The sequence below is a fragment of the Phytobacter massiliensis JC163 genome, from assembly GCF_000321045.1.
Taxonomy (GTDB): Bacteria; Pseudomonadota; Gammaproteobacteria; order Enterobacterales; family Enterobacteriaceae; genus Phytobacter_A; species Phytobacter_A massiliensis.
The window spans coordinates 404713-445306 of record NZ_HE578945.1 but is presented as its reverse complement, the minus strand read 5'-3'; the positions used below and the strand labels follow the sequence as shown (position 1 = coordinate 445306).

Below are 40594 nucleotides of genomic sequence, written 5' to 3'. Positions count from 1 at the left end.
GCCCTGTAATACCGGCAATACCCCGTAAAGCACCAGCGCGATAATCGCCGGCTGCTGCCCAAAACCGATAACCGGGACGGCGATAGCCAGTACCGCTACCGGGGGAAACGTCTGCCCGACGGCGGCAATGGTTTCGACCAGCGGGCGGAACTCGCGCCCCCAGCTGCGGGTCACGGCGATCCCCGCCCCCATACCGATGACGACGGCCAGCAGGCTGGAGACGCCCACCAGCCAGAAATGGGCCAGTGCCAGCGCCACAAAGCTCTCCTGCTGGTAAACCGGACGCGGCAGCTGCGGAAACAGCGCGCCAAACAGCGCCTCGCTGTGCGGCAGGGCGTAGAGCAGCGCCGCAAACAGCGCAATCAGCCATAAAAGGGGGTCACGCAGGCGTGTCACTCGCGGCCTCCGCTTTCAGCAAATCGTTAAAATGCAGCGTTCCGCAGGCGGCGCCCTGCGCGTCCACCACCGGCAGCACGTCGCACTGGCGGGCGACAAACAGCGACAGCGCCTCGCGCAGCGACAGATCCCGGCTGACCGGTTCGCCCTGAGCCGTACCGCCGTCGCGCATGGCGTGGCTGACCTGGCGCAGGGAGAGCAGCCGCACGCCCAGTTCACTGCGGCCAAAAAAGTCGCGCACAAAGCCGTTGGCCGGGTTCGTCAGCATCGATAGCGGCGTCCCCTGCTGGACAATTGCGCCGTTATCCATCAGGACCAGGTGATCCGCCAGCTGCAGCGCTTCGTCGATATCATGAGTCACCAGCACAATGGTGCGCCCCAGCAGGCGGTGAATACGGATCATCTCCTGCTGCAACGCCGCGCGGGTCACCGGGTCCAGCGCGCCGAAGGGCTCATCCATCAGCAGCACTTCCGGGTCGGCGGCCAGTGCCCTCGCCACGCCGACGCGCTGCTGCTGCCCGCCGGAAAGCTGATGGGGATAGCGCTCGCGCAGGGCCTCATCCAGCCCCAGCAGCGCCATCAGCTCCGCGACGCGATCGTTGATTTTGCCCCGCGACCATTTTTGCAGCTGTAACACCGTGGCGATATTCTGCCCCACCGTCCAGTGGGGAAAGAGGCCAATAGACTGAATGGCATAGCCCATCCGCCGACGCAGTTCGAGCACCGGCAGCTGACGAATATCCTCTCCGGCGAAAAGCAGCGTGCCCTCGTCATGCTCAACCAGCCGGTTGATCATCTTAAGCGTGGTAGATTTACCGGAGCCGGAAGTACCGATCAGCACTGAAAAAGCGCCGGTCTTGCATTCCAGGTTCAGATCGCTCACCGCCGGTTGCCCGGCGAACGTTTTACTCACATGCCTGAATTCAATCATGGCTGTTTTACCTCCAGTAGCGCTATGCCTAAGGCGAATAGCGCATCTACCGCTACCGCCAGCGCGATAACCGGAATCACCCCAAGCAGTACCAGGTCCAGCGCGCTGCTCAGCAGCCCCTGAAAGACCAGCGCGCCGAAACCGCCTGCGCCAATCAGCGCCGCGATCACCGCCATCCCCACTGTCTGTACCGCCACTACCCGCAGGCTGCGCAGCAGAATGGGCAGCGCCAGCGGCAGGCGGACGTGCCAGAACTGCTGTTTGCCGCTCATGCCCATCCCCCGCGCGCTCTCCAGTACGTCCGCAGGCACCTGATTAAGCCCGGCGACAACCCCGCGCACCAGCGGCAGCAGGGCATAGAGCACCAGCGCAATGAGCGCGGGCGTCAGGCCTGTACCCGCCACGCCAACGCGGGCAAGCCACGGGAACTCGGCCACCAGCCCGGCTAGCGGGGCGATCAGCAGGCCAAACAGCGCAACCGACGGCACGGTCTGAATGACGTTGAGTACCGTGAAGACCGGCCCCTGGCGCGCCGGATGGCGATAGCACCACAGCCCGATCGCCAGCCCCAGCGCCAGCGCCGGAACCAGCGTGCCGAAAAGGATCGTCAGGTGCTGCGCCAGCGCGTCGTTAAATACCTCTTGACGATTGGCGTACTCTTTCAGTAAAGAGAGACGATCCAGCTCGCCGCTCAGCAGCAGCCAGAGCGGCACCAGCCAGAGTTGCGCCTGCAGTAGCCAGCGGCCAATGGGGTTAACCGTGAGCCGACGGATGACATCGCTACAGATGAGCAGCGAAAGCGCCAGCCACAGCCACAGACCGCTGCCGGGGGAGGTTCGCGCCAGTGTACTGCCCTGCTCCGCCAGATCAGTCGCCGCCCTGCCCGCGCTCCAGACGAGGGCGATAAAGGCCGCCTCGGCAAGAAGAAGCGTTGCCGCCAGCGCGCCGCGCCGGGGAAGAAAGGCAAGCACCAGCAGCAGCGCAGGCACAATCAGCCCCAGGGCAGCATATGAGGGCCACAGCTGCCACAGCGCGCGGCTCTCTCCGGAAACCAGGCGATTAGGGGCGTAATTCACAAAAGGTAAGGCGGTTGCCGCCAGCGCCAGAATAACCAGCAGCAGCAACACGCGATTATGACAACGTAGCACCACGTTTATTTAATCAGTCCCTTTTCTTTCAGATAGTCCGCCGCGACTTTTTTGGCGTCCAGACCTTCCACCGCGATGCTGGCGTTAAGCTGCTGCAGCGTTTTCTCATCCAGGCTTGCGAAGACCGGTTTCAGCCACTCTTCCATCTGCGGGTAAGCTTTCAGGACCGCTTCACGTACCACGGGAGCGGGGGCATAGATAGGCTGAACGCCTTTCGGATCGCTCAGGGTTTGCAGCCCCAGCGCGGCAACCGGGCCATCGGTGCCGTAGGCCATGGCGGCGTTCACGCCGGAGGTCTGCTGGGCGGCGGCTTTGATGGTGACTGCCGTGTCGCCACCGGCCAGCGACAGAAGCTGCTGCTGGTTCAGCTTGAAGTTGTAGGCTTTTTCGAATGCGGGCAGCGCGTCGGCGCGCTCGATAAACTCTGCAGAGGCGGCGAGCTTAAAGGTGCCGCCCTCTTTAAGGTAACGGCTTAGATCCTCAAGAGAGGTGAGTTTGTTCTTTTCCGCCACGTCCTGGCGGACAGCAATGGTCCAGGTATTGTTGGCGGGCGCGGCGGTCAGCCAGACAAGCTTATTCTGCTCCGCGTCGAGCTTTTTAACTTTGTCGTAGCCCTGCTGCGCGTTTTTCCACGCCGGGTCGTTCTCCTGCTTAAAGAAGAACGCGCCGTTGCCGGTGTATTCCGGGTAGATATCAAGCTCACCAGAGGTGATAGCGCCGCGCACCACCGGCGTCGTGCCAAGCTGCACTTTGTTGACGGTTTTAACGCCGTGGCTTTCCAGCACCTGCAAAATAATGTTGCCCAGCAGCGCCCCTTCGGTATCGATCTTCGAACCCACTTTAACCGGCTCGGCCGCCTGCGCCCCTGCGGCTAACAGTAATAATCCCGCTGCGCTCCATTGCTGAAATGGTTTCATGCTAAATCCTCATTGTTATCGTGGTTGCCGTTTACGGCCTTGCAAAAAGCGTAGTTGAGAATTAAGAGGATGACATCTATGGAAGGGAATTTGCTGTTACGGTTGCACTACGTTCCCCTCTCCGCAAAAGGGAGAGGGAGAAAGGCGTAGCCCGGATAAGGCGTTACGCCGCATCCGGGCACTATAGAGGCTTATTGCAGTTCGAATTCGCCCTGTTTGACTCTGGCCGAGTCCAGACCGATAAAGACGTTGAATTTGCCCGGCTCCGCGTCGTACTTCATACGCTGGTTCCAGAACTTAAGCGCCTCGACATCGATCGGGAAGCTGACGGTTTGCGTCTCGCCCGGCTTAAGGGTGACTTTTTCGAAGCCGCGCAGCTGTTTCACCGGGCGGCTCATCGACGCGGTGACATCCTGCACGTACATCTGCACCACCGTCGCGCCGTCGCGTTTGCCGCTGTTGGTCACCTCGACGCTGGCGGTCACTGTACCGTCGCGCTTCATCGTCGGGGCGGACATTTTAACATCCGACACGGTGAAGGTGGTGTAGCTCAGGCCATAGCCAAAGGGATAAAGCGGCCCGTTGGCCTCGTCGAAATAGCGTGAGGTGTACTTATTCGGGTTATCGGCATTATAAGGACGGCCGGTATTCAGATGGCTGTAGTAAACCGGCACCTGCCCTACCGAGCGCGGGAAGGACATCGGTAGTTTGCCCGACGGGTTATAGTCGCCAAACAGCACGTCGGCGATGGCGTTGCCCCCTTCGGTCCCGGCAAACCAGGTCTCCAGAATGGCGTCCGCCTGCTGATCTTCTTTCACCAGCGCCAGCGGCCTACCGTTCATCAGCACCAGCACCAGCGGTTTACCCGTCGCTTTCAGGGCGGTAATCAGATCGCGCTGGCTTTGCGGGATTTTCAGATCGGTACGGCTGGAAGCCTCATGGGCCATGCCCTGCGCTTCACCCACCACGGCCACCACAACGTCGGATTCATTGGCTGCTTTTACCGCCTCGTCAATCATCGCCTGCGGGGTGCGCTCGTCCACTTTGACTGCCGGTTCGTACTGGTTCAGGAAGTCAACGATGCCCTTATCATCGGTCAGATTTGCGCCTTTGGCGTAAATCACTTTACCGCTGTCCCCCAGCACATTTTTGATGCCGGTGAGCACGGTCACGGACTGTTCCACCACGCCCGCCGCTGACCAGCTGCCCATGACGTCGCGTTTGCTGTCCGCCAGCGGGCCGATGACGGCAATGGTGCCCGATTTTTTCAGCGGCAGCGTTTCCAGGCGGTTTTTCAGCAGCACCATACTTTCATGGGCGATTTCGCGCGCCTCTTTACGGTGCAGACGGCTTTCGGCATTGGTGTCCTGCGGGTCGGACTCTTTCGGCCCCAGGTGGCTGTAGGGATCGTTAAACAGCCCCATGTCATATTTCACGTTCAGCACATGACGGGCGGCGTCGTCCAGCTCCGCCATGGTCACCTTGCCGCTCTTAATCAGGCCCGGCAGATATTTGCTGTAGTACTCATCCGCCATGCTCATATCAACGCCGGACTTAATCGCCACGCGTACCGCATCTTCCGGGTCGGCAGCCGTACCGTGTTTAATCAGCTCCTTAATGGCGCCGTGGTCAGAGATGGTAATGCCTTTAAATTTCCAGTCGCCGCGCAGCAGCTCTTTCAGCAACCAGCTATCGGAAGCGGCAGGCGTGCCGTTAAGGGAGTTAAGCGCGATCATCACCCCGCCGCTGCCTGCATCCAGCGCGGCTTTGTAAGGCGGCATATAGTCGTTGAACAGGCGCTGAGAACTCATATCGACGGTGTTGTACTCTTTACCGCCCTCCACCGCGCCGTAAGCGGCGAAGTGTTTAACGCTGGTCATCACCGAATAGCGGTCCGCCGGACTTTTGCCCTGCATCGCTTCAACCATGGCTTTGCCCATGGTGGCGGTCAGATAAGTATCTTCGCCAAAGCCCTCAGAGACGCGGCCCCAGCGCGGGTCGCGGGAGACATCCACCATCGGCGCCCAGGTCATGTTCAGGCCGTCGTCTGCCGCTTCATAAGCGGAAATGCGCCCGACGGTCTTCACCGCATCAAGGTTGAAAGAGGATGCCAGGCCCAGGCTAATCGGGAAAACGGTGCGCTGGCCGTGCACGACGTCATAGGCAAAAAACAGCGGAATTTTCAGGCGGCTGAGCTGCATCGCCTGATCCTGCATGGCGCGGATATCCTGGCGGGTCACGGTATTGAAAATCGCCCCAACCTGGCTTTTTTCAATCATGTCGCGGATGGCTTCTTTTGGGTTGTCCGGCCCGACGCTAATCAGACGAAGCTGACCGATTTTCTCATCAACGGTCATTTTTTTGAGTAATTCAGTAACAAACGCATCCCGTGCTTCGGGCGTCAGCGGATGTTTGCCTGACGTCTCTTCCGCCAGCGCCGGATGCAGCACAAGGCTAACAGCGACCCCTACCGAACATAGCCATTTCATGTCTTCACTCTCTCGTATCAACAAGGCCGCTCACCGGCCTGGCCGTGAAAAAAACGCAGTGTGCCATAATCGTAGTCTGGCTTGCAGAGTTATTCTCTGATTTCTCTAAGAATTAACCACTTTCAGACACTATGCTTATTACCTTGCTTACCCTATCGCAACAAGGAACGAACCATGCCTATCGCTACGCGTCAGCACGCACCCGCTTTTACCCAGGAACTTGAACGTCTTGTCGGCCACGCCCACGTTTTGACCGACCCGGCAAAAACCGCGCGTTACCGAAAGGGTTTTCGTTCCGGCGAGGGCGACGCGCTGGCCGTGGTCTTCCCCGGTACGTTACTGGAATTATGGCGGGTGCTGAGCCTGTGCGTCAGCGCCGACAAAATTATTTTGATGCAGGCGGCCAACACCGGGCTGACCGAAGGATCGACGCCGAACGGCAATGATTACGACCGTGAAATTGTCATCATCAGTACGCTGCGCCTGGACAAGCTGCATCTGCTGGATAACGGCCAGCAGGTGTTGGCTTACCCCGGTACGACCCTTTATGCCCTTGAGAAGGCGCTTAAGCCGCTGGGACGCGAGCCGCATTCGGTGATCGGCTCGTCCTGTATTGGCGCTTCGGTGATCGGCGGGATCTGTAATAACTCCGGCGGCGCGCTGGTGCAACGCGGCCCGGCTTATACCGAGATGTCGCTTTATGCCCGCATCAACGAAGAGGGCGCACTGCAGCTGGTCAACCATCTTGGCATCGATCTGGGGACGACCCCGGAGCAGATCTTAGGCCGGCTCGACGACGACCGGCTGCGCGATAGCGACGTGCGCCACGATGGCCGACACGGGCACGATCGGGACTACGTGCGGCGCGTCAGAGAGATAGACGCCGACAGTCCGGCGCGTTATAACGCCGACCCGGACCGTCTGTTTGAATCCTCCGGCTGCGCCGGTAAGCTGGCGGTTTTCGCGGTGCGCCTGGACACCTTCGTCGCCCAAAAGCGCCAGCAGGTATTTTATATTGGCACCAATCAGCCTGCGGTGTTGAGCGCGATCCGCCGTCATATTCTCAGCCAGTTCACCCATCTGCCGGTGGCGGGGGAATATATGCACCGCGACATCTACGATATCGCCGAGCGTTACGGCAAAGATACCTTCCTGATGATCGATAAGCTTGGCACCGACAAAATGCCCTTTTTCTTTACCATGAAGGGGCGCGCCGATGCGCTGCTGGGTAAATCCACGCTGTTTAAGCCCCACTTTACCGACCGGGCAATGCAGAGCCTGGGGCGGCTTTTCCCCTCTCACCTGCCGCCGCGCATGAAAAGCTGGCGTAATAAATACGAACATCACCTGCTGCTGAAAATGTCCGGGGACGGCATCGCCGAGGCGCAACGCTGGCTCTCCGCGTTCTTTGCCGACGCCGAGGGGGATTTTTTCGCCTGCACTACCGAAGAGGGCAATAAAGCGTTCCTGCACCGTTTTGCCGCGGCCGGAGCGGCGATTCGCTACCAGGCGGTACATGCCGACGAGGTGGAGGATATTCTGGCGCTCGATATCGCCCTGCGGCGCAACGATGAAGCGTGGTTCGAAACGCTGCCGCCGGAAATCGACAGCCAGCTGGTGCACAAGCTCTATTACGGCCACTTTTTCTGCCATGTTTTTCATCAGGATTACATTGTGAAAAAGGGCGTAGACAGCCACGCATTAAAAGCGCAGATGCTGGAGCTACTGCGCGCACGGGGCGCGCAGTACCCGGCGGAGCATAACGTCGGCCACCTCTACGAAGCGCCGGAACCTTTAGTTCAGTTTTACCGGCAAAACGATCCCACCAACAGCATGAACCCCGGCATCGGCAAAACCAGCAAGAGAAAAAACTGGGCGTAAATCCGCGGGTTAGCCTGGCGGCGCGATGGAGATGCAAAATAGTGCGGTAGCGGGCTATTTTGCATTTTGCATTCGTACTAGAGTAGCGACACGCGCCAGAGAAACGTTTCTCTGGCGGGCTACTCTAGGAGCATCCCATCATGTCTGCATGTGATCTTTTTAGCGAAAACGCATTGATCGTGCGCGATGCATGCCCTGACGACGTTCATGCCATCTCGTCGATCTACGCATGGCATGTTTTACACGGACGGGCCTCGTTCGAAGAGGTGCCGCCCACTATCGAAGAGATGCGTAAACGCATCAATAAGACGGCCAGCAATGGCCTGCCCTGGCTGGTGGCGCTCTATCACGGCATAGTGGTTGGCTACAGTTATGCCAGCATGTACCGCCCTCGCCATGCTTATCGCTATACCCTCGAAGAGTCGATTTATGTGGATGCCAGCATGACCGGACGCGGCGTCGGCAGCATGCTAATGAGCGCGCTGATCGCCCGCTGTGAAGAGGGGCCGTGGCGGCAGATGATTGCGGTAATCGGCGATGGTCAAAACAACGGCGGTTCCCTGCGCCTGCACAAAAAGCACGGGTTTGAAATTGTCGGGCAGCTGCGGAGCGTCGGCTATAAGAAAGGGGACTGGCGGGATACGGTCATTATGCAGCGCCCGCTGAACGACGGTGACTGGACGCTGCCGGAGTAACAGTCGCGGCTGATAGCGCGTCGCCATCAGCCCCGCTTTTAGTCGTTCTGGGCGGTCTGCTCACCGCTGCCGACGCCCGCTGCGGCCATCTGCGCCGCCTTCGCCCGCTTATAGCTCAACGCCGAGGCCGGTACCGGCTGCGCTTTGCCGGTTTCAATCCAGGTGCGCAGACGGCTGGCGTCGGCAAAGTGGGTATATTTCCCGAAGGCGTCCATCACCACCAGCGCCACCGGTTTATTATTGATTAACGTACGCATCACCAGGCAGTGGCCCGCCGCATTGGTAAAGCCGGTTTTGGTGAGTTGAATATTCCAGTTATCCCGGTATACCAGATGGTTGGTATTGCGAAACGGCAGGGTGTAAGCCGGGTTAGAGAAGGTCGCCATCTCTTCACGCGTGGTGCTCAACTGGCCGATAAGCGGGTACTGTTTACTGGCGATCAACAGACGGGTGAGATCCCGCGCCGTCGAGACGTTATGGATAGAGAGGCCGGTCGGCTCGACGAAGTGGGTATTGTTCATCCCCAGCGCCTTCGCTTTGGCGTTCATCGCGCGAATAAATGCGTCATAGCCGCCCGGATAGTGATGGGCCAGGCTCGCCGCCGCACGGTTTTCTGACGACATCAGCGCCAGCAGCAGCATATCTTTGCGGCTGATTTCACTGTTCAGCCGCACCCGGGAGTAAATTCCCTTCATCTCAGGGGTGTGGCTGATATCCACTTTAAGCTTTTCATCCAGCGGCAGGCTGGCGTCCAGCACCACCATTGCCGTCATCAACTTGGTGATGGAGGCAATGGGCCGCACCAGATCCGGGTGGCTGGAGTAGATAACTTTATTGGTATTGAGATCGACAATCATCGCGCTGCCGGAGGCGATTTCCGGCTGCGCGGCCGTCACCGCCGCAGAGGTTTTTGCCAGCGCCTGCGGCGCCAGGGGAACGGCGCACAGCAGCGCGAGACTTAACAGTGAAACTCGAATTTTCAGCATGGTGTCATTTCTGGTGATTATTCATGGACGTTATTACGCACGCCGCATCTGTTCATGAAACCAATAACAGAGCTGGCTCAGGCATAATAGCCATCGCGTCGCGTTGTCGCCACCAGAGATTCATTACAGAAGTTTGCGTTGCTGGCGGCTTGCCAGCAACGCAGCCCGATCAGAACAGACGGTAGCCATAGCCCCAGAGAATCACCGTCAGCGCCAGTAGAATTTCCAGCACCAGCACGCCAATCGCCAGCGTAGAGCTGGAGAAGCTCAGCCCCTCTTCCCGGTTAATGTTGAGGAAGGTGGGAATGCCAAGGTAAAGCAGATAACCCGTATAGAACAGCGCTACGGTGCCCACCAGCGCGCACAGCCATACCAGCGGGTAGAGCGCCACAATGCCGCTTAAAAAAAGCGGCGTCGCCACGTAGCCTGCGAACACCATACAGCGCGCCAGCGACGGGCGATGGGGATAGTTGCGCGCCATCCACCAAATCACCCGGCCCATCACGGCCACGCCCGCCAGCATCAGCGCATAGAAGATGACGGCAAGATAGAATGCGGTAAACCAGTTGAGCTGCACCACATTCTGTTCGCCAAAGTTCCAGCCAATTTGCGTGGTGCCAATAAACGCGCAGACCACAGGAATTGCCGCCATGATTAAGACGTGGTGGGTGTAGTGGTGAGAGATGGTTTCATTCTCACCTTTGATAACCTGCATTTCACGAACGGGATGGGAAAAAAGTCCCCAGACATGATTCATAACGCCCCCTTACGCAGTACCTGATGAGAGACGTTTTAAGTATAAATCACGAACTGGTTATTTTCTGAGCAATGCAGGGTTCAGATTTTATAGAACAGGGTATTCTGCGCCAGCGGGGATGAAACAAAGCCAAAGTATTCATAAAAAGCCTTCGCCCGTTCATCAATAGCATGAACCATAATGGCTTTGATTCCGACGTCGGCTGCCAGGTTAGAGACCCGTCTGACTGCATCGTTAAGAAGCCATTTTCCAAAATGGTGCCCCTGGGTACTTTCATCTACAGCGAGACGACCTAACAGAACCACAGGAATAGGATCGGGCATGTTCTGACGCAGGCTACGGCCTGTATCCGCGTGGCAGACTGAGCCTGTTGCCAGTGAGTAATACCCTACCACTCTGTCTGTACCTTCCAGGCAGATAACAAACGTCCGGGAAGCATTGAGTAACTGATTTTTCATCGCCCGGCGGCGTAACCACTCATCCAGCACCACGTTGCCGCTATTAAACGTACTGAGAATGTGTCTCTCTGACAGCAGTTGCGGCGCACTAACTGTTATTTCCATCCTGGCTTCACATCCATTAACCGATCGCGGCCTTCAACATTCTGTACCGGTGCTTCAAGCTGCTCAATAAAAGCCTGATAGCGGGCATCGTCAAGCACAAAGAGCCGTTGGTCGAGAATAATGTTCTGCGCCTCATGCACTGCCTGCTCAATAATAAAATCGGTGCGGTTTTTGTTGACCAGACTGGCAGCGTAATCGATCACCGCACGCTCTTCTTCGGTTGCGCGTACGTTGATTTGTTTATCACGGGTGGTTTTACGAATGGTGTTTTGCATAGCGGCCTCCCTTATAAGATAACAGTTTGCTATACACAGCATAACAATCAAGGTAGCAAATTGCTATACATCATCAGCTATTGTGTTTAGCGCCCATGCCATCCTGCGCGATCGGTTTTAAAGGTATATGCTTAAACCGTTTAACAGGAGAGTGGTTTCGCTATGGATATCAATACGCTTATTAGCCAGTACGGTTACGCCGCGCTGGTTATTGGCAGCATTGCCGAAGGGGAGACAATCACCCTGCTCGGCGGCGTGGCAGCCCATCAGGGACTGCTTAAATTCCCGCTGGTTGTGGCCGCCGTAGCGCTGGGGGGGATGATCGGCGATCAGTTGCTCTACCTGCTGGGTCGCCGTTACGGCATGAAAATTTTGCGCCGTTTCTCGCGCCATCAGAAGAAAATCAATAAAGCGCAGCGGCTTATCAACCGTCGCCCCTGGCTGTTTGTTATCGGCACCCGTTTTATGTACGGCTTTCGTATTATCGGCCCGCTGCTGATCGGCGCCAGTCGCCTGCCGCCAAAGGTGTTCCTGCCGCTGAATATCGTCGGCGCGATTATCTGGGCGCTGATTTTTACCGCACTGGGGTACGTGGGGGGTGAAGTTATCGGCCCGTGGCTGCATCAGTTTGATCAGCATGCCAAACGGCTAATCTGGCTGGTACTGGCGGTGGCGATTGTGTTTTCCGTGCGCTGGTGGCTGCGGCGTCGCCAGGCAAAACGCCGCAGCACACCAGAAGAATAGTTACTGGCGGCTGGCGTTAAACTGCGGGTTCGCCAGCATAAAGCCGCCGTCGACAATAAACGACTGGCCGGTGGTGTAGCTGGCGTTTTCGGAGCAGAGCCACGCCACAAGGCTGGCTATCTCTGCGGTTTTCCCCGGTCTTGCCAGCGGGATATTGGGCATCGAGCCGGGCTGCGCGTCGTCGTCGCTCATATCGTTCATCGGCGTGGCAATCGCGCCCGGCGCGACGGCGTTAACAAGTATGTTGTAACTAACAAGCTCCAGCGCCATCGATTTTGTCAGGCCGCCGAGGGCGTGCTTCGCCGCAGTATAGGCGCTGGCTTCCGGCAACGGCGTATGCTCATGTACGGAGGTAATATTCACAATGCGCCCGCCCTCCCCCTGTTTCACCATCTGGCGGGCGGCGATTTGTGAGCAGAGCATCGCGCCGTCGACATCCACGGTGAAAATTTTCCGCCACTCCTCAAGAGAGACGTCAAGAAACGGCGCTTTGGTCATCGCCCCGGCGTTGTTGACCAGTACGTCAATACGCCCGAATTCGGCAATCAGCTTTTCAATGGCCTGCGCCCCGTCGGGAAGGTGGCTCAGGTCAAGCTGGATAGTGCGCGCCTGTCGGCCCTGTTGCTCTACCTCGCGGGCGGTCTCTTTCGCCCCCTCTTCATCCGAGTGCCAGGTAATGCCGATATCAAAACCGTTCTGCGCCAGCAGCAGGGCGCACGCTTTACCGATGCCGGAATCTGATGCCGTTACAATTGCCACTTTTGCCATAATCTTCTCCAGATGCGTCAGAATGAACCCTAAGTATAGGATTCAGCCTGAACGCCGGAAAAAATCATGCCTGGTGGTAGCCGCCGCCGAGGGCGCTAATAAGCTGGATCGATGCGTCAAGCCACTGTCCCTGCAGTATCAGGCCGTTGCCCTGCTCGCGAAGCGCCGGAATTTTCGCCTGGCTGACCCTTGAGCCCGCGATAATACCGGCGTTGAACCGCGCCTGCGCCAGGCCAACCACCCGCTGGGCATCGCGCTCAATCTGCTGCTGGTGTTCGTTCTTCTGCGAAAGGGTCGCCACCTCGCTTGCGGTGCGCGCCACGTCGTTGACCGCGTCCACCACCGCCTTGTTGTAGTTGGCGACGGACAGGTTACTCTGGGCCTTCGCAATATCCAGGCTGGCATTCAATCTGCCGCTGTCAAAAATAGGCAGCGTCAGGCCAGCGGTGACCCCCATCTGCTGGGCCGAACTACGGAACAGATCGCTCAGGTGCAGGGCGTCCTGCTGCAGGAAAGCCATCAGGTTGACGTCGGGATAGAAAGCCGCTTTCGCCGCCTCAACGCTGCTTAAGGAGGACTCAATATACCAGTGGGCCGCCTGCAGATCGGCTCGGCGCGCCAGCAGCGAGTAGCCCAGCTGCGCCGGCAGCTTGCTCTCTACTTTCGGCAGCGCCACTGCCCGCAGCGCCAGCGAGGCTGACTGGGTATTGGTCAGGGCGCTCAGGCGCGCCTCGATAACCTTCATCTTCCCGGCAACGTCGTTAAGCTGCTGCTGGGTTTTGCTGCTGTCGATATCGGTCTCCACCCCTTCAACAGAGGAGGTGATACCGTGCTGGTAAAGCTGGCGATCGGTGGCGATGATATTCTGCTGCTGCTGTTCGACCTGGGTCAGCACGTTGCGCAGCGCCGCCTGGGTTTGCCACTCCCAGTAGAGTCGCGCCACGCCGCTTGCCAGCAGCTGGCGGGTCTGCTCCAGCTCCGCCTCTTTCGCCCGGGCGACCCCAATACGCGCGGTCACTTCCGCACGGTTTTTCCCCCACAGATCGAGATCCCAGCCCGCGGTCAGGCCAAAGGTGCCGTTGGTGTACCACGGCCCGGTGGTGCCCGCCGCGGGATCGGTAATGGCGAACGGCCCCATCAGCCCTTCCGCCGACATTTTTTGTCGCTCGGCGTCGGCCGAAAAATCGACCTGCGGCCCGTCCTGCGCCTCAACGGCTTTTGCCTGCGCTTCCGCCAGCTGTATGCGCTGGGCGGCAACCTGCATATCAGGCGAATTTTTAAGCGCGCTGTCGATTAACTTATTAAGCTGCGCATCGTGCCAGGTCAGCCACCACTGGCTGTCAGGCCAGCCGTCTTTTAACGCGGCCGGTAAGGGCGCGGCAACGTGCGAAGCGGGCGCCTGTTGCGTCAGCGCCTGGCGGCTGTTGTGCATCGGCGCGCAGCCCGTCAGTAAAAGGGAAACGGGGAAACAGGCGCTCAGCGCCAAAAGAGAATAACGATTCATAGGATTGTTCTGAAAATAAGCGTGCGCGGAGCGTAACGTGTGTGAGGATTTATTTTTTAGTTACGCGTGGCAATACATCTTCTGACGTCAAAGGAAACAAATTGAAAAACACGATTAATTATTGAGAAAGAAGATGTCCGGGGCCACGAACCTATAATCCTTTCCTATACTTAGCCTGAACTTACCAAAAAAGGGAAAGGCGATGAAAATTGTACTATGGGCTATTTTGATAATTTTTCTGATTGGGTTATTGGTGGTAACGGGCGTCTTTAAAATGATTTTCTGACAGGTTCAATCAGCGTGCTCGCGTTTCGGAGCACGCTGCCCCTCCCGCGGCTAGGGGGTGAGCCCCTGAATGGCCCGGGCGATTTCCGCCGAGCTTTTCAGCGCGCGGATCAGTTCGAATACCGCCTGCGCTTGCGGATACTCTTTGCGCAAATAACCCAGCCACTGTTTGATACGCGCTACGTGGTATAACCCCGTATCTCCCTGCTTTTCCAGGCGGCTGTACCGTTGCAGGAGCGTAACGACCTCCGGCCACGGCATGGGCGGCGCGTTATGCTTAATCACCCGGCTGAGATTGGGCACGTTGAGCGCCCCGCGACCAATCATCACCGCATCGCAGCCGGTTGTCGCCATGCACGCCTGCGCGCTCTGCCAGTCCCAAATCTCACCGTTAGCGATAACCGGAATAGTAAGCCGCTGGCGAATGTCGCCGATCGCCTGCCAGTTAATTCGTTCCGCTTTATAGCCATCTTCTTTGGTGCGGCCGTGAACCACCAGCTCGCTGGCCCCGGCCTGCTGCACCGCGTCGGCTATCTCAAACTGCCGGTCGCCGCTGTCCCAGCCAAGGCGAACTTTGACGGTCACGGGCAGATGGGCAGGCACCGCCTCACGCATCGCTTTCGCGCCGCGATAGATAAGCTCAGGATCTTTTAACAGCGTTGCCCCGCCGCCGCTGCCGTTCACCACCTTTGAGGGGCAGCCGCAGTTCAAATCGACGCCCCACGAGCCCAGTTCAACCGCGCGGGCGGCGTTCTCCGCCAGCCACTGGGGATACTGCCCTAAAAGCTGTACCCGCACAGGGGTGCCTGATGAGGTACGGCTGTTGTGCCGCAGCTCCGGGCAAAGCCGGTAAAAAGCTTTCACCGGCAATAGCTGATCGACCACGCGCAGAAATTCGCTGATGCAAAGATCGTAATCATTTACGCTGGTCAATAGCTCGCGCACCAGCGAATCGAGCACGCCTTCCATCGGTGCCAGTAATACGCGCATAGTTTGCCCCTGTAAAAAAGAGGCGACATAGTAGCGCCTCTTTTATAAGGAGGAAAGGAGATGCTGTTCAGGCGCTCTGTCGCCCCGGCTCCCTGTGCGGCAGGGTCTGCGCCCCCTCCCCCAGCGTGCGCTGCATGATGACGATGTCGAGCCAGCGACCGTGCTTGAACCCCACATTTTGCAGCGTACCGCTGATGCTGAAACCCGCTTTTTTGTGCACGCCCAGCGAGGCGGCATTTTCGCTGTTGCCCACCACCGCAATCAGCTGGCGATAGCCGTGACGTTCCGCCCACTCGACGGCCTTCGCCAGCAGCGCGCTGCCCGCCCCGCGATGGCGAAAGTCGCGGTCAACATAAATAGAGTCTTCCAGCGTGTAGCGATAGGCGTAGCGCGTGCGGTAGGCCGCCAGATAGCAGTAGCCCTTTACCACCCCCGCCTCCAGGAGAACGAACCAGGGAAGCCCGGCGCTGCGAATTTTAGCCAGCCGGGCGCGCATCTCTTCTATGTCAGGCGGTGCGGTTTCGAAGGAGGCGCTGCCATTCGTTACGTGCCAGGCGTATATTTGCTGGATGGCGGCCAGGTGCCGCTCTTCTGCTCTGATAATGTCCATTGTGCTGCTCCTGCATATTCAGGCGTTCAGACTAGCCGCAACCACCCGATTCAGGCACCGGCCTGCGCTTATCACTGGTATAAGGATAACTTTGGATGGCAAGTTTCAGCCTCGAACAACTGACAACCTTTCGTCTGGTCATGGGCCGGGGAAGTTTTACCGCGGCCGCGGAGGCGTTGGGTATTTCGCAGCCTGCCGTTAGCCTGCAGATGCGACAGCTGGAGGCGGCATTGAAAACGCGTTTAATTGAGCGCTATGGCCGGGGCGTGCGCCCGACGCCTGCCGGGCTCTCCTTGCTGGCGCACTGCGGAGAAATAGAAAAAGCCGTTACCGCCGCCGTGCATTCGGTGGCTCTACACCAGCAAACGATAAGCGAAACGGTCACCCTGGGGACCGGCGCCACCGCCTGCATCCACCTGTTGCCGGGGGTTTTGCAGGCGCTACGCCACGATCATCCGCAGCTTTCGGTAGGCGTTCAGACGGGCAACACGCAGGATATTGTTCGCGCCGTAGAAGAAAATCGCGTCGATATCGGGCTGGTCACGCTGCCCGTATCGGGGCGTAATCTGGAAATCACCCCAATAATGAACGATGAGTTTGTTGCCATCACCGCCGCCGGTGCGGCCGATATGGACGAAACGGTGATGACGGCGGCTGATTTCACCACGCAGGATTTGATTGTTTTTATTGCCGGTAGCGGCACGCGCGCCCTTATTGACGGCTGGTTCCAGCGCGCAGGCGCGGTGGTCTCCCCGGTGATGGAGCCGGGCAGTATCGAGGCAATAAAGCGAATGGTACGCGCAGGGCTGGGCTACAGCATCGTTCCGCGAATGGCGGTTCAGGAGCCCGGCGATCGGCAAGGCCTTGCCGTTCATCCCCTTGCGCCTGGGCTACACCGACAGCTCGGGCTGGTTATGCGCCCGGATAAAATTGTCACCCGCGGCATGCGCGAACTTATTGGCCGCCTGCAAATGCAGGGGGAAAATGAATCAACGTGAACTGTTGCCAGAAGGCATGCATACCATTCCTGGAATTCATGATGTGATCGGTAGCACGTTTTACGATTTAATTGTATGATGAATGCGTTCTAACAGAGGTGGTCACCATGAGCAAATCGCTGAACGTCATCTGGCAGTATCTTCGCGCCTTTATTCTTATATACGCCTGTTTATACGCAGGAAACTTTGTCTCCTCTCTGCTGCCTATCGCTATTCCAGGCAGCATTATCGGCATGCTGATTCTCTTCTTCCTGCTGGCCTTGCAGATTCTGCCGGCAAAATGGGTCAATCCGGGCTGCTATGTGCTTATTCGCTATATGGCGCTGCTGTTTGTGCCGATTGGCGTGGGGGTGATGCAGTATTACGACACGCTACGGGCGCAGTTCGGGCCGATTGTGGTCTCCTGTGCGGTCAGTACGCTTATTGTTTTCCTGGTGGTGAGCTGGAGCGCCCATCTTGCGCACGGCGATCGTAAAATTATCGGCGATAAAGGAACCAAAAAATGATGGCCAATATCTGGTGGTCGCTTCCCCTGACGCTGATTGTCTTTTTCGCGGCGCGCAGGCTGGGGATGCGTTATAAAATGGCGCTGCTCAACCCGCTGCTGGTGGCGATGGTGGTTATCATTCCGTTCTTGCTGCTGACCGGCATCCCCTATGATCACTACTTTCAGGGCAGCAAAATACTTAACGATCTGCTGCAGCCTGCGGTGGTGGCGCTTGCCTTTCCGCTCTATGAACAGCTACATCAAATCCGGGCGCGCTGGAAGTCCATCATCACCATCTGCTTTGCGGGCAGCGTGGTAGCGATGGTTACCGGCGCGGGCATCGCTCTGATGATGGGCGCGACGCCGGAAATCGCCGCCTCTATTTTGCCCAAATCGGTCACCACCCCCATTGCGATGGCGGTCGGCGGCAGTATCGGCGGCATTCCGGCTATCAGCGCGGTCTGCGTGATATTCGTCGGCGTGCTGGGGGCCGTGTTTGGCCACAGTCTACTGAACGCGATGCATATCAAAACAAAATCGGCGCGCGGTCTGGCAATGGGTACGGCTTCCCATGCGCTGGGAACGGCCCGCGCGGCTGAAATGGATTACCAGGAAGGGGCGTTCAGCTCGCTGGCGCTGGTGATTTGCGGAATTATCACATCGCTTATCGCCCCGTTTCTCTTCCCGCTGATTGTGGCCTTAGTCGGGTAAAAATTTGCGATGCGTCGCGCATTTTTCATTTGAATTTCATTAGTTGCATGAATAATGAGAAACAGATCACACAAACCGCCCCTGGCGGCTCGTACACTACGATCCCATTACTGATTATGAGGCAACGCCATGCAACCACGTTTTCACACTGCGTTTCCCGCCCTTGCGGATAACCTCCAGGCGGCCCTGGCGCCGCTGCTGGCGGACGCGGATTTTCCCGCCATGTTGAGCGCAGAGCAGGTTGCCGCCCTGCTTGACGCGACGGGGATGGACGAAGACGCGTTGGCTTTTGCGCTGTTACCCCTTGCGGCTGCCTGCGCGCGCGCCGATCTTTCTCACTTTAACGTCGGCGCGATTGCCCGCGGCGTCAGCGGGAACTGGTATTTCGGCGGAAATATGGAGTTTATCGGCTCGACCATGCAGCAAACCGTTCACGCTGAGCAAAGCGCCATCAGCCATGCCTGGCTGCGGGGCGAAACGGGCCTGCGCTCTGTCACCGTCAATTACACCCCCTGCGGCCACTGCCGTCAGTTTATGAACGAGCTGAATAGCGGCCTGTCGTTACGCATTAACCTGCCCGGACGCGCGCCCCATACATTAGCGGACTACCTGCCGGATGCCTTCGGCCCGAAAGATTTGCAGATCGAAACGCTGTTGATGGACGAGCAGAACCACGGCTTCGCCCTTTCCGGCGATGCGCTTTCGCAGGCGGCCATCAGCGCGGCCAACAGAAGCCATACGCCGTATTCTAAGGCACCTTCGGGCGTGGCGATTCTCTGCCGGGACGGGCGTATTTTCAGCGGCAGCTACGCTGAGAACGCGGCGTTTAACCCCACACTCCCTCCTCTGCAGGGGGCGCTCAATCTGCTGAGCCTGAGTGGCTATGACTACCCCGATATGCAACGTGCCGTGCTGGCCGAACGTGCGGACGCGCCCCTTACCCAGTGGGATGCTACCCTGGCGACCCTGCTTGCGCTGGGCTGTCTGAACGTCGAACGCGTGCTGCTCTGACTTGCTGCGGGCTTGCCCGCAGTGATGAAAAAGAACGCAATCAGACGCCTGTTCCTTGCGCTTGCCGAACGGGTAAAGTAGCCTGAGTGAAATTTAACCCTGCATTGAGTTTTCAGTATGTTGAAGCGTTTGTTATACAGCCTGTTAGTCCTGATTGGCTTACTGCTGTTGACTGCGCTCGGCCTGGATCGCTGGATCAGCTGGAAAACCTCGCCGTATATTTATGAAGATTTGCAGGATCTCCCCTGGCGTCAGGTGGGCGTGGTGCTGGGAACCGCCAAGTATTACCGCACCGGCGTCATCAATCAGTATTACCGTTACCGTATACAGGGCGCGCTCAACGCCTATAACAGCGGCAAAGTAAACTATCTGCTGCTGAGCGGCGATAACGCTCTGCAAAGTTATAATGAGCCGGTGACGATGCGCAAAGATTTGATTGCCGGCGGCGTGGATCCAGCGGATATCGTGCTGGATTACGCCGGTTTTCGCACTCTCGATTCCGTAGTGCGCACCCGCAAAGTCTTCGATACCAACGACTTTATTATGATTACGCAGCGCTTCCACTGCGAGCGCGCGCTGTTTATCGCTCAACATATGGGCATTCAGGCGCAATGCTATGCCGTGCCTTCGCCAAAAAATATGTGGAAGGTGCGTATCCGGGAATTTGCTGCAAGGCTGGGAACGGTGGCTGATTTATACCTGTTCAAACGCGAACCCCGCTTTTTAGGGCCGCTGGAGCCTATCCCCTCTTTAGAAGAGATACCGGCAGATGCGCAGGGCTACCCTGCGGTCACCGCCGGGCAACTGCTCGAACTGCAGAAAAAAGGGAAATAGCGTTGTTCATGTCGGCGGCGCATGGCGCGGATAGACCCGCGCTGGCCGTAGCAGAACATATTCACGTTCGGTAAGTTGCTGATGCGACATGGCAAAAGTCTGCTGTTTATCTGACCATATCCCCGTTAACGCGTTAAAACCAAGGGTTATTTCCCCCGCTGGCGTGGCGATAATATAGTCACCGCTTTTCAAATAGCCCGCGCGAAATACCAGGCGCAGCGGCGGCTTATTTTTAACGGTAAACTCAATTTTGCTAAAACCGGTTGGGACAGCGCAAAAATAATAGAACGGCAATTTATCAACTCTTACATCACCTAATTCAGCAATGACTTTTTTGTCTCGTAAAAGTTGCACAGATTTTAAAGTAAAGTTAATAAAATTATTTTTCTGCTGGGGTAAACGTTCAACTTGAAAAAGGACAATATTCACAGGTGCTCCCGCTGACACATAATATATTTGCATTCAGCGTAAGGAAAACTGGTCAAAATCACTCCAGGATTTTCCTCAAAACAAGAAACAGAATAGCGGGAGAAGTGTAAACAAATGAGAGAAAAAACAGGATGCAGGATATATTATATGCAGCAGACTGTAAGAAATTACAGCTGCTGCTTCATTAACCTGTGCGCAACAGGTTGTTTAAGCTACTTTATCTTCATACTGGTGCAAACTTTTCTGCAGATCGTAAATGAGGCTTTTAACCTTTTCAGGCGTCAGGCTGAAAAACTGCGAATCAAAAGTTGAACCGCCAGGCGCGTAAGGCGAGGTACTGTAGCCGAACTGAATAACCACCCCATTCATATCTTCCACTGCTCCTACCTGCCACCCATTGACGGGGAAGGCAGGAAATGTTGCTTTGCCGTTCATCCTAATCTCCTTGCGAATGTTGTGCTTAAATAAGCGTAGCACTGAAACAGCAATTAACAAGCTGATAAGCGCATAATCAGATAATTTTCTTTCGTCAGAAATTATATCTGTGACGGCACCAACGTTATTTCACCAAGACTAGGACTTTTCTTATCTACAATAATTTAAATGTGCATCTACATTTTTATTTCGCAAACGCAGCGAGATGGCCGGACCAGGCATCTGGTACAACATTTACTCTTATCTGACGAGGTGAGTTAATGAATTGTTACTGGCATGTTCATAAAAAAGGTGAGATCGAAGATTTATTCTACCCTATCCGGATTGGCGATCGTCTGTGCCTGATACTTAAAAATGGCGGGGCATTGTATCGCCAGATGAAATGGTGGCAAGCCCAGCGAGAGAATATCATCGCGGTCAGACAGATTATCTGACAGTTCATTTTTCTCGCAGGGAAAATTTATGGCCGCTGTTTTTTTAACAGATATTAAGGCCTGGCCGCCGCTGCGTTACATTCGCGAAATTAACGTTTCACAACTACTTTAAAATTCTGGCCTGCAAAGAGATAGATAATTATGACACCGACCGACAAGAAGCATCTTAACTATCCCCGTCCGCCGTTTGCGGAACAGCCGCAACAGCCGCCAGGGCTTGCTGCGGAAATGAAGCCCATCCCGGATCATGGCGAAACCAGCTATATTGGCTCTGGCCGTCTGGCGGGAAAACGGGCGCTGATTACCGGCGGTGACTCCGGTATCGGCCGCGCTGTGGCTATCGCTTTCGCCCGTGAAGGGGCCGACGTGGCAATTAACTTTTTGCCAGAAGAGCAAACGGATGCCGAAGCCGTTATCGCCCTGATTGCCGCAGAAGGCAGAAAAGCGGTTGCCCTGCCAGGCGATATCCGTGATGAAAGCTTCTGTCAACAGCTGGTCGCCAGCGCAGTACGCGAACTCGGCGGCCTGGACGTGCTGGTCAACAACGCCGGTCGCCAGCAGTACTGCGAATCTATCGAAGAGCTGACTACCGAAGCGTTTGACGCCACCTTTAAAACGAACGTCTATGCGCCGTTCTGGATCACCAAAGCCGCGATTCCGCACCTGCAGGAAGGGGCGGTAATTATCAACACTACTTCGGTCCAGGCCTACAAGCCGAGCGAAATTCTGCTCGATTACGCCCAGACCAAAGCCTGTAACGTTGCGTTTACCAAATCGCTGGCGCAACAATTGGGGCCGAAAGGCATCCGTGTGAATGCCGTAGCCCCCGGCCCGTACTGGACGCCGTTGCAGTCCAGCGGTGGCCAGCCACAGGAAAAAGTGAAACAGTTTGGCGCTTCTGCACCGCTGGGCCGCCCCGGCCAGCCGGTGGAGATTGCCCCGCTGTATGTCCTGTTTGCGTCGGACGAAAGTTCCTACGCCTCAGGCCAGGTCTGGTGTTCCGATGGCGGCACCGGCACCCTGTAAAAGGTATGGCAGGCTTCGGCCTGCCATTTATATTGAGCATAATGAATAGTTGTTGCCTGTCCTATCCGTACAGGTGATAAAATCACGCTGAAAAGTTCAACCAGCGCAACGGGAATAATGTTTCATTCTTCCATTGCCTGGTAATGAATCTTCTAATATCCTTGTTCCGCTTTTATAGGGCCATCCACCCTCGATACATAAGGCGCAACGTTCGCTGCTCGCAAGGTTAGCGGCAATAAAAGAGCCGCTATTTCTATTCGCTTTGTGAATTTTGTCAGCTACCATTAATAAATTGAGATTATTTTTTTATTGCCAGCGTTTCTTATTTCTGCTTCTATCGTAGATAAATTTTTTCTCGCTTTAAGCAATTTCTAATCTTTGCGAGCGTTGCGCCTTATCCTGGATGACCTGTTGAAATACCAAGCCATCAGGGGATGATACAATGCATTATACAAGGATCTTGATTTTGCCTGCGCTTTTGTTAAGCAGCAGCGCATACGCAGGCTGCCACTTTTATGTCCACGAGGATTATTACGTTAATGCCGTACAGCATTACACCGTCCCGCTGGCTGCCAGCGCCATCTCTGTGCCCCCCGGCGCGGCAACGGGCGCCGTTATTTTTGAACAGAAAGTAAATCTAAAAAACACGCCAAAGTTCAGCATTATGTGTGATGCTGTGGGTGATTTTATGCGAACCGAAAATTATGATTCCCATCCCTATCCGCCAATATCAACCGGTTCAAAAATCTATAAAACGAACATTGCTGGAATCGGCGTGAGGTTTCGCGCAGGCGACCCGCCTACCTACAGTTTCCCGGTAAATTACTATTCATCTACATGTGATGAGCAATATTGTAATTTTACAAAAGGCTGGGTTGCTGATACCACCATTCAACTTATTAAAACAGGCAATACGGTAGGCACCGGCGCGATTACCGGCGCCAGTCTCCCCACCTCTGTATATACCGCAGGGCAGTCTGGCAGCATGGTAGATATTTATAAAATCAATATCAGCGGCACGCTCAACGTGAATACCCCCACCTGTGATATTACTGCCGCCAGCCAGTCGATGGTGGTGCCCATGGGCAAGCATCACGTCGCGGACTTTTCCGGCGTCGGCTCTGGCACCGAATGGAAAGATGCCAGCATTCGCTTAAATAACTGCGGCCACTTTTACGGTAGCAGTTCAGCGGCTATTGCCAGCTTTGACGGTACAAGCAACGTCCCCCTGACAGACCTGACCAGTAACGCGGCTGTCGTTACCCTGACCCCGCTTGACGGCAACGTCAAGCCTGAGGAGGGGGTGATGGCGCTGAGCGACTCCTCCAGCGCAACGGGAATTGGAATCCAGCTTTCCAGCAGCGAGAGTGAAAGCGGTAAAATTAACCTTAACGCCGCGTATACTCAAATGCTGCCCAAAGATGGCACGACCAACTTTACTATTCCACTTTTCGCCCGTTATATTCAGACAGAAAATTCTATTGGCGCGGGTACCGCTAATGGTAAACTGGAATACACGATCACCTACCGGTAGATTTTACTGATCGAGAGAGGATGCATGGCGGCTCGCTGTCGCCATGCGTTATTACTCGTGCACGAAATATATTTTACTATTCACATTATGCATTTATTAAGTGTTACGGATAACTAGGGACTATTTATATTACTTAATTTTAACACCGGCATTTCATTGCGAGCATGTAAGCTCCTCTTCCCAGAGATATCTAATCTTAGCGAGAGTTGATTTTATGATGAAATAATCAGCCGCCATGGAGGTAATATAATGCTCTTTAAAAGGATTTTTGATTTTATCCACTCTGGTGTTTTCTTTGTTTAGCGCCCACGTCTACGCCAGCTGCGATTTTTTATGTCCACGACCAGTATACCGTCAACGCCACGAAGTACTACACGCTCCCGCTGGCAGCATCGGCTATTTCCGTCCCTGCTGGCGCTGCGGTCGGCAGCGTTATCTTTGAACAACAAATCAAGCTCAATAGCCAGGTGTTTAGCATCAAGTGCGATGCCGTAGGCGATTTTTATCGCCGTTGGGAGTATGCCTCCCTTCCCTTGCCGGAAACCTCATCTGGCTCACAAACGTATAAAACGGGAATTGAGGGGATAGGCGTCAGGTTCCATACCGGCAACTTCAATTTCCCGTCGTATCTCAAGGCTAAAAAATGTCTCGCTGCGAATAACATTCAGTTCTGCGATTACACTGAAGGCTGGACCGCCAACTCTACCCTGCAGTTTGTTAAGACAGGAAACGTAGTAAGCAGCGGCACTATTCCTGCCGTCAATATCCCTGTCGCGCTTTATACTGCCGGGCAGGACGGCAGCATGGTGAATATTTATCAAATTAACGTGAGCGGCAGTCTTACCGTTAATGTGCCTACCTGTGATATTAGCACTGCCAGTCAGTCCATGGTGGTGCCGATGGGCAAGCACCACGTCGCTGACTTTTCCGGCATCGGCTCCGGTACAGAATGGAAAAATGCCAGTATCGTGTTAAATAACTGCGGCCACTTTTATGGCAACAGCTCAACGCCCATCACCACCTTCGATGGCACAAGCAATATTCCGCTGGCAGGCTTAACCAGTAACGCGGCAGTTGTCAGCCTGACGCCGCTGGACGGCAAAATCAAGTCAGAGGACGGCGTTATGGCCCTGAGCAGTTCGTCCAGCGCAACGGGTATCGGCATCCAGCTCTCCAGCAGTGAAAGCGAAAGCGGTAAAATTAACCTCGATACGGGCTATGCCCAACCGCTGCCTAAGGATGGCTCACCCAACGTCACCATTCCGCTTTTTGCCCGTTATATTCAGACAGAAAACGCCATCGGTGCGGGTACTGCCAACGGTAAGCTGGAGTACACCATCAGCTACCGTTAGTCAGCTTTCTGAAAAGTCAGGTAATTTCCCGGCGCGATTACCATTCCTGGTTACGCTTGATCATAGGCCTGCTCCACCAGGCTAAAAGCACTCATTTTATGGCGACACAATGTCGCCATATCTTTCGCCAGGAGAAAAGATGAAGAACGAGACCTACTCTCATCCGCAGCGTGTGGATGGCTATGCGGGGCTGGGCGACTATGCCGCCATTGGCGATGGCCGTTCGGTGGCGTTGATTGCCCCGGACGGCTCGATTGACTGGTGGTGCGCGCCCAATATGGACTCCCCGCCCCTCTTCGATCGCATTCTTGACGCCGCCAGCGGCGGCTATTTTCAAATAGAGCCCACCGCTGAATATCGCGTTCATCGCCGTTACCGGGAAAACAGCAACGTGCTGGAAACCTGCTACGAGACCGCCTCCGGCAGCGTGGTGCTGACCGAATCGCTAAACAGTAACTACGCCGGGCGTCTGCCGTGGTGTGAACTGGCTCGCCGGGTCGAAGGCGTTGAAGGCGAAGTTGAACTGCGGCTGATGTTTGTGCCGGGAACCGCCTCCTGCACCCGCTCCCCGTGGATTCAGGATACGGACAAAGGCCAGGTGATTCACATTGGCGATTTGATGGCGATGCTGCGCACCTCGGACGAGGTGGACATCACCCTTTACGACGATCACGCTATCGAAGGCACCTTCACCGCCCGCAAAGGGGTGCGCTCAATGGTTGCCCTACTGGTAAGCCATAAAGAGCCGCTGGCCGTTCCTTCGCTGGAGAAAATCGACGGCCATATTGATATTTCCGACCACGTGTGGCGGCTGTGGTGCGAGAGCCTGACCTATGAAGGCATCTTCCCGGAGCATGTAAAACGTTCAGCGCTGGCGCTGAAATTCCTGCTGTACTCGCCGACCGGCGCGCTGGCAGCGGCTCCCACAACCTCCCTGCCGGAAGGTATTGGCGGCGAAAAGAACTATGACTATCGCTACGCCTGGACGCGCGACGCCTGCATGATCATTCGCGCATTCACGGTGATTGGCGCGCTGGAAGAGTGCAAGGCGGCGTTTTCGTGGCTGACCAATACCATCCTGCGTCACGACGGTAAAGTGCGGGTTTGCTATACCCTGGACGGCGGCATCGTCCCGGCGGAAAGTTATCCGCCGCTGAGCGGCTATAAAAATTCCCGACCGGTGCGGATTGGTAATAACGCCCGCGATCAGCAGCAGCTCAGCATGTACGGCGATCTGCTGGCTACCGCCCTGCTGTTTGTGCGCGCAGGCCATGTGCTGGATCTCACCACCGCCCGGCTGCTTGCCTCGCTGGCGAATACCTGCGCCGACATCTGGAAGCAGACGGATTCCGGCATCTGGGAACTGCACGATCTGCAACACTATACCCACTCAAAAATGACCTGCTGGGTAACGCTGGACATTGCCGCGTACCTGGCGCGGGAGGGGCATCTGGAAGCCACATGGGTGGCGCGCTGGGAGCGGGAAAAAACCCGCATTGAGGCGTGGATAGAGTCAAACTGCTGGTCGGAGGAAAAACAGGCTTACACCTTTTATGCCGGAACCGACAGGCTGGACGCCTCTTTATGCCTCACCTGGCACTACGGCAAGCACTGTAACCCGCAGCGCATGCAGTCAACCCTGGACGCCATTATCAACGAGCTGGGCCACGGCAAGCCAATGCTCTATCGCTACAGCGACGTAGAGCAGGAGGAGAGCACCTTTGTCGCCTGTTCGTTCTGGCTGGTTGAGGCGCTGGCGGAGATGGGTGATAAAAAACGCGCCAGGGAGTGTATGGACGCCATCCTGGAGACGCTCTGCGATAAGGGCAATGTGGAGACGTTCAATGAGATGTTTGATGTGCGTAGCGGGGAGTGGCGCGGCAACGTGCCGCAGGGGTTAAGCCATCTGGCGCTGATTTGCGCCGCCGATGCGCTTTCCAGATAGGGCATTCCGGATGCGGCGTAACAACGCCGCATCCGGGTACTGATTATTACTTCTTACGCGCGTATTTCAGTGAGTCCAGCGCCACCGCAAAGATAATGATGCCGCCTTTGATGATGTACTGCCAGTAAGGGTTGATGCCGATATAGGTCAGGCCGTAGTTGATAACGGTGAAGATAATCACACCGGTCACCACGCCCAGCACCGTTCCCACGCCGCCGCTAAAGGAGACGCCGCCCACCACGCAGGCTGCGATGGCGTCCAGCTCGTACATAAAGCCCAGGTTGTTGGTGGCAGAGCCGATACGCCCGGCTTCCAGCATGCCGCCGAAGGCGTAGAAAACACCGGACAGCGCGTAGATCATCAGCAGGTTGAGGGCCACGTTCACGCCAGACACTTTTGCCGCTTCCGGGTTACCGCCGATGGCGAAAATGTTTTTGCCGAAGCGGGTTTTGTTCCACAGTACCCAAACGAAGGCGACCGCAATCAACGCGTAGAAGGTGATGTAAGAGAGGCGGAACGACCCCAGCGCAATAAAGCCCTGCGTAAAGGTGGAGAAACCGCTGTCGAAGCCGGAAATCGGCGACGCGCCGACAAAATCGTAATACAGGGAGTTGATACCATAAACGATGATCATCGTACCCAGCGTGGTGATAAACGGCGTTACGTTCAGGTACGCGATGATGATGCCGTTAATCAGACCGATGATCGCGCCAATCACGCAGACGATAGCGACAACCACAATGATCGGCATGGTTTGCAGATCCGGGAAAACTTTGTTGACGTTTTCCATGGACTGCAGCAGCGTGGCCGCCACTACCGCCGCCAGCCCGACCTGGCGACCGGCGGAAAGGTCAGTCCCCTGGGTCACAATCAGCCCCGCCACGCCCAGTGCGATGATAATACGCACCGAGGACTGGGTCAGTATGTTACTTAAGTTGAGCAAACTTAAGAACGTCGGGTCCTGGAAAATAATAATCGCCAGTAACACTAAAAGAACGACGTAAATTCCGCCTTCTTTCAGGTAAGTGAGAAAAGTTTTTTTATTTAACGCACTCATGAGGAGCCCCTGATCTTAAAGGTGCAAAGACGCAAGACGCAAAATTTCGTTTTGCGTTGTCGTTTTAGTGTCAACAATTCCGGCAACGAGACCATTGCTCATTACCAGGATACGGTCAGTGATACCTAACAGTTCCGGCATTTCAGAAGAGATGATAATAATTCCCTTCTCTTTTTTCGCCAGTTCGGCAATCAGCTGATAAATTTCGAACTTCGCCCCGACGTCAATACCGCGCGTCGGTTCATCGAGCATTAATATTTCCGGCTGGGTCAGTAGCCAGCGGCCAATAATCACTTTCTGCTGGTTACCACCGGACAGCGATCCGATTTGAGTGCGATGGCCTGGCGTTTTTACGCGCATCGAGTCAATAACCCACTGGGTATCGCTCTTCATCCGCGAATTATCCAGTAAACCCACTTTGTTTTTATAATTCTGGATATTGGATATTAAAGAGTTAAAACCAATGTCCAGATAGGCGTAAATCCCCGTCGAACGGCGTTCTTCCGTCACCAGCGCGAAACCGTTATTAATGGCTTCATTGGCAGTATGGTTATTAATATTCCTGCCGTGCAGTTTAATGGTTCCCGCCGCTTTTTCGCGGATACCAAACAGCGTTTCGACAATATCCGTGCGCTTGGCCCCAACCAGACCCGCAATGCCAAGGATCTCGCCTTTATGTAGATCAAATGAGACATCGCGGATAGAGGGCTGGCGCAACGAGGTCAGGTTACGCACTTCGAGAATGGTTTCCCCTGGTGTGTTCTGCCGATCCGGGAAGCGCTGGTTCAGGGAACGGCCGACCATCATGGCGATGATCTTATCCATATCCAGTCCTTCAAGCGGCTGGGTGGCAATCCACTGACCATCACGAAGAATGGTAATTTCATCGCACAGCTGGAAGATCTCTTCCATTTTGTGCGAGATGTAAACAATACCGCAGCCGCGTTCTTTCAGCTTGCGAATAATTTTGAAGAGATGGTTAACTTCTTTTTCGGTCAGCGAAGAAGTCGGTTCGTCCATGATGACAATTTTAGCGTCATAAGAAAACGCCTTCGCAATTTCGATCATCTGCATTTGCGATACGGATAATGTGCCTACGCGCGCCCGCGGATCGATATCAATATCCAGCTCATCAAAAATTGCTTTTGTATCACGGTACATCTTGTCCTGATCGACAAACATGCCTTTGGTCGGATAGCGACCCAGCCACATGTTATCCATTACAGAACGTTGCAACACCAGGTTAAGCTCCTGATGAACCATCGAGATACCATTTTCCAGCGCTTCTTTGGCGGAGTGGAAATCGATCTCTTTACCCTGAAAAATAATGCTGCCGGAATCTTTCTGGTAGATCCCAAAAAGGCATTTTAATAATGTTGATTTACCCGCACCGTTCTCACCCATTAACGCATGAATGGAATGAGGGCGGACTTTTAAATTGACATTATCGAGCGCCTTTACGCCTGGAAAAGACTTGTTGATATTGCTCATTTCCAACAAGAATTCACCGGACGACTGAGTATTATTGCTGACCATAATTCTACCTTGTTGGCCTGGCATAGCGTGTTATAAAGGGCGCAACGAATTGCGCCCGGTGAGACAGACTTAAAATAAATTATTTACCGAGAAACTCGGACAGGTTGTCTTTATCTACGCCAACGTAAGGAACGCGGACGATTTTATTGTCGATTTTCCACTCGGTGCCGTCAGCCGCGCCTTTACCGTCGGCGAGGTTCTTCGCCAGGTCAAAGGTGGCTTTCGCCTGGTTGTTGGCATCGTTAAGCACCGTACCGGCCAGCGCACCGGATTTCACCAGCGCCAGCGCTTCTGGCAGGGCGTCAACGCCGAATACCGGAATAGAAGATTTGTTGTGCGCTTTCAGCGCTTCTACCGCACCCATTGCCATCGCATCGTTGTTAGCGATAACCACTTCGATTTTGTTAGCGTTCGGGCCAGAGAGCCAGGCGTCCATTTTGTCTTTCGCCTGAGCGGTATCCCACATCGCGGTATCTAACTGCAGCTGCTGGGTTTTCAGACCCTTGTCATTCAGCTCTTTGATAACGTAGGTGGTGCGTGCTTCGGCATCCGGGTGGCCCGGCTCGCCTTTCAGCAGAACGAACTGAATCTGACCGTCTTTGTTCAGGTCCCACTCTTTATTCGCCGCCCAGTGTTTAGCGATCAGATCGCCCTGGATGATACCGGATTCTTTGGAGTCGGTGCCCACGTAAAACGCTTTGTCATAGCTATCCAGCGCTTTGCGGTTCGGCTCTTTGTTGAAGAACACAATCGGCACGTTCTGGCCGCGCGCTTTTTCAATAACGGTGCCTGCGGCAGCCGGGTCAACCAGGTTGATAGCCAGAGCCTTCACCCCTTTCGCCAGCAATACGTCAATCTGATCGTTCTGTTTGGACTGGTCGTTCTGGGAGTCGTTCATCAGCAGCTGCACATCCGGCGCTGCTTTAGCGTCTTTCTCAATGGCTTTACGGACAACGGACATAAAGTTGTCGTCATACTTGTAGATGGTCACACCAATACGGGTATCTGCTGCGTGTGCGGCTGCGCCGAAAAGCATACTTGCCATAACAGCGGACAGGGTCAACACCTTCTTATTCATGGTATCTCCGGTTTTATTATGCAGGGTAGTTCTTGTGAATAACGATCGACAGGCCAGTAGGTTAATGAAACGTTACTGTTGGCCGAACTTCACTCAACAATGCTTTCTTCCGTGAGGGGCAACGCTCCAGTGATGCGCTTTTTATGGGTATCCGGGGGCTGACGAACGCTGGCAACGAGGCGAAACTGCGTTACATTCTGTTTCAGCTCCTGAAACGCTGACATCATAGTCAGCGCCTTGTTAAGATACTGTGAATTTACTCACAGATTGAAAACGGTTACATCACTGAGTTTTATAAGTTAGTGATCGCACCCACAGTTTGCCGAATAGCAACTGAATGGCGGCGCACTAAAGTTGGCATGAAACAGTGGCTTGCGCTGATATCCAGCGTGCCCGCCGCCCCCTGTAACGCCAGTTCAGTGGCCAGCCGGGCCATAGAGGCGATAGGGTAACGGACGGTGGTCAGCTGCGGGTCGGTATAGCGGGCGATAGGGATATCATCAAAGCCGATCAGCGACAGATGATGCGGCACCGCAATCCCGTTGTCTTTCAGGGCGGTCAGCGCCCCTGCCGCCATGCTGTCGTTATAGGCAAAAACAGCGGTAAGCTGCAGGTTGCGCCCAAGCAGTTCCACCATTGCCGCCTCGCCGCCCGGCATATCCGGCGAGCCGGTGCCGACCCAGCCATCGGGGGCGGCTATCCCCTGCTCCGCCAGCGCCCGGAACCAGCCTTCCCGGCGCATGTCGTCATCCTCAATCTGATGGCTGGAAGCCAGATAGCCGATCCGCTGATGGCCGTGGTTAAGCAGCATCCGCGTCGCCATCATCGCCCCGCTGACGTTATCAAGGGAGACGCAGCGATGCGCATAACCCGCCACGACGCGGTTTATCAGCACCATGCCGGGAATCTGCTCCATAAAGCCGGCAAGTTCTTCATCGCTCAACGCTTTTGAGTGCACAATCAGCGCGTTACAGCGCTGGCGAATCAGCACTTCAATCGCGTGGCGCTCTTTCTCCGCCTCGTGGTAGCTGTTACCGATAAGCACATACTTCTGGTGCTGCTGGGCAACAGTATCCACCGCCTTCACCAGCGCGCCAAAGAAGGCATCGGAAACATCCATCACCACCACGCCGATGGTATCGCTGACCTGCGTCGCCAGCGCCTGGGCATTGGCATTTGGGCGATAGCCAAGCTGGGCCACCGCCTTCATCACCGTCTCGCGCGTCTCCTGGCTGACCAGCGCGCTATTGTTCAGCACGCGGGAAACCGTCGCGACGGAAACGCCCGCCTGACGGGCTACGTCACGAATGGTGATCATAGATATACACCTTGAGTGGATTACGGCGGCTCACGGACACCCCCTGTGTTTAGCAAGGGGGCTATTCTCTCAGTCTGGTGAATATGACTGCGTGAGTGACATCACACGGATGGAAACGGTTACATCCGTTTTGTTAACGATTGTGATCCAGATCGTTATCTGGATGTGCGAGGAAATGCGCTGCCCGACGCACGGGCGGTTAACTGTCGCCAGAGCCATTCAACCGGTCCCTGGCGGAAACGGCGCAGCCAGAAGAGGGAAAAGAGGATATTGATCGCCCAGACAGCAGGCACAAAGGCCACCAGCTGCAAACGGTCGAAGTGGTTAAAGAGGCCAAATCGATAGAATAGCGTGGTGCAAATCAGCGTTTGCAGCAGGTAGTTACTCAGCGCCATGCGCCCGACGCAGGCCACCGCGGCAACGATTTTCCATTTGCTGAGATGCTGCCAGAAGCCCAGAATCAGCGCGACATAGCCCAGCACCTGCACGGGCGCGCTAAGCTCTCGCGGGGCCTGCAGAAGAAAGGCGCACCAGCGATACGCCCAGCCCAGCTGCCACTGGGCGACGATAGCCGGAACGTTAACCGCCATGCCCACCAGTACCAGCAGCGCGCCGGTTCGCCGATAGTGGCGCTGGCTGAACTGCCCTTTCAGCCAACCGCTGCGCATCAGCGCCGCGCCAAGCAGCATCAGCCCGGCAAGCTGCCAGCCGTATTGCGCCCCCAGCGCCAGCAGGCTGCTGGAGAGCAGGTCGGCCCGGTTGCCGATGGCCTCTACCAGGCCGCCGGTGGTTTTCCACCAGCTTTCGTACTGCACATCCGCCAGGCCCGGTAGCCAGGAGCGGTTCGGCGCATTGCCGGAGATGGCCCCCAGTAAAAGCAGCACCGCAATGCCGATGAGGTAAAGCACCAGGCCGATATTAAACAGCGTTTTTACGCTTTGCGCGTCGCGCACCATTCGCCAGCTGATAAGCCCCACCAGCCCGTAGGCCAGCAGGATATCGCCGTCCCAGAACAGCAAGCCATGCATAAACCCCAGCAGTACAAGCAGGGTTAAACGGCTCTGGATCCAGCGTTTGCCGCGCGGCAGCAGCATTTGCAGGCCAGCGCCAAACAGCAGTGCGAAGAGGGAGAGGAATTTTACCTGCGCGAAGAGGTCAAGCAGCGCCCAGCTCCAGGCGTCGCTTAAGGATGCGGAGCCGTCCCAGGCGGGGTTGAGATAGGCCGCCTTCGGCAGGCCGAAGGCGGTAATGTTCAGCAGCAGGATGCCGAGAATGGCGACGCCGCGAATAAAATCCAGCGCGACGTTTCTCTCCATTTCCCCGACGCCCTTAATCAATTATGGTGACGCACGGCGCGCAGGAACTCCTGACGCGTATTCTGGCTGGATTTAAACAGCCCGCCCAGCGAGGTGGTGGTCGTGGCGCTGGTGGCGTCACGAATACCGCGCGCTTTAACGCAGTAGTGTACCGCGTCGATGGAGACGGCAACGTTGTTGGTACCGAGCAGCGTTTGCAGCGCGGTGAGGATCTGCTGCGTCAGCCGCTCCTGAACCTGCGGGCGCTGGGCGAAGAACTGTACGATACGGTTAATTTTAGAGAGGCCAATCACCGCATCTTTCGGGATATAGGCCACCGTCGCCTTACCGTCAATGGTAACGAAGTGGTGCTCACAGGTGCTGGTCAGGGTGATATCGCGCACCGTCACCATCTCATCCACTTTCATCTTATTTTCGATAACGGTGATCTTAGGGAAATTGGCGTAATCCAGCCCCGAAAAGATCTCATCAACGTACATTTTGGCGATGCGGTGCGGCGTTTCCATCAGACTGTCATCATTCAGGTCGAGATTAAGCAGTTGCATAATCTCCGTCATATGACCGGCTATCAGACGCTTGCGGGTTTCGTTATCCATTTCGCGCACGGGCGGGCGCAGCGGTGTTTCAAGGCCGCGGGCGACCAGGGCTTCATGAACGAGAGCCGCTTCTTTACTGAGTGATGACATTTTTGTTCTCCTGCAGGTGTGGCGTCTTCGCCGTGTAACGGGCGAAGCGAGCGATCATTGTGCGTGAGGTCGCGCACAGAATCCAGTGGTCGCGGCGATAATTAATGAAATTGCTCCAGCCTGTTAAGCTGACCTTTTCCACACCAGAAGCCCGCCGACGACTAACGCGGCCCCGGCCAGCCATAGCGCGGGCTCCAGCCGGTGCGTAAGCCAGGTAGAGAGTGACGAGGTCATCGGGCCAATCAGCTGCCCGACGGCGTAGCCGGTGGTCAACAGCCCCGCCATGTAACGGCTGTGCTTTGGCGCCAGTTCCCGGCCATAAAGAAGAGACAGCTGCACCGCGCAGAGAAAACCGCCGCCAACCAATAACGCCCCCGTCACCAGACCGCCTAACCCCGGCAGCACGCCGGAAGCCACCACGCCCAGCCCCTGCAGCCAGAGCACCACCGCCAGCCGCTGATTGCTGCTGCCAACGTTGCGCAGCGCAATGCTCAGGGCGATGCCCACCATCGACGCCGCGCCGAAAACCGGCCAGACAAACTGCGCGAACAGGCTGCCGGGAAAACGCAGCGCCGCCATCTGCGATAAAAAGGTGGCGGGCAAAATATACCCCAGCCCTGCCAGGCTGTAGCTCCAGACCAGACGTTTCAGATCCGGCGTTAAGCGCAGCGGTTCAGGTTGCTCCCCTGCCCGGTGAAGCTGTCCGGCACGCGGCAGATAGCGGCCCACCAGCAAAATCAGCACCAGCGCCAGAACGCCATACACCTGCCAGGCAGCAGCCGCAGACAGCCCGCGGGACTGAATCGCCACCGCCAGCAGGCCGCTCAGCACGATACCGGCACCGGGGCCAGCGAACACGGCGGCGCTGAGGCCGGGGCGGGCGTAGTGCGCCAGCCGTTCGTTAGTCCAGGCCGCGGTTAGCACCAGCCCCCAGCCGCTCATCGCGCCGATAATCAGCCGCAGTGCGCCGTGTATCATGGCGTTGTCCGCTAAAGAGGAGAGAAAGGTCAACGCTACCGCCCCGGTTATACCCAGCCACAAGCGCGCTTCGATATGACGTTTTCCCCGCATCGCATCCCATGCGCCCAGCAAATAGCCCAGGTAGTTCATTGCCGCCACCAGCCCGGCGCTGGTCAAAGTAAGCTGACCGTCGCGGATCATCAGCGGCACCTGCGGGGTAAAGGCAAAGCGGCCGATTCCCATCGCCACAATCAGTGAAATAAACCCGCATAACGCGATACGTATCGCCATGACTCACTCATAAGTTAATAAAAAGTTAAATTTATGATGCATTATGAGGCTGCTAAGGAAAAGTGAAAGTTACTCACGGCGGGAGGAATAATCTGTATTATGAAGGGCTGTCACGTTTACTCACCACTCTCGAAGGAGCCTTGCATGGAACTGCTTGAAGAGCACCGCTGTTTTGGGGGCCGCCAGCAGCGCTGGCGGCACGACTCCGCCGTACTGAACTGCCCGATGACCCTGAGCGTGTTTCTACCGCCGGAGCGGGAAAACACGCCGCCGCCGGTCCTCTATTTTCTCTCTGGCCTGACCTGCACTGACGAAAACTTTACCACCAAAGCGGGGGCCCAGCGGCTGGCCGCCGAGCTGGGAATAGCGTTAGTGATGCCGGACACCAGCCCCCGTGGCGATGAGGTGGCGGACGCCGACAGTTACGATTTAGGCAAAGGGGCCGGGTTTTATCTGAACGCCACCGAACAGCCGTGGGCTGCGCACTACCGGATGTACGACTATCTGCGCGATGAGCTGCCTGCGCTGATGAAGAGTCAGTTCGCGGTTAGCGAGCGTTGCGCCATCAGCGGGCATTCGATGGGCGGCCACGGGGCGCTCGTCATGGCGCTAAAAAACCCCGGCCGTTTTAGCAGCGTCTCTGCCTTCGCGCCTATCGTCAACCCGGCGAAGGTGCCCTGGGGGCAGAAAGCGTTCAGCGCCTATTTAGGCGCGGATGAAGCAGCGTGGCAGGCGTGGGATAGCTGCGCGCTCTTAAGGGCTAGCAAAGCGGAAGCGGCCATTCCGATGCTTATCGACCAGGGCGACAACGACCCGTTTTTGGCGGAGCAGCTGCAGCCGGAACGGCTGGCTCAGGCGGCAGAGCAGGCAGCATGGCCGCTGACGCTGCGCATTCAGCCCGGCTACGACCACAGCTATTACTTCATCGCCTCGTTTATTGAGGATCATCTGCGCTTCCATGCGCAGCATCTGTTGGGGTAAGGGAGCCGGGCAGCGCCCTATGCGGAAAATCCCGGGTGCGCATGCGCTTACCCGGGCTACATACCGGGTAGCCCGGATAAGCTTTTGCGCATCCGGGGAAACTCCCCCCAATCAGAAGCGGTAATCCACCGCCATAAAGTAGCGGCGTCCATCTTCGTTGTAGCTGTAATCGTCGCGGCTGAGATCTTTATCCCCCAGATTCAGCACGCCGGTACGAAGCTTCACGTTTTTGGTCGCCTGCCACGCCGCGCCCGCGTTCCAGATAACATAGCCGCCAGGGGTGGTGCCCTGGGATACCGAGCGCTTCTCGCCGGTGTAATTGCCGGACACGTAGAATGACCAGTCCTGTAATGGCCGCCAGTCGAGGGTGCCGTTAGCGGTATGGAACGGCAGTTCCTGTAAGGGCTTATTGCCGCCGTCGCTCAGATCCCGTCCGTCGTTATAGGTGTAGTTCAGCGTCAGTTTCCACTCTTCGCCAAAAGGCACTTTCAGTTCGGTCTCCAGCCCCTGTACCCGAGCTTTGTTGACGTTGTAATAGCGGAACACCGGCACCCGCGTACCGCGATCGTTGGTGTAATAGCCAACAAAGTTGGAATAGCCCGGCGCGGCATTGATATCACCGGTGCGGCTGATGTTGATCATGTCGTCAACGTTGTTCTGGAACGCTGTTACGCTGGCTTCGACGCCTTCCAGCCATGACTCTTCGCCATAGTAGTAAAGCCCAAGCTCAAAGCTTTCGCTGGTTTCCGGTTTCAGATCCGGGCTGCCGACAATGCGGCAGCCGCCGCGGCAGGAGTTAGTGGCCCAGTCCGGGCTAAGCTGTAACAGCGAAGGCGCTTTAAACGCCGTTGCCCAGCCGCCTTTGACGGTCAGCGTGTCGGTCGCGTTCCACACCAGATAGGCGCGCGGGCTCCAGTGATCGCCATAGGTTTCATGGTCATCCATGCGCACGCCGGTGGTCAGCGCCAGCGGTTCAAAAATGCGCCATTCATCTTCAATAAACAGCGCGTACTGGCTGGCGGAGGTGTCAGAGCTTGAGCCGCCGGTGAGGTTTACCGGATCTTCCAGCTTGTCATGACGCCACTCGCCGCCGACGGTAATAAACTGGTTAAGCGGCTCAAGCGGCATCACAAACTTGCCGTCAACGGTGTTGTTTTCCGACACGATGGGGCTGCTGTTGCCGGGGTTTTTATTATCGATTTTTTCGCCGTAGAATTTCAGCTCGCTGTTGCCCACATCCCAGCGGCCATTATGGCTCAGGGAATAGTTCTGCCTGTCAAGACGGTTTTTGTCCAGCGAATCGGAGTCGCGGTCCTGGCGGTCGTAGCCATAGCCGGCGGTAAAATCATGGTTGGCATTCGGGGTCCAGGCGAGTTCAACGTTGCCATCGCGGCTGGTAAAGCCCTCGATGCGCGGCGATTCGCCGGTCGCGGAGGTGCTGGACGCCTGCTGATCGTCTTTTTCGCGCTTCGCCACGTTGCCGTAGGCTTTCAGGCCGAGCACGCCGTCTACCAGCGGGCCGCTGGTAAAGAACTGGCCGTTCCAGGTGTCGCCGCGATCGCGGTGCTCCTGCACGGTGGTGTCCGCCGTGACGCTACCGCTCCAGCGCTGGCCGATTTTTTTGGTGATGATATTCACGACCCCGCCAAGGGCGTCGGAACCGTACAGCGAAGACATCGGGCCGCGTACCACTTCAATTCGTTCAATGGCGTCTACCGGGATCCAGTTAAGATCGAAATCATTGTGGCGGAATACCGCGTTACGGGAGTTGACGCGCTTGCCGTCAATGAGAATCAGCGTGTAGCTGCTGTCGAGTCCGCGCAGGCTCACGCCTTTGCGGTTATCCCCGGCGTTGGTGAGCTGTACGCCGGGAACCTCGCGCAATACGTCGCTCAGGTTTTGCACCGGCTTACGCTGCAAATCCTCCTGGGTGACGACGCTGATGCTCGCCGGGGCGTCTTTCAGGTTCTGCTCGGTGGCGGCGGCGGTAACAACCAGCGTATCGCCCTCTTCCACAGCAGCGATAACAGGCAGCGCAAGGGTCATCGCGGACGCGCACAGCCCTCCCCTGACGATGGGATTCAACCTAAACATTCCGTTTCTCCATGAAATAAAAAATCAGGCTCACACTGCGCCCTGCTCTTTCCGCTACGTCGGCGGCGAGATGCTGTTATCAGGCAGGCTACGGCACGAAACGCACCGGCAAATTTCAAACGCGTTAACCTTAATGTAAATAATAATGATTATCAATTCAGTTGTTAAAAGTTATGTAAAGGTGTGAATTTCTGTAAGGAAGGAGAAAAGAAAAAACCCTCCGCACGGGAGGGTTTGAGAAAGGCAGGTTTACTTAGTGAAACGCTCGGGGAAGACCATCTCTTTATAGCTAACAAAGCGAGTGCCGCGGGTCAGCTTGTAGCCGAACCAGATAACCAGGAACAGCGGAATGCCAATATAGGTCGCGGCCACCGCGCCCCAGTCGATGGTATCTGCCAGGAACGCTTCGTAGTTCTGGCCAAGCGTGATAATCAGGCACAGCACAAAAGCGAAGATCGGCCCCAGGGGGAAGAACCCGGAACGATACGGCAGGTCTTTCAGATCGTGCCCCTGCAAGACATAACCACGGCGGAAACGATAGTGGCTGATGGCGATACCCAGCCAGGCGATAAAGCCGGTCATGCCGGAGGTGTTAAGCAGCCACAGGTAGACCGTCTGGTTGCCAAACATGGAGGTTAAGAAGCACAGACCGGCAATGACCGTGGTGGCGTAGAGCGCATTACGCGGCACGCCGCCTTTTGACAGCTTCGCGAAAATACGCGGCGCTTTGCCGTCGCAGGCCAGGGTGTAAAGCATACGGGTAGAGGCGTACATCCCGGAGTTGCCCGCCGACAGCACTGCCGTCAGGATAACGGCGTTCATCACCGCCGCGGCAGAGAGCAGCCCGGCATGCTGGAACACCAGGGTGAAAGGGCTGACGGAGATGTCTTTCACATCGTTACACAGCAGGCTCGGATCGGTATACGGAATGATCAGGCTGATAATTAAAATAGCGAAGACGTAGAACAGCAGGATACGCCAGAAGACCTGCCGCACGGCGCGCGGAATGTTCTTCTCCGGGTCTTCGGATTCACCCGCCGCGATACCGATAAGTTCAGTGCCCTGGAAAGAGAAACCGACAATCATCGCCACGCCGATCATCGCCGATAGCCCACCGGCAAACGGCGCCTCGCCAATGCTCCAGTTGCTCCATCCGGCCGGCTGGTCGCCCTGGAAAATGCCGACGATCATCATCAGACCGACAATGATAAAGATAATTACGGTAGCGACTTTGATAAGCGAAAACCAGTATTCCGCCTCGCCGAAGCCTTTTACCGAGATGTAGTTAAGCAGGAAAATTACGCACAGGAAGATGGCGCTCCAGATCCAGCCCGGCGTGTCCGGGAACCACCAGCTCATCACCAGCTGCGCCGCCACCAGGTCAACGGCGATAGTCACCGCCCAGTTGTACCAGTAGTTCCAGCCCAGCGCGAAGCCGAAGCCCTCTTCAACGTACTGCTGGCCATACGTGGCGAAAGAGCCGGAAACCGGCATATAAGCCGCCAGCTCGCCGAGGCTGGTCATCAGGAAGTAAACCATCAGGCCGATAAGAATATAGGAAAAGAGCGCGCCGCCCGGGCCCGCCGCTGAAATTGTCGCCCCAGATGCGACAAACAGCCCTGTACCGATGGAGCCGCCAATGGCGATCATCGTCAGGTGACGCGCCTTTAATTCACGGCGAAGCGTGGGCGCTTGTGTGGTTTTAGTTTCGGAAACCATAAGAAAATGCTGTCCATCCAAAAAATGAGGCGCGATTGTAGCAAACGATCCGCCATCCTTCCGGTACAAAAACCGTTTTATAAGAGACCTTCATGATAGGCGATGAATTATAAGTAAAGCAGAGAATAGCCGACGCGCGCAGGAAGATTGCCGCCCCGGCTGACGCGCCAGCCATCAGGGCTGGCAGTAGCGCAAAAAGCGTTGAAGCGCGCTGGAGAGATGCTTTTGCCGGTGGCGAATCCGCCACAGGGTGCGCACCATTTTTGGCAGCGGCACGTTGATCTCCTTAAGCTTGCCGCTCTCCAGCTGTTCGGCGATAACGCGCCGCGACAGGCAGCTGATGCCCAGTCCATGACGCACCGCGTGTTTGATCGCCTCGGAGTTTCCCAGCTCCATGCCAAGATGAATTTCAGGCAGATGCGA

The 40594-nt window shown here is 56.2% G+C and carries 40 protein-coding genes and 1 pseudogene; 15 read left to right on the top strand and 26 right to left on the bottom strand.

All coding sequences use genetic code 11. The features are described from left to right. The 5 genes and pseudogenes from ENTHG_RS02310 to bglX form a co-directional block, all read right to left on the bottom strand. A pseudogene (locus tag ENTHG_RS02310) lies at positions 1-396 on the bottom strand (ABC transporter permease); the annotation flags it as partial. Then, complete coding sequence (locus tag ENTHG_RS02305) at positions 380-1327, bottom strand: ABC transporter ATP-binding protein (RefSeq protein WP_044173063.1); 948 nt, start codon at positions 1325-1327, stop codon at positions 380-382. The pseudogene ENTHG_RS02310 and the gene ENTHG_RS02305, both read right to left, overlap by 17 nt. Further along, positions 1324-2478 (bottom strand): ABC transporter permease, encoded by a 1155-nt coding sequence (locus ENTHG_RS02300; protein WP_044173060.1) that lies wholly within the window; start codon positions 2476-2478, stop codon positions 1324-1326. Before ENTHG_RS02300 ends, ENTHG_RS02305 begins: the two co-directional genes overlap by 4 nt. Positions 2479-2480: 2 nt before the next feature. Beyond that, positions 2481-3392, bottom strand: a complete 912-nt coding sequence (gene osmF, locus ENTHG_RS02295) for a glycine betaine ABC transporter substrate-binding protein OsmF (RefSeq protein ID WP_044173058.1) — start codon at positions 3390-3392, stop codon at positions 2481-2483. Positions 3393-3583: 191 nt separating this feature from the next. Next, positions 3584-5881 (bottom strand): beta-glucosidase BglX, encoded by a 2298-nt coding sequence (bglX, locus tag ENTHG_RS02290; RefSeq protein ID WP_044173056.1) that lies wholly within the window; start codon positions 5879-5881, stop codon positions 3584-3586. A 174-nt stretch (positions 5882-6055) separates the two neighbouring features. On the opposite strand from bglX, the gene dld reads away from it, so the two are divergent. Further along, positions 6056-7762, top strand: coding sequence for a D-lactate dehydrogenase (gene dld / locus ENTHG_RS02285; RefSeq protein WP_044173054.1), 1707 nt, complete (start codon positions 6056-6058; stop codon positions 7760-7762). Between the two features lie 140 nt (positions 7763-7902). Next, positions 7903-8457, top strand: a complete 555-nt coding sequence (locus tag ENTHG_RS02280; RefSeq protein ID WP_044173052.1) for a GNAT family N-acetyltransferase — start codon at positions 7903-7905, stop codon at positions 8455-8457. Between the two features lie 38 nt (positions 8458-8495). On the opposite strand, the gene pbpG is transcribed toward ENTHG_RS02280, so the two are convergent. The 4 genes from pbpG to ENTHG_RS02260 form a co-directional block, all read right to left on the bottom strand. After that, positions 8496-9443, bottom strand: a complete 948-nt coding sequence (gene pbpG, locus ENTHG_RS02275) for a D-alanyl-D-alanine endopeptidase (RefSeq protein ID WP_044173050.1) — start codon at positions 9441-9443, stop codon at positions 8496-8498. A gap of 169 nt (positions 9444-9612) precedes the next feature. Beyond that, a complete protein-coding gene (locus tag ENTHG_RS02270; protein WP_044173049.1) occupies positions 9613-10200 on the bottom strand; it encodes a Yip1 family protein in 588 nt (195 codons plus the stop codon). 80 nt (positions 10201-10280) lie between these two features. Then, positions 10281-10763: a GNAT family N-acetyltransferase gene (locus ENTHG_RS02265; RefSeq protein WP_044173047.1), complete on the bottom strand. Its 483-nt coding sequence runs from the start codon at positions 10761-10763 to the stop codon at positions 10281-10283. Continuing rightward, positions 10754-11038 (bottom strand): type II toxin-antitoxin system TacA family antitoxin, encoded by a 285-nt coding sequence (locus tag ENTHG_RS02260; protein WP_044173045.1) that lies wholly within the window; start codon positions 11036-11038, stop codon positions 10754-10756. Before ENTHG_RS02260 ends, ENTHG_RS02265 begins: the two co-directional genes overlap by 10 nt. Before the next feature lie 162 nt (positions 11039-11200). Between ENTHG_RS02260 and ENTHG_RS02255 the strand changes: the two genes are divergently transcribed. After that, a complete protein-coding gene (locus tag ENTHG_RS02255) occupies positions 11201-11782 on the top strand; it encodes a DedA family protein (RefSeq protein WP_044173044.1) in 582 nt (193 codons plus the stop codon). On the opposite strand, the gene ENTHG_RS02250 is transcribed toward ENTHG_RS02255, so the two are convergent. Both ENTHG_RS02250 and mdtQ read right to left on the bottom strand, forming a co-directional pair. Continuing rightward, positions 11783-12550: an SDR family oxidoreductase gene (locus ENTHG_RS02250; RefSeq protein ID WP_044173042.1), complete on the bottom strand. Its 768-nt coding sequence runs from the start codon at positions 12548-12550 to the stop codon at positions 11783-11785. 64 nt (positions 12551-12614) lie between these two features. Continuing rightward, positions 12615-14054 carry a multidrug resistance outer membrane protein MdtQ gene (gene mdtQ / locus ENTHG_RS02245; RefSeq protein WP_044173040.1) on the bottom strand — a complete coding sequence of 480 codons (1440 nt, stop codon included), beginning with the start codon at positions 14052-14054 and terminating at the stop codon, positions 12615-12617. A 202-nt stretch (positions 14055-14256) separates the two neighbouring features. Between mdtQ and yohP the strand changes: the two genes are divergently transcribed. Next, complete coding sequence (gene yohP, locus ENTHG_RS26275; protein ID WP_071825789.1) at positions 14257-14340, top strand: small membrane protein YohP; 84 nt, start codon at positions 14257-14259, stop codon at positions 14338-14340. Positions 14341-14390: 50 nt separating this feature from the next. Here the strand turns inward: yohP and dusC are convergent, their stop codons facing one another. Together dusC and ENTHG_RS02235 are read right to left on the bottom strand one after the other, a co-directional pair. Continuing rightward, positions 14391-15329 carry a tRNA dihydrouridine(16) synthase DusC gene (dusC, locus tag ENTHG_RS02240; protein WP_044173038.1) on the bottom strand — a complete coding sequence of 313 codons (939 nt, stop codon included), beginning with the start codon at positions 15327-15329 and terminating at the stop codon, positions 14391-14393. 67 nt (positions 15330-15396) lie between these two features. After that, positions 15397-15939 carry a GNAT family N-acetyltransferase gene (locus ENTHG_RS02235; RefSeq protein WP_044173036.1) on the bottom strand — a complete coding sequence of 181 codons (543 nt, stop codon included), beginning with the start codon at positions 15937-15939 and terminating at the stop codon, positions 15397-15399. Between the two features lie 95 nt (positions 15940-16034). Between ENTHG_RS02235 and ENTHG_RS02230 the strand changes: the two genes are divergently transcribed. From ENTHG_RS02230 to sanA, 5 genes are all read left to right on the top strand, one after another. Continuing rightward, complete coding sequence (locus ENTHG_RS02230) at positions 16035-16937, top strand: LysR family transcriptional regulator (protein ID WP_044173034.1); 903 nt, start codon at positions 16035-16037, stop codon at positions 16935-16937. Between the two features lie 107 nt (positions 16938-17044). Continuing rightward, positions 17045-17443, top strand: coding sequence for a CidA/LrgA family protein (locus ENTHG_RS02225; protein WP_044173032.1), 399 nt, complete (start codon positions 17045-17047; stop codon positions 17441-17443). Further along, positions 17440-18135 (top strand): CidB/LrgB family autolysis modulator, encoded by a 696-nt coding sequence (locus ENTHG_RS02220; protein WP_044173030.1) that lies wholly within the window; start codon positions 17440-17442, stop codon positions 18133-18135. Before ENTHG_RS02225 ends, ENTHG_RS02220 begins: the two co-directional genes overlap by 4 nt. 129 nt (positions 18136-18264) lie before the next feature. Then, on the top strand, positions 18265-19146 hold the full coding sequence (gene cdd / locus ENTHG_RS02215; RefSeq protein ID WP_044173029.1) for a cytidine deaminase: 882 nt from the start codon (positions 18265-18267) through the stop codon (positions 19144-19146). A gap of 117 nt (positions 19147-19263) precedes the next feature. Beyond that, the gene (gene sanA, locus ENTHG_RS02210) at positions 19264-19980 is read left to right on the top strand and encodes an outer membrane permeability protein SanA (RefSeq protein ID WP_044173026.1); all 717 of its coding nucleotides are present in this window, start codon (positions 19264-19266) and stop codon (positions 19978-19980) included. 6 nt (positions 19981-19986) lie between these two features. On the opposite strand, the gene ENTHG_RS02205 is transcribed toward sanA, so the two are convergent. After that, positions 19987-20409, bottom strand: coding sequence for a hypothetical protein (locus tag ENTHG_RS02205; protein ID WP_044173024.1), 423 nt, complete (start codon positions 20407-20409; stop codon positions 19987-19989). 207 nt (positions 20410-20616) lie between these two features. Beyond that, complete coding sequence (locus tag ENTHG_RS02200; protein WP_044173023.1) at positions 20617-20844, bottom strand: phage domain protein; 228 nt, start codon at positions 20842-20844, stop codon at positions 20617-20619. A gap of 260 nt (positions 20845-21104) precedes the next feature. Here ENTHG_RS02200 and ENTHG_RS25570 point away from each other — a divergent pair, with 260 nt between their 5' ends. The 5 genes from ENTHG_RS25570 (at position 21105) to ENTHG_RS02180 (ending at position 27135) form a co-directional block, all read left to right on the top strand. Next, positions 21105-21278 (top strand): hypothetical protein, encoded by a 174-nt coding sequence (locus tag ENTHG_RS25570; protein ID WP_154657533.1) that lies wholly within the window; start codon positions 21105-21107, stop codon positions 21276-21278. A 141-nt stretch (positions 21279-21419) separates the two neighbouring features. Then, on the top strand, positions 21420-22304 hold the full coding sequence (locus ENTHG_RS02195) for an SDR family oxidoreductase (protein WP_044173021.1): 885 nt from the start codon (positions 21420-21422) through the stop codon (positions 22302-22304). Positions 22305-22890: 586 nt separating this feature from the next. Continuing rightward, a complete protein-coding gene (locus ENTHG_RS02190) occupies positions 22891-23838 on the top strand; it encodes a fimbrial protein (RefSeq protein ID WP_161624510.1) in 948 nt (315 codons plus the stop codon). A gap of 326 nt (positions 23839-24164) precedes the next feature. Beyond that, on the top strand, positions 24165-25190 hold the full coding sequence (locus ENTHG_RS25390; RefSeq protein WP_425325297.1) for a fimbrial protein: 1026 nt from the start codon (positions 24165-24167) through the stop codon (positions 25188-25190). Positions 25191-25329: 139 nt separating this feature from the next. Further along, a complete protein-coding gene (locus tag ENTHG_RS02180; RefSeq protein ID WP_044173016.1) occupies positions 25330-27135 on the top strand; it encodes a glycoside hydrolase family 15 protein in 1806 nt (601 codons plus the stop codon). Positions 27136-27181: 46 nt separating this feature from the next. On the opposite strand, the gene mglC is transcribed toward ENTHG_RS02180, so the two are convergent. From mglC to ENTHG_RS02145, 8 genes are all read right to left on the bottom strand, one after another. Next, the gene (mglC, locus tag ENTHG_RS02175) at positions 27182-28192 is read right to left on the bottom strand and encodes a galactose/methyl galactoside ABC transporter permease MglC (RefSeq protein ID WP_044173014.1); all 1011 of its coding nucleotides are present in this window, start codon (positions 28190-28192) and stop codon (positions 27182-27184) included. Between the two features lie 15 nt (positions 28193-28207). After that, positions 28208-29728: a galactose/methyl galactoside ABC transporter ATP-binding protein MglA gene (gene mglA, locus ENTHG_RS02170; protein WP_044173012.1), complete on the bottom strand. Its 1521-nt coding sequence runs from the start codon at positions 29726-29728 to the stop codon at positions 28208-28210. A gap of 79 nt (positions 29729-29807) precedes the next feature. Then, a complete protein-coding gene (gene mglB / locus ENTHG_RS02165; RefSeq protein WP_044173011.1) occupies positions 29808-30806 on the bottom strand; it encodes a galactose/glucose ABC transporter substrate-binding protein MglB in 999 nt (332 codons plus the stop codon). 89 nt (positions 30807-30895) lie between these two features. After that, positions 30896-31033 (bottom strand): hypothetical protein, encoded by a 138-nt coding sequence (locus tag ENTHG_RS25565; protein WP_154657532.1) that lies wholly within the window; start codon positions 31031-31033, stop codon positions 30896-30898. A gap of 65 nt (positions 31034-31098) precedes the next feature. Beyond that, positions 31099-32124 (bottom strand): HTH-type transcriptional regulator GalS, encoded by a 1026-nt coding sequence (gene galS, locus ENTHG_RS02160; protein ID WP_044173008.1) that lies wholly within the window; start codon positions 32122-32124, stop codon positions 31099-31101. Positions 32125-32279: 155 nt separating this feature from the next. Beyond that, entirely contained in the window at positions 32280-33440 is a 1161-nt protein-coding gene (yeiB, locus tag ENTHG_RS02155; protein WP_044178878.1) for a DUF418 domain-containing protein YeiB, read from the bottom strand. 17 nt (positions 33441-33457) lie between these two features. Continuing rightward, positions 33458-34126 (bottom strand): GTP cyclohydrolase I FolE, encoded by a 669-nt coding sequence (folE, locus tag ENTHG_RS02150; RefSeq protein ID WP_044173007.1) that lies wholly within the window; start codon positions 34124-34126, stop codon positions 33458-33460. Between the two features lie 123 nt (positions 34127-34249). Then, positions 34250-35377 carry a YbfB/YjiJ family MFS transporter gene (locus ENTHG_RS02145; protein ID WP_044173005.1) on the bottom strand — a complete coding sequence of 376 codons (1128 nt, stop codon included), beginning with the start codon at positions 35375-35377 and terminating at the stop codon, positions 34250-34252. 144 nt (positions 35378-35521) lie between these two features. Here ENTHG_RS02145 and fghA point away from each other — a divergent pair, with 144 nt between their 5' ends. After that, positions 35522-36358, top strand: coding sequence for an S-formylglutathione hydrolase (gene fghA, locus ENTHG_RS02140; protein WP_044173003.1), 837 nt, complete (start codon positions 35522-35524; stop codon positions 36356-36358). 111 nt (positions 36359-36469) lie between these two features. On the opposite strand, the gene cirA is transcribed toward fghA, so the two are convergent. The 3 genes from cirA to ENTHG_RS02125 all read right to left on the bottom strand — a co-directional run. Then, entirely contained in the window at positions 36470-38452 is a 1983-nt protein-coding gene (cirA, locus tag ENTHG_RS02135) for a catecholate siderophore receptor CirA (RefSeq protein ID WP_044173001.1), read from the bottom strand. Positions 38453-38701: 249 nt separating this feature from the next. Next, complete coding sequence (locus tag ENTHG_RS02130) at positions 38702-40171, bottom strand: amino acid permease (RefSeq protein ID WP_044172997.1); 1470 nt, start codon at positions 40169-40171, stop codon at positions 38702-38704. Positions 40172-40345: 174 nt separating this feature from the next. Further along, positions 40346-40594, bottom strand: a 249-nt coding sequence (locus tag ENTHG_RS02125; RefSeq protein WP_044172996.1) for a LysR substrate-binding domain-containing protein, incomplete at its 5' end; no start/stop codon positions are given.

Excerpts from the sequence above, each read along its gene's own strand:
- ENTHG_RS02305 (WP_044173063.1), bottom strand. The coding sequence starts at position 1,327 with ATGATTGAATTCAGGCATGTGAGTAAAACGTTCGCCGGGCAACCGGCG.
- osmF (WP_044173058.1), bottom strand. The coding sequence starts at position 3,392 with ATGAAACCATTTCAGCAATGGAGCGCAGCGGGATTATTACTGTTAGCC.
- bglX (WP_044173056.1), bottom strand. The coding sequence starts at position 5,881 with ATGAAATGGCTATGTTCGGTAGGGGTCGCTGTTAGCCTTGTGCTGCAT.
- dld (WP_044173054.1), top strand. The coding sequence starts at position 6,056 with ATGCCTATCGCTACGCGTCAGCACGCACCCGCTTTTACCCAGGAACTT.
- ENTHG_RS02280 (WP_044173052.1), top strand. The coding sequence starts at position 7,903 with ATGTCTGCATGTGATCTTTTTAGCGAAAACGCATTGATCGTGCGCGAT.
- pbpG (WP_044173050.1), bottom strand. The coding sequence starts at position 9,443 with ATGCTGAAAATTCGAGTTTCACTGTTAAGTCTCGCGCTGCTGTGCGCC.
- ENTHG_RS02270 (WP_044173049.1), bottom strand. The coding sequence starts at position 10,200 with ATGAATCATGTCTGGGGACTTTTTTCCCATCCCGTTCGTGAAATGCAG.
- ENTHG_RS02265 (WP_044173047.1), bottom strand. The coding sequence starts at position 10,763 with ATGGAAATAACAGTTAGTGCGCCGCAACTGCTGTCAGAGAGACACATT.
- ENTHG_RS02260 (WP_044173045.1), bottom strand. The coding sequence starts at position 11,038 with ATGCAAAACACCATTCGTAAAACCACCCGTGATAAACAAATCAACGTA.
- ENTHG_RS02255 (WP_044173044.1), top strand. The coding sequence starts at position 11,201 with ATGGATATCAATACGCTTATTAGCCAGTACGGTTACGCCGCGCTGGTT.
- ENTHG_RS02250 (WP_044173042.1), bottom strand. The coding sequence starts at position 12,550 with ATGGCAAAAGTGGCAATTGTAACGGCATCAGATTCCGGCATCGGTAAA.
- mdtQ (WP_044173040.1), bottom strand. The coding sequence starts at position 14,054 with ATGAATCGTTATTCTCTTTTGGCGCTGAGCGCCTGTTTCCCCGTTTCC.
- yohP (WP_071825789.1), top strand. The coding sequence starts at position 14,257 with ATGAAAATTGTACTATGGGCTATTTTGATAATTTTTCTGATTGGGTTA.
- dusC (WP_044173038.1), bottom strand. The coding sequence starts at position 15,329 with ATGCGCGTATTACTGGCACCGATGGAAGGCGTGCTCGATTCGCTGGTG.
- ENTHG_RS02235 (WP_044173036.1), bottom strand. The coding sequence starts at position 15,939 with ATGGACATTATCAGAGCAGAAGAGCGGCACCTGGCCGCCATCCAGCAA.
- ENTHG_RS02230 (WP_044173034.1), top strand. The coding sequence starts at position 16,035 with ATGGCAAGTTTCAGCCTCGAACAACTGACAACCTTTCGTCTGGTCATG.
- ENTHG_RS02225 (WP_044173032.1), top strand. The coding sequence starts at position 17,045 with ATGAGCAAATCGCTGAACGTCATCTGGCAGTATCTTCGCGCCTTTATT.
- ENTHG_RS02220 (WP_044173030.1), top strand. The coding sequence starts at position 17,440 with ATGATGGCCAATATCTGGTGGTCGCTTCCCCTGACGCTGATTGTCTTT.
- cdd (WP_044173029.1), top strand. The coding sequence starts at position 18,265 with ATGCAACCACGTTTTCACACTGCGTTTCCCGCCCTTGCGGATAACCTC.
- sanA (WP_044173026.1), top strand. The coding sequence starts at position 19,264 with ATGTTGAAGCGTTTGTTATACAGCCTGTTAGTCCTGATTGGCTTACTG.
- ENTHG_RS02200 (WP_044173023.1), bottom strand. The coding sequence starts at position 20,844 with ATGAACGGCAAAGCAACATTTCCTGCCTTCCCCGTCAATGGGTGGCAG.
- ENTHG_RS25570 (WP_154657533.1), top strand. The coding sequence starts at position 21,105 with ATGAATTGTTACTGGCATGTTCATAAAAAAGGTGAGATCGAAGATTTA.
- ENTHG_RS02195 (WP_044173021.1), top strand. The coding sequence starts at position 21,420 with ATGACACCGACCGACAAGAAGCATCTTAACTATCCCCGTCCGCCGTTT.
- ENTHG_RS02180 (WP_044173016.1), top strand. The coding sequence starts at position 25,330 with ATGAAGAACGAGACCTACTCTCATCCGCAGCGTGTGGATGGCTATGCG.
- mglC (WP_044173014.1), bottom strand. The coding sequence starts at position 28,192 with ATGAGTGCGTTAAATAAAAAAACTTTTCTCACTTACCTGAAAGAAGGC.
- mglA (WP_044173012.1), bottom strand. The coding sequence starts at position 29,728 with ATGGTCAGCAATAATACTCAGTCGTCCGGTGAATTCTTGTTGGAAATG.
- mglB (WP_044173011.1), bottom strand. The coding sequence starts at position 30,806 with ATGAATAAGAAGGTGTTGACCCTGTCCGCTGTTATGGCAAGTATGCTT.
- ENTHG_RS25565 (WP_154657532.1), bottom strand. The coding sequence starts at position 31,033 with ATGATGTCAGCGTTTCAGGAGCTGAAACAGAATGTAACGCAGTTTCGC.
- galS (WP_044173008.1), bottom strand. The coding sequence starts at position 32,124 with ATGATCACCATTCGTGACGTAGCCCGTCAGGCGGGCGTTTCCGTCGCG.
- yeiB (WP_044178878.1), bottom strand. The coding sequence starts at position 33,440 with ATGGAGAGAAACGTCGCGCTGGATTTTATTCGCGGCGTCGCCATTCTC.
- folE (WP_044173007.1), bottom strand. The coding sequence starts at position 34,126 with ATGTCATCACTCAGTAAAGAAGCGGCTCTCGTTCATGAAGCCCTGGTC.
- ENTHG_RS02145 (WP_044173005.1), bottom strand. The coding sequence starts at position 35,377 with ATGGCGATACGTATCGCGTTATGCGGGTTTATTTCACTGATTGTGGCG.
- fghA (WP_044173003.1), top strand. The coding sequence starts at position 35,522 with ATGGAACTGCTTGAAGAGCACCGCTGTTTTGGGGGCCGCCAGCAGCGC.
- cirA (WP_044173001.1), bottom strand. The coding sequence starts at position 38,452 with ATGTTTAGGTTGAATCCCATCGTCAGGGGAGGGCTGTGCGCGTCCGCG.
- ENTHG_RS02130 (WP_044172997.1), bottom strand. The coding sequence starts at position 40,171 with ATGGTTTCCGAAACTAAAACCACACAAGCGCCCACGCTTCGCCGTGAA.